The sequence below is a fragment of the Sanguibacter hominis ATCC BAA-789 genome, assembly GCF_012396185.1.
GTDB classification, from domain to species: domain Bacteria; phylum Actinomycetota; class Actinomycetes; order Actinomycetales; family Cellulomonadaceae; genus Flavimobilis; species Flavimobilis hominis.
Window position 1 is genome coordinate 1 of sequence record NZ_JAAXOW010000003.1, and the last position, 56,199, is coordinate 56,199.

At 70.5% G+C, this 56,199-nt stretch carries 56 protein-coding genes (1 of these 56 only partly in view); 47 read left to right on the forward strand and 9 right to left on the reverse strand.

Annotated features, from left to right (window positions below):
- Positions 1-104: 104 nt before the first annotated feature.
- The 15 genes from fliD (at position 105) to HF995_RS09790 (ending at position 12,575) form a co-directional block, all read left to right on the forward strand.
- Entirely contained in the window at positions 105-1,451 is a 1,347-nt protein-coding gene (fliD, locus tag HF995_RS09720) for a flagellar filament capping protein FliD (protein ID WP_168447631.1), read from the forward strand.
- Between the two features lie 13 nt (positions 1,452-1,464).
- Positions 1,465-1,899, forward strand: a complete 435-nt coding sequence (fliS, locus tag HF995_RS09725) for a flagellar export chaperone FliS (RefSeq protein ID WP_350308832.1) — start codon at positions 1,465-1,467, stop codon at positions 1,897-1,899.
- 13 nt (positions 1,900-1,912) lie between these two features.
- Positions 1,913-2,245 carry a hypothetical protein gene (locus tag HF995_RS09730; RefSeq protein WP_168447632.1) on the forward strand — a complete coding sequence of 111 codons (333 nt, stop codon included), beginning with the start codon at positions 1,913-1,915 and terminating at the stop codon, positions 2,243-2,245.
- Positions 2,246-2,432: 187 nt separating this feature from the next.
- A complete protein-coding gene (locus tag HF995_RS09735) occupies positions 2,433-2,774 on the forward strand; it encodes a flagellar basal body rod protein FlgB (protein ID WP_168447633.1) in 342 nt (113 codons plus the stop codon).
- Positions 2,774-3,169, forward strand: coding sequence for a flagellar basal body rod protein FlgC (locus HF995_RS09740; RefSeq protein WP_168447634.1), 396 nt, complete (start codon positions 2,774-2,776; stop codon positions 3,167-3,169). Before HF995_RS09735 ends, HF995_RS09740 begins: the two co-directional genes overlap by 1 nt.
- A complete protein-coding gene (gene fliE, locus HF995_RS09745) occupies positions 3,169-3,507 on the forward strand; it encodes a flagellar hook-basal body complex protein FliE (protein ID WP_168447635.1) in 339 nt (112 codons plus the stop codon). Before HF995_RS09740 ends, fliE begins: the two co-directional genes overlap by 1 nt.
- A complete protein-coding gene (fliF, locus tag HF995_RS09750; RefSeq protein WP_168447636.1) occupies positions 3,507-5,114 on the forward strand; it encodes a flagellar basal-body MS-ring/collar protein FliF in 1,608 nt (535 codons plus the stop codon). The genes fliE and fliF overlap by 1 nt, the downstream gene beginning before the upstream one ends.
- On the forward strand, positions 5,111-6,193 hold the full coding sequence (fliG, locus tag HF995_RS09755; protein WP_350308833.1) for a flagellar motor switch protein FliG: 1,083 nt from the start codon (positions 5,111-5,113) through the stop codon (positions 6,191-6,193). The genes fliF and fliG overlap by 4 nt, the downstream gene beginning before the upstream one ends.
- On the forward strand, positions 6,183-6,878 hold the full coding sequence (locus tag HF995_RS09760; protein WP_168447637.1) for a FliH/SctL family protein: 696 nt from the start codon (positions 6,183-6,185) through the stop codon (positions 6,876-6,878). The genes fliG and HF995_RS09760 overlap by 11 nt, the downstream gene beginning before the upstream one ends.
- Positions 6,875-8,197, forward strand: coding sequence for a FliI/YscN family ATPase (locus HF995_RS09765; RefSeq protein ID WP_168447638.1), 1,323 nt, complete (start codon positions 6,875-6,877; stop codon positions 8,195-8,197). The genes HF995_RS09760 and HF995_RS09765 overlap by 4 nt, the downstream gene beginning before the upstream one ends.
- A complete protein-coding gene (locus HF995_RS09770; RefSeq protein WP_168447639.1) occupies positions 8,197-8,652 on the forward strand; it encodes a flagellar FliJ family protein in 456 nt (151 codons plus the stop codon). The genes HF995_RS09765 and HF995_RS09770 overlap by 1 nt, the downstream gene beginning before the upstream one ends.
- Complete coding sequence (locus tag HF995_RS13630; RefSeq protein WP_210727385.1) at positions 8,649-9,401, forward strand: C40 family peptidase; 753 nt, start codon at positions 8,649-8,651, stop codon at positions 9,399-9,401. Before HF995_RS09770 ends, HF995_RS13630 begins: the two co-directional genes overlap by 4 nt.
- Positions 9,398-10,876: a flagellar hook-length control protein FliK gene (locus HF995_RS09780; RefSeq protein WP_168447640.1), complete on the forward strand. Its 1,479-nt coding sequence runs from the start codon at positions 9,398-9,400 to the stop codon at positions 10,874-10,876. The genes HF995_RS13630 and HF995_RS09780 overlap by 4 nt, the downstream gene beginning before the upstream one ends.
- Positions 10,877-10,900: 24 nt before the next feature.
- Positions 10,901-11,368: a flagellar hook capping FlgD N-terminal domain-containing protein gene (locus tag HF995_RS09785; RefSeq protein WP_168447641.1), complete on the forward strand. Its 468-nt coding sequence runs from the start codon at positions 10,901-10,903 to the stop codon at positions 11,366-11,368.
- A gap of 28 nt (positions 11,369-11,396) precedes the next feature.
- Complete coding sequence (locus HF995_RS09790; RefSeq protein WP_168447642.1) at positions 11,397-12,575, forward strand: flagellar hook protein FlgE; 1,179 nt, start codon at positions 11,397-11,399, stop codon at positions 12,573-12,575.
- Between the two features lie 77 nt (positions 12,576-12,652).
- On the opposite strand, the gene HF995_RS09795 is transcribed toward HF995_RS09790, so the two are convergent.
- The gene (locus HF995_RS09795; protein WP_350308834.1) at positions 12,653-14,299 is read right to left on the reverse strand and encodes a methyl-accepting chemotaxis protein; all 1,647 of its coding nucleotides are present in this window, start codon (positions 14,297-14,299) and stop codon (positions 12,653-12,655) included.
- Between the two features lie 246 nt (positions 14,300-14,545).
- Between HF995_RS09795 and HF995_RS09800 the strand changes: the two genes are divergently transcribed.
- From HF995_RS09800 to HF995_RS09945, 30 genes are all read left to right on the forward strand, one after another.
- Positions 14,546-14,833 (forward strand): flagellar FlbD family protein, encoded by a 288-nt coding sequence (locus HF995_RS09800; RefSeq protein WP_210727386.1) that lies wholly within the window; start codon positions 14,546-14,548, stop codon positions 14,831-14,833.
- A 3-nt stretch (positions 14,834-14,836) separates the two neighbouring features.
- Entirely contained in the window at positions 14,837-15,604 is a 768-nt protein-coding gene (locus HF995_RS09805) for a motility protein A (protein ID WP_168447643.1), read from the forward strand.
- Positions 15,601-16,533 carry an OmpA/MotB family protein gene (locus HF995_RS09810; RefSeq protein WP_168447644.1) on the forward strand — a complete coding sequence of 311 codons (933 nt, stop codon included), beginning with the start codon at positions 15,601-15,603 and terminating at the stop codon, positions 16,531-16,533. The genes HF995_RS09805 and HF995_RS09810 overlap by 4 nt, the downstream gene beginning before the upstream one ends.
- A gap of 2 nt (positions 16,534-16,535) precedes the next feature.
- On the forward strand, positions 16,536-17,063 hold the full coding sequence (locus HF995_RS09815) for a flagellar basal body-associated FliL family protein (protein ID WP_286189509.1): 528 nt from the start codon (positions 16,536-16,538) through the stop codon (positions 17,061-17,063).
- 213 nt (positions 17,064-17,276) lie between these two features.
- Complete coding sequence (locus HF995_RS14140) at positions 17,277-18,128, forward strand: flagellar motor switch protein FliM (RefSeq protein ID WP_168447645.1); 852 nt, start codon at positions 17,277-17,279, stop codon at positions 18,126-18,128.
- Positions 18,125-18,880, forward strand: a complete 756-nt coding sequence (gene fliN, locus HF995_RS09825) for a flagellar motor switch protein FliN (protein WP_168447646.1) — start codon at positions 18,125-18,127, stop codon at positions 18,878-18,880. The genes HF995_RS14140 and fliN overlap by 4 nt, the downstream gene beginning before the upstream one ends.
- A complete protein-coding gene (locus tag HF995_RS09830) occupies positions 18,880-19,527 on the forward strand; it encodes a flagellar biosynthetic protein FliO (RefSeq protein WP_168447647.1) in 648 nt (215 codons plus the stop codon). The genes fliN and HF995_RS09830 overlap by 1 nt, the downstream gene beginning before the upstream one ends.
- 89 nt (positions 19,528-19,616) lie before the next feature.
- Positions 19,617-20,459, forward strand: coding sequence for a flagellar type III secretion system pore protein FliP (gene fliP / locus HF995_RS09835; protein WP_210727400.1), 843 nt, complete (start codon positions 19,617-19,619; stop codon positions 20,457-20,459).
- On the forward strand, positions 20,459-20,734 hold the full coding sequence (fliQ, locus tag HF995_RS09840) for a flagellar biosynthesis protein FliQ (RefSeq protein WP_168447648.1): 276 nt from the start codon (positions 20,459-20,461) through the stop codon (positions 20,732-20,734). The genes fliP and fliQ overlap by 1 nt, the downstream gene beginning before the upstream one ends.
- A 1-nt stretch (position 20,735) precedes the next feature.
- A complete protein-coding gene (locus HF995_RS09845; protein WP_168447649.1) occupies positions 20,736-21,500 on the forward strand; it encodes a flagellar biosynthetic protein FliR in 765 nt (254 codons plus the stop codon).
- A gap of 1 nt (position 21,501) precedes the next feature.
- Positions 21,502-22,737: an EscU/YscU/HrcU family type III secretion system export apparatus switch protein gene (locus tag HF995_RS09850; protein WP_168447650.1), complete on the forward strand. Its 1,236-nt coding sequence runs from the start codon at positions 21,502-21,504 to the stop codon at positions 22,735-22,737.
- A complete protein-coding gene (locus HF995_RS09855; RefSeq protein ID WP_168447651.1) occupies positions 22,734-24,794 on the forward strand; it encodes a flagellar biosynthesis protein FlhA in 2,061 nt (686 codons plus the stop codon). Before HF995_RS09850 ends, HF995_RS09855 begins: the two co-directional genes overlap by 4 nt.
- Positions 24,772-26,076, forward strand: a complete 1,305-nt coding sequence (locus HF995_RS09860; protein WP_168447652.1) for a hypothetical protein — start codon at positions 24,772-24,774, stop codon at positions 26,074-26,076. The genes HF995_RS09855 and HF995_RS09860 overlap by 23 nt, the downstream gene beginning before the upstream one ends.
- 28 nt (positions 26,077-26,104) lie before the next feature.
- Positions 26,105-26,362, forward strand: a complete 258-nt coding sequence (gene csrA / locus HF995_RS09865; protein WP_098458489.1) for a carbon storage regulator CsrA — start codon at positions 26,105-26,107, stop codon at positions 26,360-26,362.
- 132 nt (positions 26,363-26,494) lie between these two features.
- The gene (locus HF995_RS09870) at positions 26,495-28,897 is read left to right on the forward strand and encodes a chemotaxis protein CheA (RefSeq protein WP_168447653.1); all 2,403 of its coding nucleotides are present in this window, start codon (positions 26,495-26,497) and stop codon (positions 28,895-28,897) included.
- A complete protein-coding gene (locus tag HF995_RS09875) occupies positions 28,897-29,331 on the forward strand; it encodes a chemotaxis protein CheW (protein ID WP_168447654.1) in 435 nt (144 codons plus the stop codon). Before HF995_RS09870 ends, HF995_RS09875 begins: the two co-directional genes overlap by 1 nt.
- Positions 29,332-29,345: 14 nt before the next feature.
- Entirely contained in the window at positions 29,346-30,590 is a 1,245-nt protein-coding gene (locus tag HF995_RS09880) for a methyl-accepting chemotaxis protein (protein WP_168447655.1), read from the forward strand.
- 289 nt (positions 30,591-30,879) lie between these two features.
- A complete protein-coding gene (locus HF995_RS09885; protein WP_286189512.1) occupies positions 30,880-31,935 on the forward strand; it encodes a substrate-binding domain-containing protein in 1,056 nt (351 codons plus the stop codon).
- Entirely contained in the window at positions 31,932-33,581 is a 1,650-nt protein-coding gene (locus HF995_RS09890) for a methyl-accepting chemotaxis protein (RefSeq protein WP_286189513.1), read from the forward strand. Before HF995_RS09885 ends, HF995_RS09890 begins: the two co-directional genes overlap by 4 nt.
- Before the next feature lie 127 nt (positions 33,582-33,708).
- Positions 33,709-34,818 (forward strand): protein-glutamate methylesterase/protein-glutamine glutaminase, encoded by a 1,110-nt coding sequence (locus HF995_RS09895; RefSeq protein WP_210727387.1) that lies wholly within the window; start codon positions 33,709-33,711, stop codon positions 34,816-34,818.
- The gene (locus HF995_RS09900; protein WP_168447657.1) at positions 34,815-35,636 is read left to right on the forward strand and encodes a CheR family methyltransferase; all 822 of its coding nucleotides are present in this window, start codon (positions 34,815-34,817) and stop codon (positions 35,634-35,636) included. The genes HF995_RS09895 and HF995_RS09900 overlap by 4 nt, the downstream gene beginning before the upstream one ends.
- Positions 35,633-36,016 (forward strand): response regulator, encoded by a 384-nt coding sequence (locus HF995_RS09905; RefSeq protein WP_168447658.1) that lies wholly within the window; start codon positions 35,633-35,635, stop codon positions 36,014-36,016. Before HF995_RS09900 ends, HF995_RS09905 begins: the two co-directional genes overlap by 4 nt.
- Positions 36,013-36,486, forward strand: a complete 474-nt coding sequence (locus tag HF995_RS09910) for a chemotaxis protein CheX (protein WP_168447659.1) — start codon at positions 36,013-36,015, stop codon at positions 36,484-36,486. Before HF995_RS09905 ends, HF995_RS09910 begins: the two co-directional genes overlap by 4 nt.
- A gap of 11 nt (positions 36,487-36,497) precedes the next feature.
- Positions 36,498-36,866, forward strand: coding sequence for a response regulator (locus HF995_RS09915; RefSeq protein WP_210727388.1), 369 nt, complete (start codon positions 36,498-36,500; stop codon positions 36,864-36,866).
- Positions 36,863-37,348: a hypothetical protein gene (locus HF995_RS09920; protein ID WP_168447660.1), complete on the forward strand. Its 486-nt coding sequence runs from the start codon at positions 36,863-36,865 to the stop codon at positions 37,346-37,348. Before HF995_RS09915 ends, HF995_RS09920 begins: the two co-directional genes overlap by 4 nt.
- 106 nt (positions 37,349-37,454) lie before the next feature.
- The gene (locus tag HF995_RS09925) at positions 37,455-38,918 is read left to right on the forward strand and encodes an NCS2 family permease (RefSeq protein ID WP_168447661.1); all 1,464 of its coding nucleotides are present in this window, start codon (positions 37,455-37,457) and stop codon (positions 38,916-38,918) included.
- Positions 38,919-39,001: 83 nt separating this feature from the next.
- Positions 39,002-40,192: a mannose-6-phosphate isomerase, class I gene (gene manA / locus HF995_RS09930; protein ID WP_168447662.1), complete on the forward strand. Its 1,191-nt coding sequence runs from the start codon at positions 39,002-39,004 to the stop codon at positions 40,190-40,192.
- A gap of 81 nt (positions 40,193-40,273) precedes the next feature.
- Positions 40,274-41,314, forward strand: a complete 1,041-nt coding sequence (locus HF995_RS09935; protein ID WP_286189516.1) for an LCP family protein — start codon at positions 40,274-40,276, stop codon at positions 41,312-41,314.
- A gap of 58 nt (positions 41,315-41,372) precedes the next feature.
- Positions 41,373-41,828, forward strand: coding sequence for a MarR family winged helix-turn-helix transcriptional regulator (locus HF995_RS09940; protein WP_168447663.1), 456 nt, complete (start codon positions 41,373-41,375; stop codon positions 41,826-41,828).
- Entirely contained in the window at positions 41,825-43,159 is a 1,335-nt protein-coding gene (locus HF995_RS09945) for an MFS transporter (protein WP_168447664.1), read from the forward strand. The genes HF995_RS09940 and HF995_RS09945 overlap by 4 nt, the downstream gene beginning before the upstream one ends.
- Before the next feature lie 156 nt (positions 43,160-43,315).
- Here the strand turns inward: HF995_RS09945 and HF995_RS09950 are convergent, their stop codons facing one another.
- The 4 genes from HF995_RS09950 to HF995_RS09965 form a co-directional block, all read right to left on the reverse strand.
- Positions 43,316-44,482: a nucleotide sugar dehydrogenase gene (locus HF995_RS09950; RefSeq protein ID WP_168447665.1), complete on the reverse strand. Its 1,167-nt coding sequence runs from the start codon at positions 44,480-44,482 to the stop codon at positions 43,316-43,318.
- An 81-nt stretch (positions 44,483-44,563) separates the two neighbouring features.
- Entirely contained in the window at positions 44,564-45,436 is an 873-nt protein-coding gene (gene rfbA / locus HF995_RS09955) for a glucose-1-phosphate thymidylyltransferase RfbA (RefSeq protein ID WP_168447666.1), read from the reverse strand.
- Between the two features lie 57 nt (positions 45,437-45,493).
- The gene (locus HF995_RS09960; protein ID WP_168447667.1) at positions 45,494-46,447 is read right to left on the reverse strand and encodes an NAD-dependent epimerase/dehydratase family protein; all 954 of its coding nucleotides are present in this window, start codon (positions 46,445-46,447) and stop codon (positions 45,494-45,496) included.
- The gene (locus HF995_RS09965) at positions 46,448-47,458 is read right to left on the reverse strand and encodes a glycosyltransferase (protein ID WP_168447668.1); all 1,011 of its coding nucleotides are present in this window, start codon (positions 47,456-47,458) and stop codon (positions 46,448-46,450) included.
- 272 nt (positions 47,459-47,730) lie between these two features.
- Here HF995_RS09965 and HF995_RS09970 point away from each other — a divergent pair, with 272 nt between their 5' ends.
- Entirely contained in the window at positions 47,731-48,243 is a 513-nt protein-coding gene (locus HF995_RS09970; protein WP_168447669.1) for a GtrA family protein, read from the forward strand.
- Entirely contained in the window at positions 48,240-49,100 is an 861-nt protein-coding gene (locus HF995_RS09975) for a glycosyltransferase family 2 protein (protein ID WP_168447670.1), read from the forward strand. The genes HF995_RS09970 and HF995_RS09975 overlap by 4 nt, the downstream gene beginning before the upstream one ends.
- 8 nt (positions 49,101-49,108) lie before the next feature.
- Here HF995_RS09975 and HF995_RS09980 read toward each other — a convergent pair whose 3' ends face one another.
- The 4 genes from HF995_RS09980 to HF995_RS09995 all read right to left on the reverse strand — a co-directional run.
- A complete protein-coding gene (locus HF995_RS09980) occupies positions 49,109-50,788 on the reverse strand; it encodes an ArnT family glycosyltransferase (RefSeq protein WP_168447671.1) in 1,680 nt (559 codons plus the stop codon).
- Positions 50,789-50,790: 2 nt separating this feature from the next.
- Positions 50,791-53,727 (reverse strand): glycosyltransferase, encoded by a 2,937-nt coding sequence (locus HF995_RS09985; protein WP_168447672.1) that lies wholly within the window; start codon positions 53,725-53,727, stop codon positions 50,791-50,793.
- A 338-nt stretch (positions 53,728-54,065) separates the two neighbouring features.
- A complete protein-coding gene (locus HF995_RS09990; RefSeq protein ID WP_168447673.1) occupies positions 54,066-55,190 on the reverse strand; it encodes an O-methyltransferase in 1,125 nt (374 codons plus the stop codon).
- A 29-nt stretch (positions 55,191-55,219) separates the two neighbouring features.
- Positions 55,220-56,199: the 3' portion of a glycosyltransferase family 2 protein gene (locus tag HF995_RS09995; protein ID WP_168447674.1), read on the reverse strand. 574 nt of this gene lie beyond the right edge of the window; 980 of the gene's 1,554 nt are visible here — the last part of the coding sequence; the start codon falls outside the window, past its right edge; its stop codon occupies positions 55,220-55,222.

A 56,199-nucleotide genomic window follows, 5' to 3' on the forward strand; every position in this document is an offset into this window, starting at 1 on the left:
CGGCGGGAGGACCACGGTCCTCCCGCCGCACGGCCACACCAGAGCTGCTCCCGCAGCTCGCACGCACGGCATGCAGCCACCCGTAACGAACGAAGGGCATCACGATGGCCGGTCTCGCGATCGACGGTCTCAGCTCCGGACTCGACACCACCGCGCTCATCAACAGCCTCATCGCGGTCGAGGGCAACCAGCAGGTTCTCCTCAAGCAGAAGCAGGCGACGGGCTCCTCGCTCGTGACCGCTCTGCAGGCGCTCAACACGCGAGTCGCGTCTCTTGCGGAAGCAGCGAAGACCGCCACGAAGGACACTTCGTGGGGTGCGGTCAAGGGCACCTCGAGCGCCGAGTCCGTCGTCGTCACCGCTGCGAGCGGTGCCGTCCCCTCGACCCTCTCCTTCACGGTCGACCGTGTCGCGACGTCTCAGTCGTCGCTCCTCGCGATCCCCGCCGACCTCGACCCTGCCGACCCGACGCTGACGATCTCGCTCGGGGGCAAGGACACCGCTGTCACCGCGCTGACGACCGACCCGCGCGACATCGCCGCCGCGATCAACTCGTCCGACGCGGGCGTCAAGGCCGCGGTCATCAACGTCGGCACCGCCGACACGCCGAGCTACCGGCTGCAGCTGACGGGGACCGCGACGGGCGCGGCCAGCTCGTTCACGGTCTCCTACGCCAGCGCGGGCGGGCCCGCCGCCGCGTCGCTGAGCCAGGTCCGCGCCGCGGGCGACGCGAAGATCACACTCTTCCCCGGCACGGACGCGGCCCAGTCGATGACGAGCGCCACCAACGCGTTCAACGGGCTCCTCGGCGACGTGACGATCACCGTCTCCAAGGTCGAGGCAGAGGCCGTCACCGTCGACGTCGTGCGGGACACCGAGGCGCTGACGAACCTCGCGAAGAACCTCGTGAGCAACATCGGAGTCGTCCTCTCCGAGATCAGCTCGCGGACCAAGGCGAGCACGGGCACCGCGTCCGACGGCTCCGCGACCCTCAAGCCCGGGCTGTTCGGCGGCGACGCGACGGTCCGCATGCTCCAGCAGGACATCCTCTCGCAGGCGAGTGCGCCGATCGACGGGGTGTCGCCGGCCGACGTCGGGATCGTCATCGCGCGTGACGGCACGTTCACGTTCGACCAGGAGAAGTTCTCGGCCGCCCTCGCTGAAGACCCCGCGAAGGTCCAGAAGATCGTCTCCGGCGTCGCCGCGAACGTCCAGGCCGTCGCCGACCGCGCCTCCGACAAGGTCGACGGATCGCTGACGAACCGCATCAAGTCGACCGAGGCGTCGGTCAGCGAGATGGGCGACCGCATCTCCGACTGGGACGACCGTCTCGCTCGCCGTCGCGAGACCCTCGTGCGGATCTACTCCGCGCTCGAGGTGTCGATGAGCAAGATGCAGTCGACGTCGAACTGGCTGTCGTCGCAGATCGCGCAGCTGAACGCGACGAAGTAGACGAGGAGAGACCGTGACCACCGACCTGAGATCCGAGTACCTCGCGCAGAGCGTGCTCAACGCGACACCGTCGACGCTCGTGACGATGCTGTACGACCGGCTGCTGCTCGACATCAGCCGTGCCCGCAAGGCGATCGAGGCAGGCGACAAGGCGGGCTGCAATGCGGCAGCCCTCCACGCCCAGGACATCGTCACCGAGCTCATGACGACGCTCGACGTCAACGCGTGGGCCGGCGCGCAGAACCTGCTGACGCTCTACTCGTACCTGAGCACCGAGCTCGTCAAGGCGAACGTCAACCAGGACGACTCCCGGTTCGATGCGTGCCGTGCTCTCATCGAGCCGCTGCGCGAGGCGTGGCACACGGCGGCCCGCGAGCTGTCGGCCGAGCAGGCCGCTCCCATCCCTCCGGCCGTCGTCGGCCCGAGGGGTGAGCTGGGCGTCGGGTGAGCACGTGCTGACCATGACCGACGACACCGCCACGTCGGCGTGGATCCGCGCGCTCGACATCCTCGAGCGCGACCTCGCTGAGACGAACGCGCTCCTCGATGCAGCGCCCGACAACGAGATCGCCGAGCTCGCGCTCCGGCGCGCGTCCCAGTGGCGTGTCCCGCACGGCATCGGCCCGCTCCCGCGCGCCCTCGGCGCGCGCGCGACCGCCGTGCTCGAGGCGCAGAAGGCGACCGCGAGCAGGCTCGCGCGTGCCATGGCGGCGACGCGCCGCCAGGTCGAGGTGATCGACGCCTCCGACCCGTTGGAGCGCGAGCGCCCCGTCTACCTCGACACCGAGGGCTGAGGCTCCCGCCTCGTCGCACGCCGGGTCCGAAGTGTCCGTCACGTGACGATCGTCGGGCGGACCTGCAACTCCGCAGGCGGGAACCTCTCAACAGCGGGACCTGCGTCCCGATAGGACCGACGAGCATGGATCGCTCGTCATACCGGCCACGGACAGGCCACTCGGACCACACCTCAGGGACATCTCCGTGTTCGATTCCGTGGGTTTCGGTGCGCTCAACAGCGCCCTGGACGGCCTCGCTCTGCGCCAGCGCGTCATCGCGCACAACATCGCGAACATCCAGACGCCAGGCTTCCACGCAGGCCGCGTCTCGTTCGAGGACGCCCTCACCTCGGCGGTCCGCGGTGGCAACGGCTACGTATCAGCAGTCCAGCAGACCTCGCTCGAGCCCACGCGTCTCGACGGCAACAACGTCAACCTCGACGCGGAGACCCTGCTCAACGTCGACACCAACCTGCGCTACCAGCTCGCCACCCAGGCCATGGACGGGCAGTTCAGCCAGATCCGTACTGCGATGAGGACCAACTGATGACGACGTTCGGAGCACTCGGGATCGCCTCGACGGGCATGACCGTCCACCGCAAGTGGCTCGACGCGATCAGCGACAACCTCGCCAACGCCAACAACGCCACGCGCACCGACGAGGCAGCCTTCCAGGCACGCTACGTCGTCGCGGACGAGATGCAGCAGGGGCAGGGCGTCCAGGTCGCGGGCGTCGTCCTCGGTTCCGCCGAGGGACGCATGGTCTACGAGCCCAACAACCCGCTCGCCGACGCCGAGGGCTACGTCCGCTACCCCGACATCGACATGTCCAGCCAGATGAGCTCGCTCATCATGGCCCAGCGCGGCTACCAGGCGAACGCCGCCGTCGTCGACCGCGCCCGCGCCACCTACGAGGCCGCACTCCAGATCGGTAGGAACTGATGAGCTTCCCCGTCATCCCCGTCGGCGCCGTGAGCGCCGGAGCCGTGACCGGTGCCACCGGCACCGGCTACCTCGACCTCACCGGTGCGAGCCCCGCACAGGGGCCCAGCACGACCGGCCCCGCGTTCGCGTCCTCCCTCACCGGCGCCATCGAGAACCTCCAGGGCGCCCAGGAGAAGTCGAGCGCCCTCGCGATCCGCGCCGTGACGGGCGACCTCGACGACGTTCACGACTACACGGTCGCCGCGAGCCAGGCAGCCGTCACGCTCGAGCTCACCGCCGCCGTCCGTAACAAGGCCGTCGAGGCCTTCACCGAGATCATGAGGATGCAGGCCTGATGCCCGAGAAGATCTCGCACGCCGCCGCCCGCCTGGGCGCGGCCATCAAGGAGTTCACGATCGCGCAGCGCACGCTGACGCTCATCGGGCTCGGTGTCCTGGCTGCCATCGTCGTCGGCCTCTACGCGTGGAGCTCGCGCCCCACCTACGCGCCGCTGTACACGGGCCTCGCCGCGGCCGACGCGAGCGCCGTCGTCGAGCAGCTCGACGCCTCCGGGGTCGCCTACCAGCTCGCCGACGGCGGTGCGACGGTCATGGTCCCGAAGGACTCCGTCTACCAGATGCGCCTCAAGACGGCCGCGGCCGGCCTGCCCGCCGCGAGCGACGGCGGCTACTCGCTCCTCGACGAGATGGGCATGGGCTCCTCGGAGTTCCAGCAGTCCACCACCTACAAGCGTGCGATGGAGGGCGAGCTCGCCAAGACCATCAGCGCGATGAAGGGCGTCGAGACCGCGTCCGTCCAGCTCGCCCTCCCCGAAGAGACCGTGTTCGTCGCCGAGAAGGCCGACCCGACCGCGTCCGTCTTCGTCGGGCTGCGCACCGGCGCGACCCTCGACGACGACCAGGTCCAGGCCGTCGTCCACCTCGTGTCCGCGTCGATCGAGGGCATGAAGACGACCGACGTCGCCGTCATCGACTCGACCGGCAAGGTCCTGTCCGCCGTCGGCGTCGGCACGGCCGGCACCGGCTCCGGCAAGCAGAACCGCGAGTACGAGGAGCGCATCTCCGCCTCCGTCCAGACGATGCTCGACCGCATCGTGGGCCCCGGCAACGCCGTGGTCTCCGTGGCTGCCGACCTCGACTTCGACCAGGTACAGCGCACCTCCGAGCGCTTCGAGAGCGCGGACGGCGTCCAGCCGCTCTCCGAGACCCGGACGTCCGAGACCTACACCGGCAGCGGCGCACCCGGAGGGACCGGCGTCCTCGGCCCCGACAACATCGCCGTCCCGACCGGCGGCAACGGCGAGGGCGAGTACGCCAACGAGTCCGAGACCCGGAACAACGCGGTCGACAAGGTCACCGAGGTGACCGAGACCGCGCCCGGCACCGTCCGCCGTCAGTCCGTGTCCGTCGCCGTCAACCAGAGCGCGGCCGCGGCCCTGTCGATGGCTGAGCTCGAGACCCTCGTCGCCTCGGCCGCCGGCATCGACCAGCAGCGCGGCGACGTCGTCACCGTGTCGCGGATGGCGTTCGACTCCTCGAACGCCGAGGCCGCCCAGGCCGCCCTCGCGGAAGAGCGCGCCGCGACCGAGAAGGCCGAGCGCGCCGCGCTGATCCGCACGGGCGTCATGGCAGGCCTCGGGGTCGTGCTCCTCGTCGCTCTCGCCGTCGTCGTCGCCCGGGCACGCAAGAGCAAGGGCGACGAGCGCACCGCGCTCGACATCGGCGACCTCGAGCCGCTGCCCGTCTCGCCGGTCGACCCGACCGCGCTCGCCCTCGACATGGTCGAGGAGACCGAGCAGACCCTCGCGATGATCGCGCCCGTCGACGAGCTCCAGCTCGACGCCGAGGCGAAGCGCGCCGAGGTCGGCTCCATGGCCGACACCGACCCGTCCGAGATCGCTGACCGACTCCGCTCGATGATGGACGTGGGGGCTCGCAAGTGACCGTCGTGACCACGAGCGACCCCGCCGTCGCCGCCGCCGTGGACGCTCCGCGCGTCGAGCGCCCGCGCCCCAACACCGCCGCCCTCTCGGGCACGCAGCGTGCCGCGCTCGTGCTCATGCAGCTCGGCCGCGAGCGGGCTGCGCGCGTCCTGTCCGAGCTCTCCGAGCCGGAGATCGAGGACATCACCGCCGCGATCGTCCGCATGGAGCGCGTCGACCGGGACATGGCCGACCAGGTCATGCGGGAGTTCTACGACACCCTCCAGGGCGGGCAGATGCTCGCGCACGGCGGTCTCGGCTTCGCGACCCAGCTCCTCGAGGCGGCCGTCGGCGACGAGCGCGCCGCGACGATGCTCGAGCGGCTCCAGGAGTCGCTCGCCGGTCAGCCGTTCGAGTTCCTCCAGGCGGCCGACGCCCGTCAGGTCATCGCCCTCATCAACGGCGAGCACCCGCAGGCGATCGCCCTCGTCCTCGCCCACCTGCGACCCGAGCACGCCTCGCTCATCCTCGGCGGCCTCCCGCCCGCGACGCAGGCCGCCGTCGCGCACCGCATCGCCCTCATGGACCGCGCGGCGCCCGACGTCGTCGCGACCGTCGCCGAGTGCCTGCAGCGCAAGTCTGCGAGCGTCCTCACGCCACGCGAGACGAGCCAGATCGGTGGCGTGCAGCCGCTCGTCGAGATCATCAACCGCGCCGACCCCGGCACGGAGAAGCTCATCCTCGAGGGCCTCGAGGAGCAGGACGCCGAGCTCGCCGACGAGGTGCGCAGCCGCATGTTCGTCTTCGCGGACATCGTCCTGCTCGAGGACCGGGCGCTCCAGCTCGTCCTGCGCGGCGTCGAGACGCCGACGCTCGCGCTCGCGCTCAAGGGCGCCGGCGAGGGCGAGCGCAACGCTGTCCTGCGCAACCTCTCGGAGCGTGCGCGCAGCAACCTCACCGAGGAGATCGAGCTGCTCGGCGCCGTGCGCGTCTCGCAGGTCGAGGAGGCGCGCAGCCAGATCGTCCAGACGATCCGCCGCCTCGAGGAGTCGGGCCAGATCATCATCCGCCGCGAGGGCGAGGACGAGTATGTCTCCTGAGCCCGGCTTCGCGACCACGCAGCTCGCCGTCGTGTCCGACGCGCGCACCCAGCAGGTGCGCGAGCAGGCACGCGTCGGCGGCTACGCGGCGGGCTGGGCCGAGGGCACGCGAGCGGCAGCCGTCGCGGCGCAGCGCGCCGCAGAGCGGGTCGCGGAGCGCGTCGAGGACGAGCGCGCAGTGGCGCGCGCCCAGGTCGACGCCGCTCTCGCGACGCTCGCCGCGGCCGCGCGCGCGGTCAACGACCGCACGATCCCCGTCGTCGAGGAGTCGCACGAGCTGATCGTGCGCCTCGCGCTCGACCTCGCCGAGGCGATCGTCGGCGTCGAGCTCTCCAGCTCGGAGCGCTCGGCACGGTCCGCTCTCGCCCGCGCTCTCGCGGTGCCGGCAGGCACCGAGATCGTGGCGATCCGCCTCAACCCGCAGGACCTCGCGCACCTCGATCTGCTCGCGGGCGCAGCGGCGAAGGCCGGCCACGTCGTCGGCGTCCCCGACGGTGTCGAGCTCGTCGCCGACGCGACGCTCGCGCCGGGCGACGCGATCAGCGACCTGCCCACCGGCTACCTCGACGCGCGCGTCGCGACCGGTGCCGCACGCCTGCGCGCCGCCGTCGAGCAGGCGCTCGACAGCGGCGAGCCGCTCGTCGAGCAGGCCGTCGCAGCCGGAGACCCGGAGGCGCGGACATGACCTGGACTTCGACGCTCGCCGTCGCGCGCCCCGAGGTCGTGGGACGCGTGCGTCAGGCTGTCGGTCTCTCCGTCGAGGTGGAGGGGCTCGACCTCGCCATCGGCGACCTCGTCCAGCTCGGCGACGGTCCCGTCGGCGCGGGCACCCACATGCCCGCCGAGGTCGTCGCGGCGACCGCCGGCGCCGCGCGCTGCATGCCGCTCGCGCCTCCGCACGGCCTGCGCGCCGGCCTCGAGGCCCGCGCGACGGGCGGGTCGTTGCGCGTCCCCGTCGGTCCCGGCCTCCTCGGTCGCGTGCTCGACGGTCTCGGTCAGCCGATCGACGGCAAGGGCCCGCTGCGGGACGTCACGTACGTCGACATCGCGGGACGCGCGCCGCACCCGCTCGCGCGCCAGCGCGTCACGGCCCCCCTCAACCTCGGCGTGCGCACGCTCGACACGCTCACGACGGTCGGCTGCGGCCAGCGCATCGGCCTGTTCGCCGGCTCGGGCGTCGGCAAGTCGACGCTCCTGTCGATGATCGCGCGCGGCACGGACGCGCAGATCTCGGTGATCTCCCTCGTCGGTGAGCGCGGCCGTGAGGTCCGCGAGTTCCTCGAGGACGACCTCGGCCCTGAGGGCCTCGCCCGCGCGGTCGTCGTCGTCGCGACGTCGGACCAGCCGGCGCTCGTGCGCAAGCGCTCCGCGTTCGTCGCGACCCGCATCGCGGAGCATCTGCGCGACGGCGGCGCGGACGTCGTGCTGATGATGGACTCGCTCACGCGCGTCGCGATGGCCCAGCGCGAGATCGGCCTGTCGGTCGGCGAGCCGCCCGCGACCCGCGGCTACCCGCCGAGCGTCTTCTCGCTGCTCGCCGAGCTGCTCGAGCGCGCTGGTACCGGCGCGACCGGATCGGTGACGGGCATCTACACCGTCCTCGTCGACGGCGACGACCACAACGAGCCGATCGCCGACCAGGCGCGCTCGATCCTCGACGGGCACGTCGTGCTCGACCGCAAGCTCGCGACGTCGGGCCACTTCCCGTCGATCGACGCGCTCGGCTCGATCTCCCGTGTCGCGTCGCGCGTCACGTCGCGCGAGCAGCGTGCGGACGCGACCGAGCTGCGCCGCGTCATGGCGGCGCGCCGGTCGGTCCAGGACCTGGTCGACGTCGGCGCGTACGTCGCGGGCTCGAACCCGCTCGTCGACGCGGCTCTCGCGAGCTCGCGCGAGATCGACGCGTTCTTGCAGCAGGGCGTCGACGAGGCTGCGCCCGCAGCCGACTCGTGGGCGCGGCTGCACGAGCTCGTCGGTCGGTTCGGGACGAGGGAGGCAGCCTGATGGCGGACAAGTTCCGGCTCGCGGGCCTGCTGCGGTTCCGCAAGCTCCAGGAGGACCAGGCGGCCGCCGAGCTCGGCCGTGCGAACGCCCAGACGGCACGTGCGCGTGCGCACGCCCGTGCGGCTGCCGAGGCGCTCGGCTCGCACTCGACGCCCGACGCGATGGACGTCAGGGCGTGGCGGGCGGCTCTCGCGGGCCGTGCCGCGCTGCGCACGGACGTCGACGTCGCTACCGCTCTCGTCGCCCGCGCAGCGCGCACCGCGCAGGAGCGCGAGGACGAGTGGAAGGCTGCACGCTCGCGGTCCCTCCCGCTCGAGAAGCTCGAGGAGCGGCACGCGGAGCGCGTCGCCCAGGAGGAGCTGGCCGCGGACCAGATCGTGATCGACGAGGCGGCGAGCCGGGCGCGTCCGCCCGAGGACGTCGCCGGTGCGACGACGGGGGAGGAGACGCGATGAGCATCGACTCCGTCCTCAGCCGCGTGGCCACGATCGAGTCGCTCGTGCGTTCGACGGGTGCTCGCAGCGGTGGTGTCCTCGGCTCGTCCGCGTTCGCGACCGGCGCGCCGGACACGACGTCGAGCACGTCGGCCGTCTCCGCGTCGTCGACGCAGTTCGCGCAGGCGCTCGCGGCGGCGGGTGAGACGACCGGCGCCCAGGACCCGACGGTCCCCGCAGCAGGCGCGACCGCCACGGGTCTCGTGGCGTCCGCCGAGAAGTACCTGGGCGTCCCGTACGTCTGGGGCGGTGAGACGACGGCCGGCATGGACTGCTCGGGCCTGGTACAGCGTGCGCTCGCCGACCTCGGCGTCGACGCCCCGCGCACGGCGCGCGAGCAGATGACGACGGGCACCCCGGTCGCGTCGCTCGACGAGGCGCTCCCGGGCGACCTCGTCGTGTTCGACGGCGGCTCGCACATCGGCATCTATGTCGGCGACAACCGCATGATCCACGCTCCGAAGCCGGGCAAGGTCGTCCAGGAGGCGGAGGTCTACGAGAAGCCGACCGCGATCCGGCGGGTCCTGCCGGGAGCCGCGAGCCAGAGCGCCACGACCACGGCGCTCATGTCCGCTCTCGCCTCGGTGGGAGCCACGAGCGGCGTGCCCGGCACGGGCGCCGCCGCGACCACGGACGCGCTGACCAGCGCAAGCACGTCCGTCGACGCGCAGCGACTCGCGCTGCAGATGCTGACAGGGAGTGCCGCATGACCGTCCAGATCTCCGTCGTGGACCTCAGGGCCGCGAGGCCCGCGGTCCCGGCGCCCGCTGCCGCGCGGACGGACGACGCCTTCGCGAGGACGCTCGACCGTGCGACGCAGGACCGCCAGCCTGCCGACGGTGCGGTGAGCGCTCGTCGTGAGGATCGTGCTCAGGCCGAGCGCGCTCTCGCGGACCGCGCGCAGCTCGCGCGCACCCAGGAGCGTGCGCAGGCTGACAGGTCGCGCGCCGAGCGTGCCCGTACGACGCGTGCTGACGCGGCCCGTGCTGACGCGGCGCGTGCTGACGCGGCGCGGGACGGCTCGCGGGCCGCGCGCGGGACGTCGTCGCGCGACGAGGTCCGCCCGCAGGCCGAGCATGACGACGCCGCCGTCACGGACGACACGACCACGCAGGCAGCGTCGGACCAGGCTCCGACGGCGCCGGTCGCCGACGTCGAGACCCCCGTCGTTCCGGTCGTGGTCGGCACCGGGCTGACCGAGCCCACGCAGCAGCCGCTCGCCGAGGCGGGCGCCGAGGTGTCCGCCGTCGAGGCGACGCCTGTTGCGCCCGCGGACGAGACGGCGCAGCCTGTCGCCGCTGCCGCGCCGGCCGCTGCGCAGGCCGCCACCCCGGTCGTCGCGGCCGCCACCGTCGCCGCCCCGGCGGTCGACGAGCCGCAGGCCCCGGTCGCCGACGGCACCCGTGCGGCGGCTGCGCTCCAGCGCAGCGCCGCCCTCGGCAGCTCCACGGCCGCCCAGCCCGCAGGCCAGGCCGCACCGCTCACCCAGGACGCGACGCCCCAGCGTGTCGAGCCCGCGGCTCAGCAGCAGGTCGCCACGGCGACGCCGCAGCCCGACGCCGCAGCCGCCGCACCCGCGGTCGCCGCGATGCGCCCGGCCGGGGTCGAGCAGACGACCGGCCGTGCGTTGCCCGAGGGGTTCACCCCGGTCGGCGCGACCGCCGCGGCGAGCCCGACGCCGCAGGCCGCCCCGACGGCCCCGGCCGCAGCGCCCGCAGCTCCTGCCCGAACCGAGGCACCGCCGCTCGCCGAGCAGCTCCGTGCACCGCTCGCACGCCTGCGGGCGCTGCCCGCGGGCGACCACATGCTCACGCTCCGCGTCGAGCCGAAGGCGCTCGGGCCCGTCGAGGTCCGTGCGCACATCGGCGCTGACGGTGTCCGCATCGAGCTCGTCGGTGGGACCGACGCGGCGCGCGAGTCGCTCCGCGGGATCCTGCCCGAGCTCCGCCGCGACCTCGCCGCGACCGGCATGCAGGCCCAGCTCGACCTCGGCTCCGGCCGGTCCGACAGCCAGGGCGCCCAGCAGGGCAGCGGGCTCGACACCGACGGCGGCCGCGGCTCCGGTCGCCCCGAGGCCGCGCGCGGTGACGCGCGTGGTACGTCGGTCGACACCGCGTCCGCGCCTGCACCGCGCCCCGACATCCTCCCGACCGACGGACGCTCCGGCGTCGACGTCCTCGCCTGAAGCTCCCCCGAAAGGACACGCACCATGTCAATCAGCACCGAGGGTGTCGGCGGCGGCTACACGTCGATCCACGCCGGGAACACGGTCTCGAAGGCCAAGCAGACCCTCGACGGCGAGACCTTCCTCAACCTCCTCGTCGCGCAGCTGCGCTACCAGGACCCGAGCGCACCGATGGACACGACCGAGATGATGGCGCAGACCACGCAGCTCGCGTCCATGGAGAAGCTCACGTCGATCGCCGACGCGACCCTCGAGACGTTCGCGCTGCAGATGCGCGCGACCGCCGCCGAGTTCGTCGGCAAGGACGTGTCCTACACCGACGCCGAGGGCAAGACCGTCAACGGTCACGTCTCGAGCGTCTCGTTCGCGGGCGCCGTCCCCGAGCTCCTCGTCGACGGCGTGAAGGTCAGCCTCGACTCCGTCTCCGGGATCCTCGGCGCGCCCGCCGAGAAGCCCGCACCCACGACCCCCACCGACTCCTCCGCGTCCTAGTCCGGCGTACCACCCGAAGGGAACCACCATGCTTCGCTCGCTGTTCTCCGGCATCTCCGGGCTCCGCTCGCACCAGACGATGCTCGACGTCACCGGCAACAACATCGCCAACGTCAACACCACCGGCTTCAAGGCCTCGCAGACCCAGTTCCAGGACACGCTCAGCCAGGTCCTGACGAACGCGGGTGCGCCGACCGCCGACACCGGTGGCACGAACCCGGCCCAGGTCGGCCTCGGCGTCAAGGTCTCCGCGATCTCGACGAACTTCCAGCAGGGCGCCGCCCAGACGACGAACCGCTCGACCGACGTGATGATCTCGGGCGACGGCTTCTTCGCGGTCAAGAGCGGTGCGCAGACGTTCTACACCCGCAACGGCTCGTTCGACTTCGACGCGCAGGGTCGCCTCGTGACGTCGGAGGGTGCGTTCGTCCAGGGCTGGGCGGCTGACGCGGCCGGCGGGATCGACACCGCGGGTGCCCTGAGCAACCTCACGCTCCCGATGACCACGCTCGTCGGCGCGCAGCCGACGACGAACATCAAGTTCGGTGGCAACCTGCCGTCCGACGCGGCCGTCGGCACGGCGCTCGTGCGCGACGTCGAGGTGTTCGACAGCCTCGGCAACGCAGGCACCGTCTCCCTCACGTTCACGCGCACCGCGACCGGCTGGGGCGTGAGCGGCTCCGACGGGACGAACACGGTGACCGGCGCCGAGATGCAGTTCGACGCCTCGGGCGCCCTCACGGCCGGTGGCACGATCACGGTCGGCAGCCGCACGGTCGAGCTGGGCACCGTGACGGGCTACGCGGCCCTCACGACGGTCGAGGCGATCAGCAAGAACGGCTCGCAGGCCGGTGCCCTGCAGTCCTTCCAGATCAACGCTGACGGCACGATCATCGGCGCCTTCTCGAACGGCACCAAGCAGCCGGTCGGTCGCATCGCGATCGCGACGTTCGCCAACCCGGTCGGTCTGCAGAAGGCGGGCGGCTCGATGTACGAGACGTCGGTCAACTCCGGCGACCCGGCGGTCGGGGTGGCGGGTGCGGGCGGCCGTGGTGGCCTCATCGGTGGCGCGCTCGAGATGTCGAACGTGGACCTCTCCCAGGAGTTCACGAACCTGATCATCGCCCAGCGCGGCTTCCAGGCGAACTCGCGCGTGATCACCACGAGCGACGAGCTGCTCCAGGAGCTGGTCAACCTCAAGCGCTGACCCTCGGCCCACCGAGGCACGAGAAGGGGGCGTGGTCGCCATCGGCGACCACGCCCCCTTCTCGTCGTCCTGCGCGGCTAGATGGTGAAGCCGGCGATCCGCTCGCGCAGGGTCGTCGACACGGCGGCGAGCTCGTCGATCGTGCCGCCCGAGCCGGACAGCGCGTCGCTCGACGAGGCCGTCGCCTGGGCGACGCCCCCGATGTTGACGGCGATGTCGGCCGAGCCGGTGGCGGCCTCGGAGACGGAGCGGGACATCTCGTTGGTGGTGGCGGTCTGCTCCTCGACGGCGGAGGCGATCGTGAGCTGGTAGTCGTTGATCTTGGCGATGACGGCGGAGATCTCGGTGATGGCGTGGACGGCGTTGTCGGTGTCGGCCTGGATGGCCTCGACCTTGCGGGCGATGTCCTCGGTGGCGCGTGCGGTCTCCTGGGCGAGGTCCTTGACCTCGGAGGCGACGACGGCGAAGCCCTTGCCGGCCTCGCCGGCGCGGGCGGCCTCGATCGTGGCGTTGAGGGCGAGGAGGTTGGTCTGCTCGGCGATCGAGGTGATGGACTTGACGACGTTGCCGATCTCCTGGCTGGAGGTGCCCAGGCGGGTGACGGTCACGGTCGCGTCGGCGGCCTGGGTGGTGGCGCGGTTGGCGACGTCGGCGGCCTCGGAGGCGTTCTGGGCGATCTCGCGGATGGAGGCGCCCATCTGCTCGGCGCCGGCGGCGACGGTCTGGACGTTGCGGGAGACCTGCTCGGCAGCGGCCGCGACGACGCCCGCGGCGGCGGAGGCCTCGTGCGCGCCGGAGGCGAGCTCGGAGTTGGTCGCGGCGAGGTCTTGGGCGCCTGCGGCGACCGCGCTGGCGTCGGCCGCGACGAGCTCGAGGGTCGCCCGGAGGTTCGCCTGAGCGGCCACGAGCGACGCGGCCATCTGACCGATCTCGTCCTTCGCGGTGAAGTCGACCTCGCTCGTCAGGTCGCCCTCGGCGAGACGCTCGAGGGCGTCACGCACCGCGGCGACGGGCCGGCGGATCTGGCGCGTCACGAACACACCGAGCGCGAGCAGGACGGCCATGACGACGGCGATCGTCGCGATCATGACGGTCATCATGAGGGTCGAGCGTGCCGCGGCGTCGTCCTGGATGCGGTCGGCGGTCTGCGTGACCTGGACGGTCGTCTCGGAGAGCTCGGTGACGACCTCGGCGCCGAAGTTCGCCGCCTTGCCCGTGCGCAGGTAGTGCACGGTGAGCATGTCGCCCGAGATCGCAGCGGGGACGAGGCCGCGGGTCAGGACGTCGGCGTACTGGGTCCAGGCGGTCGTCAGGTGCTCCTGGTTCGACGACTGCTCGCCGGTCACCTCGACGAAGAGGGAGAAGAGCACGTCGAGCGACGCCGTGGCGCTCTGCGTGGCCGCCTCGACCTCGGCGGCGGCGTCGGTGCGCTGGTCCGCGGTCGACGCTGCGAGGTCGAGCGCGGCGGCGCGGGTTCGCCACACCTCGTTGTTGACGTCGAGGACGGCGTCGTGGAGCCGCTCGGTCACGTCCGCCATCGAGCCCATGCTCGTGCGTGCCTGGACCACGCCGACGGCGCCCGTCGCGCCGATCACGAGGCAGGCGACGAGCGCGCCGACGACGAGCCCCATGATCTTGGTGCGGATCGACACGTCACGGAGCCGGCTGGCGAGCGGTGTGCGGGCGGGACGGTCGTCGACCGTCTCTTCCGAGGGGGTGGACACGATGGTCTCCTCATGCTGGTGCTTGTGCGGTGGGGACGTGCAACACGTCACATCCCTCATGAGGTGTTCATCGGCCGACGGTGGGCGTGTTCAACAGGACTTCGAAAGCGTTTTCCCAGGGTGGGGCTGTCATCTTCGACAAAGGGGACACACCGGCTCTGGTCAATGTCTCATATCGCGGCCGGGGGCACCGATCTGGCTCGTGACGGTTCATGGACGGACCGGTGACGACACCAAGGATCGGTGATGGTTGTGATTGTTGTGACGCGCCTGAACGGGCCGCGCTTCGCGGTGAACCCGGATCTGGTGCAGCGTATCGACAGTGCGCCCGACACGATCCTGACGCTGATGGACGGCACCAAGTACATCGTCCAGGAGGACATGGAGACGGTGATCGACCTCGTGGTCGACTACCGGGCCCGGCTCGTCGCGCGTGCGCAGGAGCTGCAGGCAGAGTCCATGTACGACCAGACGACCGAGCGGCCGTCCGGGTTGAGCGTCGTGCCCACCCTCACCGACGACGAGAGGTCCTGACGCATGGATCCGGCAACCATCATCGGGCTCGTGGTGAGCTTCGGCGGGATCATCGCGATGATCTACCTCGAGGGCTCCCAGATCCAGAGCATCTTGCTCCCTGCCCCCATGATCCTCGTGTTCGGCGCGACGATCGGCGCAGCCCTCGCGAGCTCGACGCTCGTCGACTTCAAGGGCGCGATGCGGGCGATCCCGCGGGCGTTCACGGCGAAGGTGCCCTCTCCGGACGCGTCGATCGAGCGCATCGTGCAGCTCGCCGACCGCGCCCGCCGCGAGGGCCTGCTCGCGCTCGAGGACGAGGCGCGCACGATCGACGACCCGTTCCTGCGCGACGGTCTGCGTGCCGCGATCGACGGCACGGACCCGGAGGACCTGCGGGTCATCCTCGAGGACCGCATCGACGCGAAGCGTCGCGCCGACAAGGTCATCTACAAGTTCTTCAACACGATGGGTGGATACGCCCCGACGATCGGCATCGTCGGCACCGTCGTCTCGCTCGTGCACGTGCTGTCCAACCTCGCGAGCCCGGACGAGCTCGGGCACATGATCGCCGCGGCCTTCGTCGCGACCCTCTGGGGCCTCGCGAGCGCCAACCTCATGTGGTTGCCGCTCGGCGGCCGTCTCGCCCGCATCTCCGATCTCGAGTGCGCTCAGATGGAGATCGTCCTCGAGGGCCTGCTCTCCGTGCAGTCGGGTGCCAACCCGCGCCTCGTCGGTGAGCGCCTGCGCAGCCTCCTGCCGCCCGGCCAGCAGGTCAAGGACGCAGCATGAGCAGGCGTCGCAAGCGGGTCGAGGAGGAGGAGCACGAGAACCACGAGCGGTGGGCCGTCTCCTACTCCGACATGATGACGGTGCTCATGGCGCTGTTCCTCGTCATGTACGCGATCAGCACCGTCGACCAGACGAAGTACGAGGAGCTCGCGCAGTCGCTCTCGTCCGGGTTCGGTGCGGGAGACTCGGTCGTCCTCGTCGACAAGGCCGGGCTGATGAACGAGCACGGCGAGGTCATGAACGTCAAGGACATCAACGACATCGCGCCGAGCATCTCGTCGGGCGTCGTCACGGGATCGTTCGACGGCTCCGAGGGTGAGTTCTCGGCCCAGGACTACGCCGAGGCCGAGGCCGAGTACGACCACCTCGAGGAGATCCGCGACCACATCGAGGAGAACCTCGCGCGCGTCAAGCTGTCGGACGCCGTCACGTTCCGCATCACCGAGCGTGGGCTCGTCGTCGGCATGATCACGACCGACGTCTTCTTCGACACCGCGTCGAACGAGCTGACGAAGACGTCGCGCAAGGTGATCGACGCCGTCGGCAAGCCGCTGCGGACGATCAACAACGAGATCGCGATCGAGGGGCACGCGGACATCGTCCCGACCGGCTCGACCGCGAAGACCAACTGGGAGCTGTCGTCTGCACGTGCGACGACCGTCCTGCGTCGCATGGTCGAGAAGTCGCGGCTGGAGCCCGCGCGGATGTCTGCCGTCGGCTTCGGCGACGCCCGCCCGCTCGTCGACAAGACCGACACGAAGTCGCTCGCGGCCAACCGCCGTGCCGACGTCGTCGTGCTCAGCGACAAGCCCGAACGCATCCGTGAGCTGCTCACGGTCGTCGACGAGAACCGCAAGAAGAAGAGCTCGGCCGTGCAGGACGGCGAGGCCACGGCCGCAGCCCCCGCGAGCCAGCAGGAGAAGGAGTAGCCATGGCCGTCGTCGAGCAGCGCGTGATGGGCGCCAAGCCCAAGATCGGCGCGAACAAGATCCAGCCGCGCGAGCGCACGGAGACCGCTGCCCCCGAGCCCGAGTCCACCGAGAAGGCCAAGGGGCGCGGCAAGCTGCCGTGGATCGTCGTCGGCGTCCTCGTCGTCGCGGTCCTCGCGGGAGCCGCCTACTTCTTCCTCGTCGCAGGCAAGGACGACGGCGCCGCGAAGGAGCCGCCCGCGCCCGTCGCGGGCGAGATGGTGACCCTCGAGTCGATGAACATCAACCTCGACGGCAACCACTACCTCCGCATCGGCCTGGGCCTCCAGCTCACCGAGGAGGCCCACGAGATCGACCTCGTCAAGGCCCAGGACGCCACCATCGCGCTCTTCTCCGGCCGGCCGGTCACCGAGATCAAGAGCGCGGAAGGGCGTGCCGCGCTCAAGAACGAGCTGACCGCCTCGCTCCAGGAGATCTATGGGGCGGACCAGGTCATGGGCGTCTACTACACGGACTTCGTCGCCCAGTAGCCGCACGCGGTGGCAGGCGCGCGGTTCCGCGCCTGCCACCGCGACCGGCCCGCGGCTGGCGGAGCGGTCGACGCCCGCACGTCGACGCGCTCTGCGCGTGGCGCCGCAGTACTTCTCATTTCGGACGCGCCTGTGCCGATCGAGGTTGTCGTGACGGAACAACGCAACCTTCGGCCAGCTCCGACGGTGGAGACCTACGACTTCCGCCGACCCATGACCCTGGCGCGCGAGCACTCCCGTGCGATCGAGGTCGCGGGCGAGACGTTCGCCCGGCAGTGGGGCACCCAGCTGACCTCCCGTCTGCGCGTCGTCTGCGGCGTCGGTCTCGAGAGCGTCCAGATGATCTCGTACGACGAGTACATCGCGACCCTCGCCGACCAGACGCTCATGGCGGTCGGCTCGGTCGAGAACGGCCGGTCGACGGCCGTCCTCCAGACGCCCGTCGAGCTCGCGCTCCTGTGGGTCGACTACCTCCTCGGCGGGCCCGGCCTGCGCGGGGTCGTCCCCGCCCGCGAGCTCACCGAGATCGAGACGGCGCTCCTGACGGACCTCGTGCAGTCCAACCTGCACGACCTGCGCTACGCGTTCGCCGCCGTCGCACCGCTCGACATCAAGCTCGGCGGGTTCCAGTACAACCCGCAGTTCGCGCAGCTCGTGCCCGCGTCGGAGCCGGTCATCGTCCTGACGTACACGATCGCGATCGGTGACGACCGCGACACCGCGACGCTCATGGTCCCGGCCGAGCACCTCCTCGACGCGCTGCGCGCAGGGGAGGCCGCGAGCAAGAGCCGCGCCGCCGACGCCGAGACCGAGGCGGCCCGCGCCAAGATGCACGCCGGCATGCGTGAGGTCCCCGTCGACCTCACGGTGCAGCTGCGCCCCCTGACCGTCCACCCGCGCGAGATCCTCGCGATGCAGGTGGGGGACCTGATCATGCTCCACCACTCCGCATCACGTCCGTTGGACGTGGTCGTCGACGACAAGGTCCTGGCCCATGCGGTGGCCGGGGCGAACGGCCGTCAGCTTGCCTGCCAGGTCGTGGATTTTGAGGAGAACGAACGATGAAGAAGACCCAGGCGGCCCTGGCCGTGGAGTCCGAGCTCGCGCTCAAGGCGGCGCTCGCGCTCGTCGAGCTGATCCCGTCGGACGTGCCCCTGGCCGTCCGTGGCGTCGAGGCTGACGACCTCGCGCCGACCGGCGCCGGGGTCGTCGCGAACGTGGTCGGTGCGGTGAGCGCCGAGCTCGTCGTCGTCGTCGGCGAGACGGTGGACCGTGCGCTCGGCGGTGCGGGCGGTGCGTCCGTGTCGCTCGCCGACGCGCTGCGCCCGTCCCTGCAGGCGGCGTCCGACTCGTTCGGCGAGGGGGTCCTCTCCGACGTGCGCATCGCGCCCGACGCGTCCGACCTGCTCGTCGTGCCGGGCACGCACCTGTTCGCCCTCACGGTCGCTGACGAGGTCCAGGGCTGGTTCGCCGTGCGGATCAAGCAGGCGCCCGCGCCTGCGGCCTCGGCTCCCGAGGCCAAGCCCGCCGAGGAGAAGAACATCCGCCCGATGGACCTGACGAACATGTCCACGATGCGCATGCTCTACGACGTCGAGATGACGCTGACCGCCGAGATCGGCCGCGCCAAGCTCCCGGTCCGCCAGGTCCTCGAGCTCGTCCCCGGCGCCGTCATCGAGCTCGACCGCGTCGCGGGCAGCCCCGCCGACCTCATGGTCAACGGGCGCCTCATCGCCCGCGGCGAGGTCGTCGTCGTCGACGAGGACTACGGCCTGCGCGTCACCGAGATCGTCGACCTGGGGCAAGCAGGCCTGTGATGGGTGACACCGTCGTCGTGCTGCTGCGCGCCCTGGTCTCCCTGGGCGTGGTTCTGGGCCTGATCTGGTGGGCAGGCCGACGCCTGAGCTCCGGCAAGGGTCCGGTCGGCGGCTCGGCGACGGGTCCGCGCGCCGGGCGCGCCACGGGGGCGCTCGGTCGCGGTCTCGGCCGTGTGCGCGACGCGCTGCGCGGTGGCGGCAGCGCCGCGCAGGCGCCCGCGATCGTCGTGCTCGGCAAGCAGGCGCTCACCCCGAAGGCGGGGCTCGCGCTCGTCGAGGTCGGTGGTCGACGCCTGCTGCTGGGCGTGGGGGAGCAGGGCGTGACCGTGCTCGACACGCAGGACGCGCCTGCCGCGCAGCCCGCGGCCGTCGCCGTCCGCCCGGACGGCGACCTCGCACGCGAGGCGACCCCGGTCGCCGTCGTGAGCGAGAGCGGGGCGGTCTTCGCAGCCGAGCTCGACCACGCGGTCACGGCGGTCCCGGTCGACGTGGACGAGCCGGCCGAGCCTGCGGCTCGCGTCGCCGCGGACGACGGCGACGCGCAGGTCCTGAGCCTCACGTCGCGCGGCAGCGCGCTCGACGGGTCGATCCTCTCGCCCACGACGTGGCGTCGCGCCGCGACGGCCCTCCAGCAGGGACGGCGATGACCTCCACCTTCACCACGGCGCGCGTGCGCTCGAGCCGCGGCCCTGCGCCGCGCGAGGTCGCCATGCTCCTCGGCCTCGTCCTGCTCACGATGCTCGCGATCGTGCTTGCCGGCGTCGTCACCGCGCCCGCCGCGCAGGCTGCGCCCACCGCGCAGGCCGCGCCCGCGACCGCGGTCGCCGCGCAGGTCGCGCACGTCCTGCCCGCCGCCCCTGGCGACCCCGTGCCGCCGACGCCGCCCACCGCGCCCACCGACCCGGCCGGCGACCAGGGCACCTTGTCCGTCTACGTCGACGGCGACCGCGCGAAGCCGTCGAGCTCCGTCGTCGTGCTCCTGGGCATGACGGTCCTGTCGGTCGCGCCCGCGCTGCTGCTCATGATGACCAGCTTTACGAAGATCTTCGTGGTGCTCGGCCTCACGAGGAACGCGCTCGGACTGACGAACGTCCCGCCGAACCAGGTGCTCGCCGGGCTCGCGCTGTTCCTGTCCCTGTTCATCATGCAGCCGGTCCTGAGCCAGGTGAACGACCTCGCGCTGCAGCCCTACCTCGACGGCTCGATCGACTTCACGAGCGCGGTCGAGGTCGCCACCGGGCCCCTGCGCGACTTCATGCTCGCGCACACCCGCGAGGACGACATCGCGCTGATGACCCGCATCTCCGACAGCCCGAACCCCGAGACTGCCGCGAGCACCCCGATCCTCACGGTCATCCCCGCGTTCATGCTCTCCGAGCTGCGCGCCGCGTTCATCATCGGGTTCGTCATCTTCGTGCCGTTCCTCGTTATCGACCTCGTCGTGTCCTCGGCTCTCATGAGCATGGGCATGATGATGCTCCCGCCCGTGATGATCTCCCTGCCGTTCAAGCTGCTGCTGTTCGTCCTCGTGGACGGGTGGGCGCTGATCATCACCCAGCTCGTAGGGACGTACACCTGATGGACACCTCAGCCGTCCTGGACATCGCAGCCGAGGCGCTCACGATCGCGGCCAAGCTCGCCGCGCCGATCCTCATCACCTCCCTCGTCGTGGGCTTCGCCATCTCGCTCGTGCAGTCGATCACCCAGATCCAGGAGGTCACGCTCAGCTTCGTGCCGAAGGCGATCGCGGTCGCGGTCGCGCTCCTGGTGACCGGGCACTGGATGATCGAGGAGATGGTGGCGTTCACCAACGAGCTCTTCAGCCGCATCCCTGGGCTCCTCGGCGGCGGCTGACATGACGGTCACGCTCGCGCTGACCACCATCGAGGCGATCGCGCTCGCCAGCGTGCGGATCGCCGCGTTCCTCGTGATCGCCCCGCCCTTCAACCATCGCGGGCTCTCGGGGCAGGTCAAGGCCATGCTCGCGTTCGGTCTCGCGCTCGCGGCCGCGCCGCGCGTCGGGACGACGGGCGGCATGTCGTCGGCCGAGTTCATCACCGCGCTGACCGTGAACGTCGTCATCGGGGCAGGCATGGGCTTCCTCGTGGCGCTCATCTTCTCCGGGATCACGGCGGCCGGGTCCTTCATCGACTTCTTCGGCGGTTTTCAGATCGCGCAGGCCTACGACCCGGGTTCTCAGGTCAACGGCGCGCAGTTCACGCGCCTGTTCCAGATGACCGCGATCGTGCTGCTGTTCGCGACGGGCGCCTACCAGGTCATGCTCCTCGGTGTCGCGACGAGCTTCGAGGTCGTGCCGGTCGGCGCGGGCCTCGACCTGTCCTTCCTCGGCGCCAAGCTCACCGAGACGATCACGACGATGTTCGTGTGCGCGCTGCAGATCGCGGGCCCGCTCATCGTCGTGCTGTTCCTCGCCGACGCCGGTCTCGGCCTGGTCACGCGCGTCGCCCCCGCGCTCAACGCGTTCGTCCTCGGGTTCCCCCTGAAGATCTTGCTCTCGCTCACCTTCGGGGTGTTCGTGCTGCTCGGCCTCCCCGAGATGGTGTCTTCGCTCACGGGCAAGGTCCTCATGTCGTTCGCCGACATGATGGGGGTGGGCTGACATGGCGGGTGAACCGGCCGGGGAGAAGACCGAGAAGGCCACACCGCAGCGGATGAAGAAGCTGCGCAAGGAAGGCGCCCTGCAGAGGTCGCAGGACGTCTCCGCGTGGCTCGGCGTCGGGGCCGCGGCGGTCATGATGCCCGCGGCGATCGGCAACGCGAAGCGTGTGGGGGAGGAGCAGTTCCGCAGTCTCGGCGACATCGTCGCCGACCCGACCGCGGACCGGGCTGTCCGGTTCTTGTCCGACGGGCTCGGCTCGGTCCTCGTGTCGCTCGCCCCCGTGCTCGCGGTCGTGGTCGTGGCCGCGATCGTCGCGAACGTCGCCCAGGGTGGCCTGCACATCGCGACGAAGAAGCTCAAGCCCACGTTCAAGCAGTTCAACCTCGTCCAGGGCATCAAGAAGACGTTCGGCGCCCAGGCGCTGTGGCAGGGCCTCAAGGCGCTGCTCAAGACGGTCGTCATCGGCGTCGTGCTCTACACCGCGATCCAGGGGCTCGTGCCGGTCCTCATGACGGCCGGCGGCCTGTCCCTCTCGACGATCATCGGCGTCGGCAGCGGCGGCGTGCAGAAGCTCGTCGTGTGGGCGGTCGCCGCGGGCCTCGTCCTGGCAGCCGCGGACCTCTTCGTCATCATGAAGCGCAACCGCAAGCAGACGCGCATGACGAAGAAGGAGATCAGCGACGAGAACAAGCAGTCCGAGGGCGACCCGCACATCAAGGGTCAGCGCCGTGCGCGCCAGATGGCGATGAGCCGCAACCGCATGATCGCGAACGTCGCGGACGCCGACGTCGTCGTCGTCAACCCGACGCACGTCGCGGTCGCGCTGCGGTACACGCCCGGTCAGGGTGCCCCGAAGGTCGTCGCGACGGGCAAGGGGGCTGTCGCCACCCGCATCCGTGAGATGGCGACCGAGCATCGTGTCCCGATGGTCCAGGACATCCCGTTGGCCCGGGCTATTCATGCAATGTGCCGAGTGGACGATGAGATCCCCGAGGAGCTGTTCACCGCGGTCGCGCAGGTGCTCGCGTTCGTCATGGCGCTCAAGCGTCGCGGCGCCTCGGCAGGCCAGCACACGATGGCCACGCCGACGCCCGTGCCGCCCACGCCGACGGCCGCCGAGCGCGCCAGACGGCGGCGCGCGGCCCGGGTCGCGAGCCGCGCGAGCGCGCGGCCGCCGGGCCACGAGGACAGCACGAGCGGGACACACGCAGGATCGACGGGACGGGAGACTCGATGAAGAAGGCTGGGCTCAGCAAGCTGGCGGTGCCGATCGGCGTCGTCGGTGTCGTCCTGCTGCTCGTCGTGCCGCTGCCCGCGGCCATGCTCGACGTGCTCATCGTCGTGAACATCACGTTCTCCCTCGTGATCCTGCTGACGGCGATGTACGTCAAGCGCCCGCTCGACTTCTCCGTGTTCCCGTCGATCATCCTGATCGCGACGCTGTTCCGGCTCGGGCTCAACGTCGCGTCGACGCGTCTCGTGCTGCGCGACGCGTTCGCCGGCGAGGTGATCCACGCGTTCGGCAGCTTCGTCGTCGGAGGCTCGCTCGTCATCGGGCTCGTGATCTTCATGATCCTCGTCGTCATCCAGTTCGTCGTGATCACGAACGGTGCCGGCCGCGTCGCCGAGGTGGGCGCACGCTTCACCCTCGACGCGATGCCTGGCAAGCAGATGGCGATCGACGCCGACCTCAACGCCGGCATCCTCACCGAGGACGAGGCCCGCAAGCGTCGCGCCGAGGTCACCGCCGAGGCCGACTTCTACGGCGCCATGGACGGTGGCTCCAAGTTCGTCAAGGGCGACGCGATCGCCGGCATCGTCATCACGATCATCAACCTCGTCGGTGGCTTCATCATCGGCATGATGCAGCGCGGCATGTCCGCGGGCGAGGCGCTCGAGACGTACTCGCTCCTCACGGTCGGCGACGGACTCGTCACGCAGATCCCCGCTCTGCTGCTGTCCGTCGCGACCGGTCTCATCTGTACCCGCGCGAGCGCCGAGGACGACCTCGGCACCGCAGCGTCGGGTCAGCTCCTGCAGTCGCGCACGGCGCTCAGCATCGCTGGCGGCGGCGCGATCGTCTTCGGTCTGATCCCGGGCATGCCCAAGCTGCCGTTCTTCGTCGTCGGCATCTTCCTGCTCATCGCGTCGCAGCGGCTCAAGGCGAACGAGGCGAAGGCAGCGCGCGAGGCCGAGCAGGCTGCCGCGACCCAGCTCCCGGGTGCTCCGGCGAAGGACACGAACGAGCAGCTCATCGAGGAGATGCGCGTCCACGCGCTCGAGATCCACCTGTCTCCGGACCTCGTGGACCTCGTGCGCCCCGGCGCGTCCGACGACCTGCTGGGCCGGATCCGCTCGCTGCGCCGCAAGATCGCGCTCGACCTCGGCATCGTCGTGCCGCCCGTGCGCACACGCGACTCGGTCGAGCTCGCGCACGCGACGTACGCGGTGCGCGTGGCCGGCGTCGAGGTCGCGCGCGGGTTCCTGCCGCCGGGCCGCGTGCTCGCGCTCGGCGACGACCTGTCCTCCCTGCCTGGCGACCAGGTCCGCGAGCCCGTGTTCGGGCTCGACGGCAAGTGGGTCCCGGCCGAGCTGCGGTTCGCGGCGGAGATGTCGGGCGCGACGGTCGTCGACCGCGTGTCCGTGCTCATCACGCACCTGTCGAACGTCGTCACGCAGAACGCCGACCGCCTCCTGTCCCGCGAGGACGTCCGCGTCCTGACCGAGGGCGTCAAGCAGGTCAACCCGTCCGTCGTCGAAGAGCTGATCCCCGGGATCATGTCGCTCGGCGAGGTGCAGCGCGTCCTGCAGGGCCTGCTCTCGGAGGGGGTCGCGATCCGCGACCTGTCGCGCATCTACGAGGCGCTCACGCTGCGCGCGAAGGTCTCTGCGGACCCCGAGGGGCTCGTCGAGGCGGCGCGCCGCGAGCTCGGCCCGTCGATCACCGCGAGCCACGCCCGCAACAACGTCCTGCGCGTCATCACGCTCGACCCTGTGCTCGAGCACTCCCTCCTCGAGGGGCTGCGTCCGGGGGAGGGCGGCACGCAGCTGTCGATCGACGTGGCGCGCGCCGAGGCGATGCTCGTCTCGTACCAGCAGGTCCGCGCGCAGTCCGAGGGCCGCGGCGAGCACCCCGTGCTCGTGTGCGCGCCGGCGATCCGTCCCGCGCTGCACCGCCTGGTCGCTGGCCAGGTCGGCCCCGCGACCGTGCTGTCGTACACCGAGGTGACGGGCTCCGGCATCCAGATCGAGACGGTGGGGGTGGTCCGCGATGTCGCGGCAGTTGCTGCTTGACGGGCCTGACCTCGAGAGCCTCATGGCGCGCGTGCGCCGTGAGCACGGCCCGACGGCGCGCATCGTCAAGGCCGAGCGCGTCCGCTCGGGCGGCATCGGCGGCTTCTTCGCGCGCGAGTACTTCGAGGTCACGGTCGACGTGCCGGACCCGAACGGCGTGAACGCTCGCACGACGGCGCGTGCGCCCGAGGTCCCGCGGCCGCGCGTGCGCGGCCTCGCCGACCTGCTCGACGCGGCCGACGCCGCGGAGCAGGGTGCCCTCGAGCGGTCGACGACCGCCCAGGCGCACGCCCCGGTCGAGGGTCCTGCGCTCTCCACGACGGGCGACACGTTCGCGTCCGTCCTCGACTCCGTGCGCAACCTCGCGGTCGGCACGGGGGTCGTGAACGAGCCCGAGGGGTTCGTCGCGGCGCGGCCCCGCAGCGTCAGCCGGGACGACGTCGTGCTGGGCCGCCTGCCGGACGACCAGCCTGTGCGCGCCGCCGGCGACGGGCGTGACGTGCGCACCGACGTGCGCCACGAGGCGTCCCGTCTCGACCCGAGCGCGCCGGAGGTCGTCCCGTCCGCGGTCGTGGGCACCGCACGTGCGTCCGTCGTCACGCGCAGCAGCGGCTCGACCGTGAGCGAGCTGCTCGACGTCGGCGTACCGATCGAGCTGCTGCGCGACGTCGCAGGCCACGTCGACGCGGCCCCGGGCCTGCGGCTGCCGCTCTCCGAGATCTTCATGCACGTGCCGCGCGCCCCACGGCCCCTGCGCGCGCCCGGCGCGGTCGTCGTCGTCGCGGGTGCGGGCCAGCTCGCGGTCGACGCCGCACGCGTCATCGCGCGCCGGCTCGGCATCTCTGACGCCGACGTCGCCCTCGCGGGGGACTTCACCGTCGAGAGCGGCGCGGGCCGCTGGGTCATCAGCGCGGCGGCCGCTCGCAAGCTCGCGACGGAGGCAGGCCGCGCTGGGCTGCCGCTCGTCGTCGCGCTCTGCGTGAGCTCCGAGCGCTACGCGCGCGCCGAGGCCGCCGACTTCCTCGAGGACCTCGACGCCGACCAGCTGTGGGCCGCCGTCGAGGCGGACCGTTCTGCGAAGGACACGACACGCTGGCTGGGCGCCGTGGGCCGGGACCTGGACTTCGACGCGCTCGCCGTCTCGAAGGTCGCCGAGTCGACGGCGCCCGCGCAGGTGCTCTCCTACGGCGTCCCGGTCGGCTTCCTCGACGGCCTGCCCGCGTCCGCGCCCGTCTGGGCCGCGACCCTCGCGGAGCACCTCGAGGACGCGGTCTGGGACTGAGACGCCGAGCGGACGGTAGGATCCAAGAATGCTGGTGCTGAGCAGGAAGGTCGGGGAGCGGTTGCTCATCGGCGACGACATCGTCGTCACGATCCTCGACTCCCGGGGCGACGGGGTGCGTATCGGCATCGATGCGCCCCGCTCCCTCAAGGTGCACCGCGCCGAGGTCATCGAGGCCGTCACGGCGGCCAACAAGGAGGCGCTCGCCGCCCCGGCGGTCAGCGAGGACCAGGTCCTCGACCTGCTGCCGCCCGCGCCTCGCCCGGCGACGCCGCCGCAGGACTGACCGCTCGCGCGTCGTCGCCCGCGTCGCCCAGATCACCGCGGTTCCCGCAGGTTCGCGACTCATCTTTCTCACGTGCCGTCCGATAGGTCGGCTGTCGGGCACCAAGCCCGCCATGACGTGAGAAGGAGTGCCATGGACGGCGTCGACGAGATCGTGCGCGAGTTCCTCATCGAGAGCTACGAGAACCTGGACCAGCTCGACCAGGACCTCATCGCCCTCGAGTCGAACCCCGGCTCACGCGAGCTGCTCAGCTCCATCTTCCGCACGATCCACACGATCAAGGGCACGAGCGGGTTCCTCGCGTTCCACAAGCTCGAGTCGGTGACGCACGTCGGTGAGGGCCTCCTCGTCGAGCTGCGTGACGGCAAGCGCGAGATGGACCAGCCGACGACCGACGTGCTCCTCCTCATGGTGGACACGGTCCGCGCGATCCTCGCGCAGATCGACGCCGACGGTTCCGAGACGGGCGTCGAGACCGACGCCGTCGTCGCGCGGATCCAGGGCATGCTCGACGCCGGTCCCGGCGCGAAGCCCGCCGCCGCAGCCCCCGTGGAGGAGCCGGCCGCCGAGGAGCCCGCGCCCGCCGAGGCGTCGGCGCAGGACACGGACGACGACGAGGACGACGAGCCCGAGGCCGTCGCGGAGCCCTTCGAGGTCCCTGCGCCCGTCGAGGATCCCGCGCCGAAGCCGGCTGTCGGCGCCCGCAAGGTCGTCCCCCGCGGCGCACGCGCCGCGACCGCGACCGCCACGGAAGCCCCCGTCACGGGAGCGCCCGTGACCCCTGCCGGCAACAAGCAGGTCGGGCGCACGAGCGAGAGCGCACCTCAGCGCGGCTCGACCGCCGAGACCTCCATCCGCGTCGACGTCGACCTGCTCGACGAGCTGATGCGTCAGGTCGGCGAGCTCGTCCTCGTGCGCAACCAGATCGCCCAGATCACCGGTCTCGACGCGAACCCCGAGCTGACGCGCTCCTCGCAGCGCCTCTCGCTCATCGCGACGGAGCTGCAGGAGGGCGTCATGAAGACGCGCATGCAGCCCATCGACCACGTGTGGAACAAGATGCCGCGCGTCGTCCGTGACCTCGCGGCGGCGCTCAAGAAGAGCGTCGACCTCGAGATGATCGGCGGAGAGACCGAGCTCGACCGCTCGCTCCTCGAGTCCGTCAAGGACCCGCTGACGCACCTCGTGCGCAACGCCGTCGACCACGGCATCGAGGACCCTGCCGGCCGCGCGGCCGCGGGCAAGCCCGAGAACGGTGTCCTGACGCTGCGTGCGTACCACGCGGGCGGCCAGGTCATCGTCGAGGTGCGTGACGACGGCAAGGGCATCAACCCCGAGACCGTCGCCGCCAAGGCGCTCGAGCGTGGCCTCAAGACCGTCGAGCAGCTCGACGCGATGAGCATCAACGAGATCCAGTCGCTCGTCTTCCTCCCCGGGTTCTCGACGGCGTCGGCCGTCACGAACGTGTCGGGGCGTGGCGTCGGCATGGATGTCGTCCGCTCGAACATCGAGGCGATCGGTGGTCAGGTCGAGGTCGAGTCCGAGGTCGGGGCGGGCACCGTCTGGCGCCTGCGCATCCCGCTCACGCTCGCCATCATGCCCGCGCTCACCGTCGCGTCGGGCACCGAGATCTATGCGATCCCGCAGGTCAACCTGCTCGAGCTCGTCGCGCTCGACACCGAGCGCACCGCCGAGGCGATCGAGCACGTCGGCAACTCGGAGGTCTACCGCCTGCGCGGGGACCTGCTCCCGCTCGTGCGCCTGACCGACGTGCTGCGCTCCCCGTCGAAGGCGGACGGCTCGATGGTCATCGCCGTCCTGCGCGCCGACAACCAGCGCTTCGGTCTCGTCGTCGACCGCGTCATGAACAACGAGGAGATCGTCGTCAAGCCGCTCGCCTCGCAGCTCAAGACCGTCGGCACGTACGCCGGGGCGACCCTGATGGGTGACGGCCGCGTGGCCCTCATCCTCGACGTCCAGGCGATCGCGCGCCGCAGCCTCGCAGGTGACTCCGCCGAGATCGCGGTCGCGCGCGACCGTGTCGAGGCGGTGTCCGCCGGCGCCGACGGCCAGGACCTCCTCATCGTGGCGATCGACGACGCCCGCCGGGCAGCGGTCCCGCTCTCCGCGGTCACGCGGCTCGAGCAGATCGACGCGCAGCGCATCGAGCAGCTCGGCAACCGCGAGGTGCTGCAGTACCGCGGCGAGATCCTCCCGGTCGTCCGGCTCGACTCGATCCTGGGCGGCTCGGGCATCTCGCGCGAGGGGCTCCTCGACGTGGTGGTGTTCAGCCGCGGCCAGCGCTCTGTCGCCCTCGTGGTCGGAGAGATCCTCGAGATCGTCAACGACCGTGGTGCGGAGCGCCGTCCTGCGGACTCGTACGGGCTCGAGCAGCTCGTCGTGCTCGCGGGCAAGGTCACCGAGCTGGTCGACCTGCCGCTCGTCCTGCAGACGGGCGACCCCGAGTACTTCAACGACGTCGTCGTCGAGCCTGACGGCGCGTCCCTCCTCGAGGCACGGACGGTGAACGCCTGATGGCTACCCAGCACGTCACTTTCATGATCGACGGCGCCACGTACGGCGTTCCCGTCATGCACGTCCAGGAGACCCTGGGCCACCAGGCGCACACGCACGTGCCGCTCGCCCCGAAGGGCGTCGCAGGTCTCGTGAACCTGCGCGGGCAGGTGGTACTCACGGTCGACCTGCGCCCGCTCCTCCGGCTCGACCCCCTGCCTGAGGGCAGCGAGCCGATGATGGTCGTCGTCGAGGTGGACGGGGAGGCCGTGGCGCTCCTCGTCGACACCGTCGGGGAGGTGCTCGAGGTGGACGACGCCCAGTTCGAGCCGGTGCCCGACACGCTCGACCCCGCCGTCCGCGACCTCGTGGTCGGCGTCTACAAGCTCGAGCGCACCCTGCTGCTCGCCCTGGACATCAGGGCTGCGGCGACGCTCAAGGAACAGAAGTCCTGAGGAGAAGAGTCACCATGAGCACTGGCTCGCACATCACCGCCACCAGGCCGACGGTCGCCCGTACGTCGTCCCCCGCCGCCCACGGCAACGCGGAGCGCAGCGACGTCGCCGCTGCTCCCGTCAAGCTGAGCAGCATCCGCAAGCAGTTCGTCGCCATGCTGGTGGGGTCGATGACCCTCGCCGTCGTCGTGACGGGCGTGAGCGTCTACTACCTGCTCCAGGCCGACAGCCAGACGGGCATCATCGTCGTGGTCGCGGTCGCCGTCGTCTGCGGGCTCGCCCAGTGGGTCCAGGCGACGCGCACGGCGGGCGGGCTGCGCCGGTCGGTCGCAGGCCTGCGCGGGGCGCTCGGCGCCGTCGCGCAGGGCGACTTCACGGTCCCCGCTCCCGTCTACCGGCTCGACGAGCTGGGTCAGGCCGCCCAGGACCTCAACGCCGCCCGTGAGTCGCTCGCGCGGCTCATCGCGAACGTCGAGGCGCAGACGGAGACGCTCGGCGGCTCCGTGTCGTCCCTGACGGGGAGCGCCACCGCGGTCACGTCGGGCGTCCAGGAGACGTCGGCACAGGCAGGCGTCGTCGCCGCTGCGGCCGAGCAGGTCTCGCGCAACGTCGAGGCTGCTGCGGCCGGTGCTGAGGAGATGGGTGCGTCGATCCGTGAGATCGCGCAGAACGCCTCCGAGGCCGCCCGGGTTGCGCAGCAGGCGACGACCGTCGCGGCCACGACGACCGAGACCGTGTCCCGCCTAGGCGAGTCGAGCCAGGAGATCGGTGCGGTCGTCCGCGCGATCACGGGTGTCGCCGAGCAGACGAACCTCCTCGCGCTCAACGCGACGATCGAGGCCGCCCGCGCCGGCGAGGCAGGCAAGGGCTTCGCCGTCGTCGCCTCCGAGGTCAAGGACCTCGCCCAGGAGACGGCGCGTGCGACCGAGGACATCGCCCGCAAGGTCGAGGCGATCCAGAACGACACGGCCCAGGCTGTCGCGGCCATCGAGGAGATCTCCGGGATCATCGCGTCGATCAACGACTACCAGCTCACGATCGCGTCCGCGGTCGAGGAGCAGACGGCGACGACGAACGAGATGTCGCGCTCCGTCGCCGAGGCGGCGACCGGCTCGACCGAGATCGCGACGAACATCATCGGCGTCGCGACGACGGCGAGCGCTGCGGACGCGGCCGCTCAGGAGACCGGGGCGATCGTCGCGTCGCTCGGGGACCTCACGAACGCGCTGCGTCGCGAGGTCGAGCACTTCAAGCGCTGACACGAGCTGCGCCAGAGGCGCGGGCCGTCCCGGAGGGGTCGGCCCGCGCCTCTGTCGTCTGCCCCCGCGCCCGCGCCAGGACGCCCGCCCGGCGGACGCGCACGAGCGTGCCAGGCACCTCCCTCTCGCGGTGCGGGTCACGCGGGAACGGCTCATTTTCGGGGATCCCACGCCGATGAGAATGGTGGGACGTCTGTCCCACGCTTTCGAGGAAGACCCGTGGCCTCGACCGGGTCTCGACGAGGAGAACAGCGCGATGCGATCTGCACGGACAGCTGCAGCGGCCTTCATGATCGCTGCGGTAGCGATGACTGCGGCCGGTTGTGCGGCCGGCCAGGGGGACGACTCGTCCCTCGTCGGCGTGGCGATGCCGACGACCACCCTCTTGCGGTGGGTCGACGACGGTGAGGACGTCCAGGAGCAGCTCGAGAACCTCGGCTACGAGGTCGACCTGCGGTATGCCGAGAACGAGGTCGCCACCCAGGTCCAGCAGGTCGGCGACATGATCGACGCCGGCGTCGACCTCCTGATCATCGGCGCGATCGACGGTACGGCGCTCAAGGACCAGCTCGCGCGGGCCGCGAGCGCGGACATCCCCGTCGTCTCCTACGACCGTCTGATCCGTGACACCCCCGACATCGCGTACTACGCGACGTTCGACAACCTCTCGGTCGGAGTCATGCAGGGGCACAGCCTCGCCCGCGGTCTCGGGCTCGAGGATGCGGACGGCAACAAGATCGAGGGCGCGGGCCCCTTCTCGGTCGAGCTGTTCGCAGGCTCGCCCGACGACAACAACGCCACCGTGTTCTACGAGGGGGCGATGAGCGTGCTCGACCCCTACATCGCTGCGGGTGACCTCGTCGTCACCTCCGGTGAGAAGGACTTCGCGACGATCGCGACCGAGGGGTGGGACTCCGCGAAGAGCAACGAGCGGATGACGAAGCTGCTCTCGACGCACTACTCGGGCGGCGAGCGGCCCGACGGCGTACTCGCACCGAACGACGGCGTCGCGATCTCGGTGCTCGAGGCGATCAAGTCCCACGGCGCGCCAGCAGGCGTCGTCGTGACCGGCCAGGACGCGGAGCTCGCCTCGGTCAAGTCCATCGTCGCCGGTGAGCAGACCAGCACCATCTACAAGAACACCCAGCTCCTCGCCGAGGTCGCCGTGTCGATGGGGCACGCGCTCCTCACGGGCCGTGAGCCGGAGACGAACGACATGACGAGCTACGACAACGGGGTGAAGGTCGTCCCGACGATGCTGCTCACCCCCCAGCTGGTCACCCAGGACAACCTTGAGCGCGTGCTCGTCGAGTCGGGCGCGTTCACCGCGGAGGAGATCCGATGAGCACCGTCAGCGAACCCACCATGGCGCCCGACGGCGTCGAGCCTGGAGGCCGTCGCGTGCGGCTGGCCTGGTTCTGGGACCGTCCGGTCGGCGTGAAGTTCGGCGTCGTCATGGGTGTCCTCGCGGTCGTGTTCGGCATCGTCGGCGGGCTGGGTGCCTTTGCGCTCCAGCGCGCGGGCAGCGACATGGAGGAGATCAACCTGCTGTCGGGCGAGCTGCAGAAGGGCTTCGGCGACCTGCGCACCGCGCAGGACCGCAGCCACCTGCACATCCGTCGCGCCGCGCTCGCGCAGTCGTCGGAGGAGCGTCAGCAGATCTTGACGTCGACGGACTGGAACGACCGTGAGGTCGCCCGCCTCATCGGCGTGCTGGACGGGTACGAGCAGTCGCAGACGCAGCAGTGGGAGGACTTCAAGACCCGCTGGGCGGATTGGACGTCCTATCGCGACGCGACGGTGCGCCCGCTCGTGGAGAAGGGCGACGCGCAGGCCGCTGCGACGGCGCTGACCGCGGACGCGGCCGGCGACCCGGACCGTGCGGGCCGTGCGCTCGAGCTCGCTCAGGGCTCGGTGGAGTTCCGCGTCGGCGAGGTCATGCAGGCGGCGAGCAACCGGATCAGCCTGACGATCGTCGCGCTGCTGACGGGCTTCGTCGTCGGTGCGATCGTGTCAGGTGCGCTCGCGGTCGTGGTGACGCGCCGGATCACGCGGGACATCCGCGAGATCGACGCCTCGGTCGAGGCGCTCGCGCAGGGCGACCTGACGCGCACGGTGTCGGTCAGCTCGAACGACGAGCTGGGTCGCATGGCCCGGTCGTATGACGTCGCGCAGCGGCACCTTCGTGAGGTCGTGACGTCGGTGATCGTCGAGTCCGACGGCGTGACGGACGCGGTCTCGCACCTCACAGCAGCGTCGACGCAGGTCGCCGCGGGCGCGGAGGAGACGTCTGCGCAGGCGGGCGTCGTCGCTGCGGCCGCGGAGCAGGTGTCGCGCAACGTCCAGGCGACGGCGGCCGGCTCCGAGGAGATGGGCTCGTCGATCCGGGAGATCTCGCAGAACACGAGCCAGGCCGCCCAGTTCGCGACGACCGCGGTCGCCATGTCGAACGAGGCGTCGCGCACGGTCGGCGAGCTGGGTGAGTCGAGCCAGGAGATCGGTTCGGTCGTCAAGCTCATCACGTCGATCGCGGAGCAGACGAACCTGCTCGCGCTCAACGCGACGATCGAGGCGGCTCGCGCCGGCGACGCAGGCAAGGGCTTCGCCGTCGTCGCGAGCGAGGTCAAGGACCTCGCGGGCGAGTCGGCACGTGCTGCCGAGGACGTCGCACGTCGCATCGCCCAGGTGCAGACGCAGACGCAGTCGGCGGTCGCCGCGATCAGCGAGATCGTCACGATCATCGACTCGATCAGCGACTACCAGATGACGATCGCGTCGGCGGTCGAGGAGCAGACGGCGACGACGAACGAGATGGCGCGCGCGGTCACCGAGGCCGCTGCGGGCTCGGGCGAGATCGCCGCGAACATCACGGGCGTCGCGACGGCGGCCGAGCAGTCGGCTGCCGCGGTCTCGGACATGTCGACGACCGTGTCGGACCTCGCGACGATCTCGCAGCGTCTGCGCAGCCACGCGCACACCTTCTCGGTGTGACCCTCAGCGTGGCCGTCGTGCGGCCGATAGGGGTCATGACGATGCGTCGTCTCTCGCGCACGCAGGGCGGGCCAGCACGGCCCGCCCCAGGACTCCCGGGCGACCGGAACGACAGGAGGAACGTCTGATGGCGATCAGGGTTCTCGTGGTCGACGACTCGGTCGTCATCCGTCGGCTCGTCGTCCAGGCGCTCGAGAGCGACCCGGGCATCGAGGTCGCGGGAACGGCGGCGAACGGCCAGCTCGCGCAGAGTAAGTTCGAGCAGCTGCGGCCGGACGTCATCACGATGGACGTCGAGATGCCGATCATGAACGGCGTCGAGGCGGTCCGTGCGCTGCGCGCGAAGGGCGTCCGCGTCCCGATCATCATGTTCTCGACGCTGACGGCGCGCGGTGCGACGGCGACGCTCGACGCGCTCGCCGCCGGGGCGACGGACTACGTCACCAAGCCCGCGAACGTCGGTTCGGTCCAGGAGAGCCTCAAGCAGGTCGCGGAGCAGCTCGGCCCGAAGATCCGGGCGCTCGCTCCGCGGTCGCTGCGCAGCTCGCTGCCCGCCGCACGGCGGGGCGCCCCGGCAGGGACGCCCGAGCCGGTCGTCCGCAAGGCCGTGACGCTGCCGAAGGCGCCGACGCACCCGGTGCGTGCGGTCGTCGTCGGCTCGTCGACCGGAGGGCCCGAAGCCCTGTCACGGCTCGTGTCCGGCCTGCAGAAGCCGCTGCCGGTGCCGATGTTCGTCGTGCAGCACATGCCGCCGGTGTTCACCGCGCAGCTCGCCGCGCGGCTGGACCGCATGGGACCCTCGACGGTCGTCGAGGCGACCGACGGGATGGTGCCGCGCGCGGGGACGATCTACATCGCCCCGGGCGACTGGCACATGGTCCTCGCCGGGCGGTCGGCGAACACGCACGTCAAGCTCCACCAGGAGCCGCCCGTGAACTTCTGCCGCCCGAGCGTCGACGTGATGTTCCAGTCGGTGCTCGCGTGCTACGGCAAGGACATCCTCGGCGTCGTGCTCACGGGCATGGGGTCGGACGGCAAGGTCGCCTCGGGCGAGATCGTCCAGGCCGGCGGCACCGTCATCTCGCAGGACGAGCAGACATCGGTCGTGTGGGGCATGCCGGGAGCCGTCGCCGCCGCAGGCGCGACGCACCGGATCCTGCCGATCGACGAGATCGCCCAGGCGATCACCGCGCGCGTGACCCGCGCAGACCAGTTCATCGAAGGGAGGACGGCATGACGCTCACATCCGAGAGCTTTTCGTTCGTCGCCGACCTCGTGCGGCGCAGGAGCGCCATCAGCCTTGCCCCGGGCAAGGAGTACCTGGTGGAGTCGCGGCTGCTGCCGCTGGCCCGTCGGACGGGCAAGTCGGTCGACCAGTACATCGCCGAGCTGCGCAGGCGGACGGACATCGACGAGCAGGAGCTCGTCGTCGAGGCCATGACGACCAACGAGACGTCGTGGTTCCGTGACATGCAACCGTTCACGGCGCTCACGAACCACATCGTCCCGAGCCTCCTCGAGGGTCGGGTGCTGCCCACCCTGAGGATCTGGTCGGCGGCGTGCTCGACGGGCCAGGAACCGTACTCGATCGCGCTCACGCTCGACGAGTGCCTGCCGCCCTCCGTGCGCGCCGAGATCACCGCGACCGACCTCTCGACCGAGGTGCTCGAGAAGGCGCGGTCCGGCTCCTACACCCAGCTCGAGGTGAACCGGGGCCTCCCGGCGAAGCACCTCGTGCAGCACTTCACCCGTGCGGGCGCGCAGTGGGAGATCAGCAAGGAGCTCCGCTCCCGCGTGCGGTTCATCAAGCACAACCTGCTCGACGCCCCGCCGACCGGCGGACCGTTCGACATCGTCTTCCTCCGCAACGTCCTCATCTACTTCGAGCTGCCCGTCAAGCAGGACATCCTGCGACGGCTGCGCAGCGTCGTCCGTCCCGGCGGCTACCTGGTCCTCGGCGCAGCCGAGACCACGGTCGGCGTGGACGACACGTGGCAACGCATTCAGGTCGACCGAAGCTCCATCTACCGCCTGGGAACAGGGAGAGACTCATGAAGGCCCTTGTCATCGACGACTCGCGCACCATGCGCCGGATCGTCTCCTCCGTGCTCCGAGGGATCGGGTACGAGGCGATCGAAGCAGGTGACGGCCAGGAAGCTCTCGACGCTCTCCAGGCGAACGACGGCGTCGTCCTGTGCTGCATCGACTGGAACATGCCCGTCATGGACGGCCTGACGTTCGTCACGAAGGTGCGCGAGCGCGCCGAGTGGCGCGACATCACGCTCATGATGGTGACGACCGAGGGGGAGCACGGGCAGATCGTCCGTGCGCTCGCGGCCGGCGCGCACGAGTACCTGATCAAACCGTTCACCCCGGACGCGCTCCGGGACAAGCTGGAGCTGCTCGGGCTGCTCCCCGTCCAGGAGGTCCGATGAGCGCCCTCGACACCACCCTGATCGCTGACCCTGCACAGATCCTGGGCGTGGCCCAGGACGTCTTCGCCGCGCTGATCGACGACGGCGAGGTCCTCGTCCACGAGGGTGTCGTCCCCGAGTCGTTCGACGTCCCGGTGACGGCGTGGGTCGACATGCTGCGTGCGGACTCGCACCACGGCGTGCGTACGATGGTCCGGGCGGAGGAGGCGGACGCCCACCTCGTCGTTCGTGCCCTGCTGCGCATGGAGCCTGACGAGGTGGTGGGCGAGGAGGACCTCGTCGACGCGTTCGGTGAGATCGCGAACGTCGTCGGCGGCAACCTGAAGTCGCTGCTGCCCGAGCACGCCGAGCTGACGCTGCCGACCGTGGCCGCGGAGCCCCCGGTGCTCGGACGCGAGATGATGGTGGCGCAGACTCCGCTCGAGTGGCGTGGTTCGTGCTTCGTCATCTCGCTGTGGATGCTGGTCTGAGAGGAAGAACCATGGAGCTGAACGTTCTCGTCGCTGACGACAGCCGCGTCATGCGGCAGATCGTCATCCGTACGCTGCGCCAGGCCGGGTACGACGACTGGCAGATCAGCCAGGCGGCGGACGGCCAGGAGGCGCTCGAGATGGCGCTCGCCGAGCAGCCGGACCTGATCCTGTCCGACTGGAACATGCCGCGCATGAGCGGCATCCAGCTGCTGCAGGCGCTGCGCGCCCAGGGCAGCGACATCCCGCTGGGGTTCGTGACGTCGGAGGGGTCTGTCGAGATGCGCGAGCAGGCGGACGCGGAAGGGGCGCTGTTCCTGGTGTCCAAGCCGTTCACGCCTGAGGCGTTCCGCGACGCGATCGACCCGCTGCTCGCATGAACGGCACCCCGCTCCCCGCAGCGCTCGAGGTGCGTGAGCTCCTCGAGGGTCTCGTCGGTCGTGACTTCGACACCAAGACGGGCGGCCCGATGGTCGACCCGGCCAAGGGTGCGTGCGTGGCCGAGTACGTCGACGACCAGATGCAGCTCGCCGCGGTCATCGCCGCGGACCTCGGTCTCGCGTCGGCGGCTGGCTCGGCGATCGGCCTGATCCCGGCGAAGGAGGTCGAGGCGTCCGTCCGGTACAAGGAGATGTCTGCGGCCCAGATCGAGAACTTCTCCGAGATCCTCAACGTGATGGCGTCGCTCTTCAACGCGGACGGCGCCCCGCACCTGCGCCTGACGAACGTCACGCCTCCTGGCCAGGCCCTCGCGGCCGACGCGCAGAAGCTCCTCATGGCGTACGTCCCGCGGCTCGACGTCACGATGGAGATCCCGGGCTACGGCGGGGGCGCGCTGTCCGTCGTCGTCGCGCCGGACTGATCCGCCCCGATCTCCCCCGGGCCGCCGCGGCGGCCCGGGGGAGATCGTGCGTTCATCAGGTGGGAGAGCGGCGCATGACCTTGCGCGCGCGTGGGAATATGCGCCCATGACTTCCTCCCCCTCCACGTCGACGGCGCCGAGGGGTGCTGTCGACCGCTTCTTCAAGATCTCCGAGCGTGGCTCGACGATCGCGGCCGAGGTCCGTGGCGGCCTCGTCACCTTCTTCGCGATGGCGTACATCGTGGCCCTCAACCCCCTGATCATCGGCACGACCCAGGACGGCACGGGCCAGTTCCTCGGCGGCGGTGCAGCCCCGGACCTCGCGAAGGTCGCGGCGGTCACGGCGCTCGCTGCAGGCGTCCTGACGATCCTCATGGGTCTGCTCGCCAACTTCCCGATGGCTCTCGCTGCGGGCCTCGGGCTCAACGCCGTCGTCGCGTTCCAGATCGCGGCCATGCCCGAGATGACCTGGGCCGACGCGATGGGTGTGGTCGTGCTCGAGGGTCTCGTGATCCTGGTCCTCGTCCTCACCGGCTTCCGCACAGCGGTGTTCAGGGCGGTGCCGCGCACCCTGAAGGTCGCGATCTCGGTCGGCATCGGCCTGTTCATCACGCTCATCGGCCTCGTCAACGCGGGCTTCGTGCGCAAGGCCCCGAGCGGCGTCGCCCTCGAGCTCGGCATCGGCGGGTCCCTGCAGACGTGGCCGGTCTTCGTGTTCGTCGTCGGTCTCGTGATCGCGATCGTGCTCACGATCCGTGGTGTGCGCGGTGCGCTGCTCATCGCGATCGCTGCGGGCACGGCCCTCGCGTTCGTCATCGAGGCGGTCGCGAACCTGGGCCCGGCCGTCGAGAACCCGAAGGGCTGGAACCTTAACGTGCCGGGCCTCGACGGCTCGCCCGTCGCGGTGCCGGACTTCTCGCTGCTCGGGCAGTTCTCACTGCTGGGCTCGTTCGGCAAGCTCGGCATCGTCGCGGTGCTGCTCCTGGTGTTCTCCCTCCTGCTCGCGGACTTCTTCGACACGATGGGCACGATGGTCGCCGTCGGCTCAGAGGCGAAGCTGCTCGATGCCGAGGGCAACCCGCCGAGGTCGACGCAGATCCTCGTCGTGGACTCGATCGCCGCGGCAGTCGGCGGCATGGCGTCGACGTCGTCGAACACGAGCTACGTCGAGTCGACGTCGGGTGTCGCAGCGGGAGCGCGCACGGGCCTCGCGTCGGTCGTCACGGGCGTGTGCTTCCTGCTCGCGACGTTCCTCGCGCCGCTCGTCCAGCTCATCCCGAACGAGGCGGCCGCGCCCGCGCTCGTGATCGTCGGCTACCTGATGATGACGCAGGTCCTCGACATCGACTGGAAGGCTCCCGACGTCGCGATCCCCGCGTTCCTCACGCTCGCCGTGATGCCGTTCTCCTACTCGATCACTGCGGGGATCGGCGTGGGCTTCATCGCGCACGTGGTCGTGAAGCTCGCGAAGGGCGAGGTGCGGCGCATCCACCCGCTCATGTGGGTCGCTTCCCTGATGTTCATCGCGTATTTCACGATCGAGCCCCTCAAGGCCCTCCTGGCTGGGTAGTGTCGTCAGCGACGTCCTGCGGCCCCGTACGCTTGAAGCGTGCGGGGCCGTAGTCGTGGACGCCCAGCACGGGGAGGGACTCGATGTACCGCCTGACGAACGCGGTGAAGTACTACGACTGGGGCTCGACGACGGCGATCCCCGGCTTCCTGGGGACGGAGCCCGACGGGCGCCCGGTCGCCGAGGTCTGGATGGGGGCTCACCCGTCGGGGCCGTCGTGGGCAGCCGGTCGCAGCCTCCTGGAGATGATCGAGTCGGAGCCAGCCGAGATGCTCGGCGAGCGGGTGGTGGGGGAGCACGGTCCCCGGCTGCCCTTCCTCTTCAAGATCCTCGCCGCGTCCCGGCCGCTGTCGCTGCAGGTGCACCCGAACCGCGCGCAGGCGATCGAGGGGTTCGCGCGCGAGAATGCGGCCGAGGTCCCGCTCGCGATGCGCGAGCGCAGCTTCCACGACGACCAGCACAAGCCGGAGATGCTCCTCGCGCTGACCCGGTTCGAAGGGTTGTGCGGGTTCCGCAGCCCGCGCCGGGTCCTGGAGCTGCTGGAGCCGCTCGGTGGCCCGCTCGCGGAGACGATCCGTACGGCGCTGCTCGCCGACCCGTCGGCCCGCGGCACGCAGGCGGCCTTCGAGGGTGTCCTCGAGGCGCGCGGGAGCGTGGCGCCCTCGGACATCGAGGAGACGGTCAAGGGGTGCGAGGCGCAGCTCGTCACCGGGTTCGGCGACCACCGTGCCTACGGCACCGTGGTCGCGCTCGCGCACTGGTACCCGGGTGACCCGGGTGCCGTCGCGTCTCTCATGCTCAACCGTTTCACGCTCGAGCCGGGGGAGAGCGCGTTCGTGGGGGCTGGAGTCGTGCACGCGTACCTCGCAGGTCTGGGGCTCGAGACGATGGCGAGCTCGGACAACGTGCTGCGTGCTGGCCTGACGCACAAGAAGATCGACGTCGCGGCCCTGCTCGAGTGCACGGTGTACGACGACAGCCCGGTCGTGCGTCCGGTTCCTGTGCCGGGGCGGGGCGGGCAGCCTGCGACGATACGCGCGGAGGCGCGGGAGTTCGCGCTCGCGCTGGCGGCGCCGGCGCGAGCGGGCGGTCCTCAGTACGTGACGCAGGACGGTCCGCGCGTTGCCGTGTGCACGCGAGGCTCGCTCGGGCTGCGCGCGGCCGACGGCTCGGAGCTCGCGCTCACGAAGGGCGAGTCCGTGTTCGTCCCTCACTCGGCGGGGCGTCTCGAGGTGCGCGGCGACGGCGAGGCGGTCGTGGTCTTCGTCCCGTGAGCGGGTGGTCTTCGTCGTCGGCGGTGTGAGGCCGGGGCGATCACGTGCCACGGGTCTGGGGTGTCCACCTACGTTGGACGCATGGTGCGAGGCAGGTGGAGCCGACGGCGGCTGCTGACGGTGATGGCGTTGTCGCTCGCGGGGCTGCTGGTCCTGGGGGCCGGGGTCGTCGCGGGCGGTGTCCTGTGGGCGGACAGCCGCATCGAACGGATCAGCGACCCGTTCGCGGGGCTCGACGACGCTGAGCGTCCGACGGTCGCCCCCGAGGTGGCGCAGGGCGACGGCACTCCGCTCAACTTCCTCGTGCTCGGCTCGGACTCCCGCATCTCCGCGGGCGTCCCTGAGGACTGGGAGGTCGGCGCGCAGCGCACGGACGCGATCATGGTCGTGCACGTCGCAGCGGACCGTCGTGACGTGACCGTCGTCGGCATCCCGCGCGACTCGTGGGTGCCGATCCCGGGCCATGGCGAGGCCAAGATCAACGCTGCGTACTCGTGGGGCGGGCCTGCGCTGATGATCCGCACGGTCGAGCAGCTGCTCGACGTGCGGATCGACCACTTCGCGGTCGCGGACTTCGAGTCGTTCAAGGACCTGACCGATGCGCTCGGTGGGGTCCAGGTGTCCGTCCCCGAGGACACGTACTCGAAGGGCGAGCTCGTCGTGAAGGCGGGGGAGCAGCGGCTCGACGGCGAGCAGGCGCTCGCCTACACCAGGCAGCGGTACGGGCTGCCCGGCGGCGACCTCGACCGGATGCGGCGCCAGCAGGCGTGGATGCGGTCGATCGTCCAGGAGACCGCGACGACCGGGACCCTCTCGAACCCGGTGCGGCTCGCCAACCTCGTCGAGATCATCACCGGTGCCGTCGCGGTCGACGACAGCCTGGACCGGGACGCGCTCCTGTCGCTCGCGACGAGCCTGCGGCACCTGCGGGGTGACGACGTCGAGCTCTTGACGGTCCCGCTCGCGGGGTTCGGCTGGAGCCCCGACGGGAAGCAGTCGATCGTCGAGCTGGACCACGGCGGGCTCGAGCTGCTCGCCGAGACGATCGCCGACGACACGGTCGACGACTACGTCCGCGACAACGCGGAGGAGCTCAACGTGCTGGACGACGTCGTCCGGTAGTGACCCAGACCCCCCTATCTTTACCTCAGGTAATGAACTAAGGTAACGATCTGTGGGGATGGACGACGAGTGCAGCAAGCCGAAGCGACGCGGGACCTCGCAGGCCTCGCTCGGACGTGACCTCGCGGCCGCCCTCACGAAGGTCAACCGCCGCATGCGCGCCGCACGGGGCGAGCAGTCGCTCTCCGAGGGGCAGCTCGGCGTCCTGACCGCGCTCGACCGGCACGGGTCGATGTCGCCGGGCGCGCTCGCCGAGCACGAGCACGTGCGCCCGCCGGCGATGACCCGCACCGTCGCGCACCTCACCGAGATGGGGTTCGTGGCGAAGGTCGACCACCCGACCGACCGTCGCCAGGTGCTCGTCGAGCTCAACGACGCGGGCCGCGCGGTGATCGCCGAGGTGCGTCGTCGTCGCGACCAGTGGTTGACCCAGCAGCTCGGTGCACTGACCTCGGAAGAGCGAGCCCTCCTCGCAGACGCTACGAAACTGATGACACGGATCGCCAACGCATGAGCCAGACCTTCGCCTCCCTCAAGTTCTTCAACTACCGCGTGTGGTTCGTCGCCGCACTCATCGCCAACATCGGCACCTGGATGCAGCGTGTCGCCCAGGACTGGCTGGTCCTGACCGACCTCTCGAACAGCTCCGGCGTCGCCGTCGGCGTCGTCACCGCGCTGCAGTTCGCCCCCGCGCTCTTCCTCTCCCCGTGGGCGGGCGTGCTCGCCGACCGGCTCGACAACCGTCGCCTCCTCATGGTCACCCAGGGTGCGCAGGGAGTCCTCGCCCTCGCCCTCGGTGGCCTGGTCCTGAGCGGCCGCGCCGAGCTCTGGCACGTGTACGTCCTCGCGACGCTCCTCGGCGTCGCGACCGCGTTCGACGGACCTGCCCGTCAGACGTTCGTCGCGTCGATGGTGCCGGACTCAGGCTTGCCGAACGCCGTCGCGCTCAACTCGGCGTCGTTCAACGCGGCGCGCATGATCGGCCCCGGCCTCGCCGGCCTGCTCATCGCCGCCGTGGGGGGCACCGGCTGGGTCTTCCTCATCAACGGCGTGTCCTTCGCCGCGACCATCGGCGCCATGATGCTCATGCGTCGCACCGAGCTGCGCCCCCGGCCGCGCATCGAGCGAGCCAAGGGCCAGCTGCGCGCGGGCGTCGCCTACGTGCGGCACCGCTCGGACATCATGGTCATCATGATCGTCGCGGGCGTCGTGTCTGCGCTCGGACTCAACTTCCAGCTCACGTCCGCCCTCATGGCGACGACCGTGTTCGGCAAGGGAGCGGGGGAGTACGGCATCCTCGGCTCGATCCTGGCGATCGGCTCGCTCGGCGGAGCGCTGATGGCGGCGCGGCGCAAGCGTCCGCGCGTGCGCCTCGTGATCGGCGCCGCATTCGCGTTCGGTCTCGCAGCGGGCGCGATGTCCCTCATGCCGACGTACACGACCTTCGCCGTCGCGTCGATCGTCGTCGGCTTCTGCACGCTGACGATGCTCACCTCGGCGAACGCCGCGATCCAGGTCAGCACCGACCCCGCGTTCCGCGGCCGCGTCATGTCTCTCTACATGATGGTGCTCATGGGCTCGACCCCGCTCGGCTCGCCCCTCGTCGGCTGGATCGGGCAGACGTTCGGCGCACGCTGGTCGATCGGCGTCGGCGCGATCGCGTCGCTCGTCGTCGCGGTGGGCGCGCTCCTGTGGACGCGCAAGCACTGGAACTTCGAGCTGCGCTACCGCGTCAGCGGGCGGCCGCACGTGCAGGTGCACTACCTCCCGCCCGTCGACTCACGGGCTGCCGTCCTGCGTTCCGAGGCCACCGAGCAGTCGCGGGATACGGCGACCGCGGCGTAGCTCTGCGCCTGGGCCCGCACCCCGTGGTGGGCTGGGTCGGGGACCTGCGTCGGACCCGCTGGGCTGACGGCGACCGGGTTCTGGAGCAGGGCGAGGGCGTTGTTCGCCGCCCATGCCCTCACCCGGATCACCCGCGTGGACCTCAGAGGCCCGACGCTAGTCCCGCCCGTAGATGTCCCGGGTGTACACCTTGCTCGCGATGTCCGCGAGCTCCTCGGCCTGTCGGTTCGCGACGACGACGTCGGCGCACGCCTTGAACTCTTCCAGGTCTCGGATCACGGGAGAGCCGAAGAACTCGGTGTCCGCAAGGCTCGGCTCGTAGACGACCACCTGGATGCCCTTGGCCTTGATGCGCTTCATGACACCCTGGATCGACGAAGCCCGGAAGTTGTCCGAGCCGGCCTTCATCACCAGGCGGTACATCCCGACGACCTTCGGCTTCCGACGCAGGATGTCGTCGGCGACGAAGTTCTTGCGGGTCGTGTTCGACTCGACGATCGCTGAGATCAGGTTCTGGGGGACGTCGCGGTAGTTCGCGAGCAGCTGCTTGGCATCCTTCGGGAGGCAGTAGCCGCCGTATCCGAACGACGGGTTGTTGTAGTGAGTGCCGATGCGGGGGTCGAGACCGACGCCCTCGATGATCTGTGCCGTGTCGAGTCCGTGCGTCGCGGCGTACGTGTCCAGCTCGTTGAAGTAGGCGACGCGCAGCGCGAGGTACGTGTTGGCGAACAGCTTGATCGCTTCTGCCTCCGTCGAGTCCGTGATGAGCACGGGGACGTGGGGCTCGAGCGCCCCAGCGCGCAGGACCTCGGCGAAGACCTGTCCGCGCGGGGAGCTGTCGCCGACGACGATCCGCGACGGGTGCAGGTTGTCGTGAAGGGCCTGTCCCTCACGCAGGAACTCCGGGGAGAACGCGATCCCGGCATCCGGGTACCGAGCCCGCAGGCCTGCCGTGAAGCCGACCGGCACAGTGGACTTGATCACCACGTACGCGCCCGGGTTCACGCTGAGGACCTGGCTGACGACACTCTCGACCGATGATGTGTCGAAGTAGTTCGTCTCCACGTCGTAGTCGGTAGGTGTCGCGACGATGACGATCTCCGCCGCCGCGTAGGCAGCGTCTGCCTCCGTGGTCGCCGTGATGTTGAGCGGGACGTTGGCGAGGTGATGCTCGATGTCGCGATCCTCGAGAGGCGAGCGCCCCTCGTTGATGGCCGCGACCCTCTCGCCGTCGATGTCGACCGCAGTGACCTCGTGGTGGCGTCCCAGCAACACCGCGAGCGAGAGTCCGACGTAGCCTGTGCCAGCAACTGCGATCTTCATGAGTTCCAGCCTAGAGGATCACGCCGCGACAACCGGGCCACGCCCCGGAACCCAGGGAGTGGTGCGGTGTGGCCCGACCTATCAGTGGCGCTCCTGGTCCAGCAGTCCCAAGAGGTAGCTGCCGTAACCGGACTTGGCGAGGGCGGTACCCCGCTCAGCAAGCTCTTCGTCGGAGAGGAACCCACGGCGCCACGCGATCTCCTCAGGGGCGCCGATCTTGAGCCCTTGGCGGTTCTCGATGGTTCGCACGAAGTCGCCTGCCTCAAGGAGGGAGTCGAATGTGCCGGTGTCGAGCCACGCGGTGCCGCGGGGCAGCACGCCGACCTGGAGACGGCCCTGGCGGAGATACTCCTTGTTGACGTCCGTGATCTCGTACTCGCCTCGCGGTGAGGGTGCGAGCGCCTTGGCGATCTCCACGACGTCGTTGTCGTAGAAGTAGAGGCCGGGCACCGCATACGAGCTTCTCGGGTGCGTGGGCTTCTCTTCGAGGGAGAGCGCGTGCCCTGCATCGTCGAACTCGACGACGCCGTAGGACGAGGCGTCCGCGACGCGGTAGGCGAAGACAGCGCCGCCGTCGACGTCGGCGAAGCGCTGGAGCTGCGACCCGAGACCCGGGCCGTAGAAGATGTTGTCGCCGAGCACGAGCGCGGCCTTCTCTGAGCCGATGAACTGCTCGCCCAGGACGAATGCCTGTGCGAGCCCGTTGGGCTCCGCCTGGACGGTGTACTCGATGGAGATCCCGAACTGTGAGCCGTCACCCAGAAGCCGCTCGAACTGCTCTGCGTCGTGCGGCGTGGTGATCACGAGAACGTCACGGATGCCCGCGAGCAGCAGCGTCGACAGGGGGTAGTAGATCATCGGCTTGTCGTACACCGGCACGAGCTGCTTGCTGACGCCAAGAGTGATGGGGTGCAGTCGAGTGCCGGAGCCGCCGGCCAGGATGATTCCACGCATGGTGACCATGATGCCGCATCGAGGTTGCCCGTGGTCGGATCTGCCCGAGCCTGCGGGTCAGGGCACCTCGGCCAGGTCGCCACGGAGATAGCACGCGAGCACGTCGGCGTACGTGGCACGGATGCCAGCCTCGTGCGTGGTCCGTCGGGCCCCCACGACCTCGTGGGCGTAGCGCGAGACCACGCGGAGGTCCCGGACGTGCGCGGCGGTGTCGACCGGAGGGACATGGAGCTCGCCTGCCCGGCGGTGGCTGATCTGCCGGACGAGCGCCGTCAGTGCGCCGATCGACAGCGCCGACCCGTGGGAGAGGTGCCGCACCCGCGACGAGAGGTCCCCGTCATCTTCCGCGCGTGCGAGGAATGCGGCTGCCAGCTTGGCGGCGTCGTCGACGTAGAGATAGTCGCGGAGCGTGTCGAGGGGAGCGAACACCTGCACCGTCTGGCGTCGGACAGCCTGCAGGCAGAGCTTCGAGACGAGTCCCTGGTTCTTCGTCAGGTCCTGGCCAGGGCCGAACAACGTGCTGATCCTGCCGAGGACGTGGGGAAGGCGACCGGAGAGCGCCGCGGACGTGACCTGCTCGTTGGCCAGCTTGGCCCGCGCGTACGCACTCGTGGGTGCAGGCACAGTCGACTCGTCGTAAGGCCCGAGCCTGTGGCCGGCGTATACCGAGGCCGACGACGCGAGGAAGAACGCGCCGCGGCCGGAGCAAGCCCGCGCCGCGAGCGCACGGACGAGTCCGTCGAGGACGGCCGTCTCGCGCTCGAACAGGCTGGGGTCGGATCCGATGACGCCAGCTCCCGCCGCCCAGAAGATCGACCACCGTCCTCCGTCGGCGGCCGCGAGGAAGCGGTCCAGGTCCTCGCACAGCGTCTGGACGGCAGCAGGCGCGTCGTCCCAAGGCACGCGGGCGCCAGCGAAGAGGCACGTGCCGGCGCTCCCGGCGAGGTGACGATCGAGCGCGCGCCCGAGGAGCCCTGATCGCCCGACCACCCAGACGAGGTGGGTGTCCATTCAGTCCTCCGCAGCCGCCCGCTGGCCGAACCGCTTGGCGGGATCCTCGAGGGTGACGTAGTTCGGACGCCCCATCGACATGCTCGCAGCGAGACCGAGGTACTCGGCGATGATGCCCAGAGAGCCGAGCGTCACGCCACCGATGACGAGGACGCACACGATCACGGACGTCCAGCCGGCGACGTCAGGTGCACCCGTGATGCGGGCTACCACCAACCAGGCCGCGAACAGCAGGCCCCCGACCGCGCACAGGCTCCCGAAGGCCGACACCAGCCGCAGGGGGCGGTTGCCGGAGGACAGGACGAGCCGCCAGAAGTGGGAGACCAGGGAACGGAGCCGGTAGTTGGCCGCTTCCCGGCCCTCGGACCGCATGTTCACGCTGATCGTGGCGACGTCGGTCGTCACCCAGCCGAGCGCGATGTCGAGGTAGACGTTCGGACCCGCGTACGCCGAGACGGCCCGCCCGACATCCCCGGCGATCAGTCGGTACGAGTGGAAGGCAGGCGTGTCTCGGGAGGTCAGGAGCGGCAGGACGAGGCGCTTGGCGATCCAGGACGCGGCGTTGCGCAGCGCGCCGTGCGGCGGCGAGTTGCCGGGTGCCGCATAGACGAGGTTGGCGCGCTCGGCGTACGCGGCGTCGATCAGGAGGGCGATCGCGGCGGGGTCGTGCTGGCCGTCCTCGTCCATCGTGACGATCCAGTCGCCGCCCGAGGCGCCCATCCCCGCGATGGTCGCGGCGTGCTGACCGAAGTTCCGGGAGAGCCATACCGGCCGGACCCACGGCTTCTCGGCGGCGAGCGCGCGGATCACCCGGTCGGAGTCGTCGGGCCCGTGGTCCCACACCAGCAGCACCTCGTGGATGACGAACTCGCGCCCGGCGGGCGTCACCTGCGCGCTGCGCAGGCCCTCGAGCTCGGCGATCAGGGGTGGGAGCGTGGCCGCCCCCCGGTAGACGGGGATCACGACGCTGACAGACACGGGCGACGGAGCGGGACGCTGCGTGCTGGCCAAGGCACCCTCCACTGGTTGGTCGCCCCTGGGCGATCGATCGGCTGACGTCGACCTCCGGACCCAGCTCTTGGACCGTCGCGAAGTCACGCGACAGCACCGGTGCGCCCGAGCGACGGTCCCATGCTAGCCGTGCCGGGGCAGCGTCGATGGACGAGAGGCGTCAGCGGCGACCTCGTCGCGGCTACAGTTGATCTGCTCAGGGCGGCCCTGGGTGATGCCTGCCCCGGCGTCTGTCGACGGTCACCGACCGGTCAAGAACGTGAGGCGTGAACGTGATCCGACCAGTCCGCGGCACAGGCCGCACCCGGGCGGTCCGTGCGATCCTCGCCGACCGGCGCGTCGCCTACGTGATCGTCGGAGGGCTCAACACCCTGCTCGGCACGGCCTGGTTCGTCGCGTTCCAGCTGCTGTTCCAGGCGCTGGACGTCGGTCGCTTCGACTACATGGCCGCCCTGGTCTGCGCCCAGGCGGCTTCCATCATGACGTCGTTCCTGGCGCAGCGGTACTTCGTCTTCAAGGTCCGCGGGCACTTCTGGGCAGACCTCGCGCGCTTCGCCACCGTCAGCATGACTGCCTTCGGGGTGAACCTCGCCCTGCTACCGATCTGCGTGGAGCTCCTCGGGTGGCCGAAGATCCCCGCGCAGCTCGCGGTCACGGCGATCATCGCCGTCGCGACGTACATCGCCCACCGGGACTTCTCGTTCCGGCGGCCTGGCACGGCCCCGAGCCCGGGCGATGACGTCCGCACCGATACGGGGCGCACCGACACGGAGGCACTCTCATGAACCCGCGCGTCTCGATCGTGGTACCGGCATACAACAACGGGGCCGTGATCGCCGAGACCTTGTCATCGATCCTCGCGCAGACCTGGCAGGACCTCGACATCGTCGTCGCCGACCATGCCTCCACGGACGACACCCTCAGCGTCATCCAGCGGTTCGCAGCCACGGACGAGCGCATCCGGGTGTTCTCCACCCCAGCGGGGGGCGGTGCCCTGCGGAACTGGAACCGCGTGACAGAGCTTGCGCAGGGCGAGCTGATCAAGCTCGTCTGCGGCGACGACGTGCTGTATCCCACCATCGTGGAGGAGCAGGTCGCCGAGTTCGACAAGGCGTCCGCCGAGGGGCGCCCGGTAGTTCTCGTCGCCTCGCAGCGGGACCTGATCGACACGACAGGCAGCACCTTCGTCCGTGCGCGCGGCCTGGGTGCCCTCGACGGCCGCACCGACGGCAAGGTCGCGCTGAGGGCCACGGTGCGCGCGGGTGGGAATCTCTTCGGGGAGCCCGCCTGCGTGCTTCTGCGCCGCGAGACCCTCGTCGCTGCCGGAGGCTGGCACGACCTCCGCTACTACCTCGATCTCGGGGGATACGCGGGAGTGCTGGCGGCTGGCGACATGATCGCGCTCCGGCGTCCCCTCGCCGCGTTCCGCGTGGGCGGTGGACAGTGGTCCGTCAGGCTCGCCGGACAGCAGGCAGCCGACGCTGCCCGGTTCCACCGCATCGCCCAAGGGCTCGCGCCAGACGTCATCACCGACACAGACGTGCGGATGGGTGACTGGCGCGCGAAGATCCTCGCTCTCCAGCGCCGCGCCGCCTACGGCTTCCTGAGTGCACGGGCGGGACTGCGGTCGAGCGCACGCTGACCGAGCGGTCAGCGTCGCGCAGGATCCGGTATCTCGTACAGCACGATCGTCGGGCCTGCCGTCACGTCGCCGGCCACGCCGCGAGCGACATGCCGGAGCTGCCGCACCACGTTCAACGGCTCGAGAGGGGTGACGGCGGCGTCGATGTTCGAGGAGCTCCAGCGGCGGACCTCGACGAACTGCTCGTCAAGCTGCTCGTAGAACTCCTGCTCGCGCGCGTAGCGCGCCTCCCGCAGATAGCGCCCGTACATCCCGCTGCTCGTCACGACGTACCGTGCCCGTGGCGCGCGCTCGTCGTCGGCGCTGACCCGCAACCTCCCATCGACCGTCTCGAAGCTGTCGAAGATCGGCCACGGTGCTCCCGGGAGCAAGGGCGTGTAGCCCTCGTAGACCGTGTTGTCCTGGGTGATCCCGTTCGCCTCGAAGTACTTGAGAGCCTCGGCACGGTTGTCGGGCGCTGTGAATCCCACGAGGGCAGCGGCCGACGTCGCGATCTGGTTCGCGAGCACGATGCCGACCACCGTCGCGGCAACCGGAGCCGCGACGCGCCGGAGCCTCGCTGCGCGGAGCGCATCGGCGAGGTGGGCCATGCCGACCGGGGCGAGCAGGAGCACCGTCGTGTACATCGGGAGTCCCCAGCGGTTCCAGTGCAGCGTCAGCACGCTGATCCCGAGCCACATGACGACACCAATGAGGTAGGGGAGCGCGATCAGCACACGTTGCGTGACCAAGCACCATGCGCCGAGCAGCGCGAGCAGGGTCATGAGCACTCCGAAGTACTGGAAGCCGTCGTCGGCGTAGAAGCCGAGGTTGCCGAAGAACCCGAGTCCGTCCGCACCGAGGTGTCCCGTGGAGTTCTGGCCCACGAGCTGTTCGCGAACGGCGGTGAAGTTCGTGAACAGGACGGGCGACAGCACGAAGACGCAGACGAGGAACGCCACCGGTGCCACGAGCAGATGAGCGACGGTGCGGCGTCCTGCGTGGTCGCGCAGGCCGGCGACGATGACGCACGCCGCGACGATGACGCCCGCGAGCGCGCCCGGGTACTTCGCGATGAACCCGACCGCCACTGCCGCGCACGCTGAGAGAAGCCACACCCAGCGCGGGCTCTCCATGTATCGCATGCACGCGTACACCACGATGAGCCCTGCTAGCACGAGCGGGACGTCTGGGGTGGCGTAGTGGCTGTTGCTGATCAACGGGGGGAAGAACGCGATCGTGGCGGCTGTCAGGACGCCGATGCGCGGCGACAGACGCCGACCGATCATCATCCCGAGCGGGATGCACAGGATGCCCAGCACCGCGATGACCGCTCGGGCGATCAGGTAGAAGGGCGCCTGATCGTCCGCGTAGACCAGCTCGGGCGGGGCTCCGTGGACGAGATACCCGTACAACATGTATGCGAAGTACGTCAGCTGGATCTCGAGGTGGTCGGGGCGCGAGAACGCCGCAGGCTCGAAGGAGTTGCGTTCAGCCATGTCGATCGCGCCGCGGACGACGACCCACTCGTCCGGGTGGAGCTGCAGGGGCAGGCCCCAGCCGAGGCCGACGAGCCGCAGGACGGATCCGCCAGCGAGGACGATCACGAACCAGAACCAAGGGTTGAGCGTGAACCGAGGCAGCCGGGAGCGGATACGGGCACTCGCGGGAGCGTCCGTGGCGTCCCGTCGTCCCGTGGTGATCGGCACGGTCACGTCGTCGGCTCCGAAGCCCGGTCACGGCGCAGGGCGTGCACTGCCTCGACCAGCGTGAGCGCACGAGCCTCGAAGCTGTGCTCAGCTCCCACCCGGTGGGCGAGAGCGATCCTGGTCGAGTCGTCAGGGAACGCAGCTGCGAGGCCTGTCGGTGAGGCGAGGGCGACCAGGTCTTCGGGGCTCGAGTACTCGAGGACAGCGCCGTCGAACAGCTCGCTGATCCCGGTGACGGGGTCGCTGACGACCCGTGCGCCGCTGGCCACAGCGTCGAAGATGCGGTTGGCGATGAACCCGTCACGTGCCATGTCGGTCCAGTGGTCGTTGAGGACGACCCCGGCCCCGCGGTACAGGTCGCCCAGCTGCTCGTTCGGGAAGTACGTGCCCTGGTGGAGCGGCGCGGGGATGTAGGGCTCCCACCGCGTTCCCCAGACCTTCGGCTCGAGTCCTGCGCGGATGGCGTCCATGACGATCGCACGCGGGTGGTCGTGGCGTGCCTGTCCGACGAAGACGACGTCGTCCGTGCGCCCGGCACCACCCTCGGGGTGGAAGACGCGTGGATCGGTCGCCTGATGCAGGACCCGCACCTGCGTGCCCGTTGCTGCAGTCATCCGCGCGGCCCACGTGTGCGAGGCGGCGAACACGAGGTCGAAGCCGGCGATCTCCTCGGCGGAGACCTCGTCGGGGTGGCTGATCACCCACAGGATGTTGAGGCGGCCGGGCTGAGGGCTCGCCACGTCAAGGCCTCGCACGACGAGGGCGACGTCGTCGAAGGCGCTCGCGGGACCGTGATGCGCCCCGTGACGCATGACGACGGCTTCTTGACCCGCCTTCCGCAGCCCGGCTGCCAAGGCCTCGCAGAAGTGCGTGTCCCCCCAGGCATCGCCGCGAGGGCCGGCGTTCGCCGAGTTCTTGATGCTCCAGCGCAGGCGAGGAACGAGGTTGCCGCCGCCCAGGTCCACCGAGTCACGGAACGGCGTGCGGATGACGACGGGCCGTGGCGCCGCGTACGGCGGCGCGTCGAGGCCCATCGCCACGATCTGGAGCCCCACCGCATGGTAGAGATGCCCCTCGGCCTTCGGGAGACGGCCGCGCCACCGGGCCATGAAGATCCGCCGGTTCTCGCGGATGTTCGCGCCTCGTCCGGGCGTCTTGCTCTCGTGGTGCTCGATCACGGAGGTCGTCGCGACGGCGAAGCGTCGGCCGGTGAGCTCCGTGGCGCGGAGGCAGAGGTCGACGTCCTCCATCCCGTTGACGTAGATCGGGTCGAAGCCCTTGAGGGCAATGACGGTTCTGGCGTCGTAGAGGGTCGCCGCTGCCGTGACCGCGGAGAACTCGAGCGGCGCGACCTTGGCCGCATCTTCGCGCGGGCTGTGGGCCAGGAGGTGGACCGGAAGGGCGTCGTCGGCGGGGAACACCGTGCCCGCCGCCTGGATCGTGTCGTCAGGGTAGAGGAGGAGCGGCTGCACGCCGACGACGTCACCCTGCCTGAGACGTTCGACGAGGGGAGCGAGCCAGCCGTCGCGGGTGACGGTGTCGTTGTTCAGGAACAGGATCAGCTCGCCGGTCGACTCCCGGACCCCGATGTTCGACCCGATGGCGAAGTTGAGGTTTCGGGGGGTGCGGACGAGACGGACGCGGTCGATGCCTGCGAACATGGCGCTGAGCGCGAGCGACACCTGGGCCGAGGAACCGTTGTCCACGACGATGACCTCGACGTCGGCCCCTGCGCATGTCGACAGAACTGCATCGACGGCGTGGCCGGTCATGCGTGAGTCCTGGTAGGTCGGGATGACGACCGATACGCGCCCGGAGGTGCGCTGGTCCGCCGTCTCACGCAGCTCGTCCCAGTTCACGAGAGCCTTGCCGAGCACGGCGAACTGCCAGTGGTCGGACTCCGAAGTCGTGATCCGGACGTCGTCGGAGGAGGCGTCGTCGTCGTCGTAGTCACAGCCGATGAAGGGCAAGCACTGGGGTGTCGTGAGTCGTGCGACCCGGATCGCGTAGTCGTGGTCGACCCATCGGCGCAGCGCCGTGTCGAAAGGGCCCACCTCGCGCGCGATCTCTCGCTCGACCACGAGGACGTTGAGGTCGATGTGGTTGAGGACGAGCAGGTGGTCTATGTCGCCGCGGTAGGCGCGATAGGTGACGGTGTCGTCGCCACGGAGCAGGCGTGTCCCGGAGTATCCCGCGCGGATTCCGTCCCGGTGCATCGCGCGCAGCATGGAGTCGAGGAAGTGCGGGCGCCACTGGTTGTCGGAGTCGAGGAAGGCGACGTAGTCGCCCCGCGCGATCTCGAGGGCACTGTTCCGGCTCGCGCAGACGCCGCTGTGCTCGTTCGCGACGACGCGGATCCTCGGGTCCGAGCTCGCGAGCTGTCTGAGGACGGCGAGCGTGTCGTCGGTCGACCCGTCGTCGACCACGACGAGCTCCCAGTCCTGGAACGTCTGGGCCTGGATCGAGCGCACGGCGTCGGTGACGCGTGCGCCTCGGTTCCACACCGGCATGATCACAGAGACTGTGGGCGCACCGACCGGTGGCAGCGGCGACGCGCTCACGTCGGCGAGCCACGCTGCCTCGGCGTCCGCGTCCCACTCCGCGGTCGTGCGCGAGCGGGTGAGACCTGCTTGGGTCGCGACACGCGAGGCGCTGGCGACCATGGTCGACCGGGCCTCGCCCCAGGTGACCTGGCGGTGCTCCGGCGCATAGGCGAGGGGGAGGCGTGTCTCGGGGGTCAGGAGCGCGACGAAGGCCTCGACGATGCCCCATCGTTCGCCGGGCTCCAGAGCCTGACCGTCCAAGGGGCCCAGGAGAGTCGACGGGTCGAACAAGGGGGACCAGGGCTTGTCGAGCCCGTCCTTGCGCAGGTAGTCGAGCACGGCGGACAACGATCCGCTGCGCCACGCGGTCGTGACGTGGCCGGGTAGCGTCCCCATGCTGATCAGCGGATGCGGCGAGTACCCCCGCCTGTGGCCGACCTTGACGAGGTGTCGAGCAGCAGCCTCGGGGCTCTTGAACTGCCGCCCCGTCTGGGCAGCATAGAACTCCGCGTCGAAGAGGCCGGACTCTACGAGGAGCCGCCATGCTGGTGGCTTCGTCGCGGCATCGGTCTTCGAGGGCCCTGCCACCAGTCGGCGCGAGCCCCGGAGGAGCCTCCTCAACAATGGCATGGGCGTGTGCCTGACTGGCATCGTGCGGGTGGTCCTCTCAGGTTCGGCAGGCTGCGCCTGCGAACGTCGTCCTGCGGCACTTCGGGCATCGGTCCAGAGCGACCCTACGGCAGATGCACCTGCATCGTGGTAGATCGTGGCTGGCGGGAGATGACCTCGAGGGAGCGCCCGTCGACCGACCCGGTGGTCCAGCTCTTGACGACGGCCTGCTCGTCGGGGCGGTCGGTGTCATCGAGCACGATGAGCGAGCCATCGCGCAGGTGTCGCGCCAACAGTGGGAATGCGGGCTGACGGCTCATCGGCTGTGCATCTCCGGGAGGGCCGTCCACCAGGACGATGTCAAGCTCTGGAATGTCGGTCAGGGTCTGTGTCGAGTACCACATGTCCTCACCGTCAGAGAATGGGGCGAGCGGGGCGATCCGAAGGTCGACGAGGTCGTCGAGACCGAGCCGCCGCAGCTCCTGCCTCGTCTGGTTCCCGAAACGCGGGTCGTGCTCGAGCGAGATCAGGTGCCCGCCTCCGCGGGCGCGCAGGGCGGAAGCGATCCAGACCGAAGAAGCGCCTGACCCGCACTCGAGGACGGTGGGGTGGGCGTCAGCCTCGAGGATCGCGGCGACCAGGACGTGGAGCGTCGTCGCTGTCGCAGCCCACCCGCCCAGCGTGGGCCACCGGACGGGGCCCGGGCCAGCGACACGGTCGGCCATCTGGGACAGGTCGAGGACCGCGGACGGCACCTGCTCGACCGCTGTCGTGAGGTTGACCGTCCTCCGGTACGTCATGGCGAGGGTACGGTCGATCCGATCGAGCAGCTCGGAGTGCCGCTCGACCGCTCTGCTGACCGGGACCCCGCGGCTCGGGGCCTGACCCACCGAGCCGAGAGAGTGCTCGAGGAATTCGGCAGAGGCCTCGACGCGCGTCTCCAGCCGGGCCAGGGTGAGGTCCTGGACAGCGAGGCGCTGGGAGTCCTTGCGTGCGAGCTTCTCCGACGCACCTGCCCAGCGATCCAGGTCGTGCTGGAGAGCGCGGAGGTGCCGATTCGTCTCACGCGATGTCGAGCGCACCAGCTGGGCGAGAGCGCGCGCGCTGAGGAAGAGAGCGACGCACAGGTTCACCAGCGCGAGCGCGACGAGCGTCACCGCGGTCTCGAGCTTGCCGAGCCCGCCGGCAAGTGCGGCTCCTGACGCCACCAGGATTGTCGTGGCGTAGCCGAGCCTCCGCGCGAAGTGCATGACAGTTCCCTTCGGGACGTGACGCGGCGTCAACTGCGCCGGAGTCGGCGACTGAGCTCGGCAAGCATCCCACGAACCCCCGCGCGGATCATGGCGGCACTGGCGCGGAATCCCCTCGGTGCGGCGCCCTGTGGGGCAGGTCGCGGAGCGGTGCGGCGGGACTCCTTCTCGAGCCTGGCGATCTTCTTCGTCAGCTGCCGCTCACGCTCGGCGGGGCCAGGTACAGGTTCGTCCGTCGGCGAGGACACGTCGAGAGCGGTGAGGGCGCCCTCGAGGGCAGGAGTCCACCAGATTCCCCAGACGGCGTCGATCTGCGTCTGCAGGTCGCCTGCCGGGAGGTTCCTGCTGGCGCGCTCGAGCGCGGCCGTGCGCAACAGGCTCACCGGCGCGTCCGGGCCCGGCATCCGCACGAGGCCCGCATCGTGCTCGCCGGCGAGCTTGACCAGCTCGCCCAGGACGCCAGGGCCGAGCGCTGCGCTCACGGGGACGTCCAGTCGGAACGCCGCGGGAAACACGTCCTGGGGAGCCTGCTCGACGAGCGAGACGCGCGGCTCGCCCTCGAGCCACTCGCGCAGCAGCCGGAGCTCGAGGTCCGGATCGTCGAGAGGCGGGCGTCGGCCGTCGTGCAGGCGAGACCACGGGGCGACGAGCGAGACGTGCAGGTCCGTGAAGCTCGACGCCAGGAGATGGTCGACGCACACGCGAGCGCGCGCCGCGTCCACCTCCTGCGCGACGACGACGGCGTGAACCATCGGGACGCGCCAGACGCGCCCACCCGTCGTGCGTCGACGACGGATGAGTGGTGCACGCTGTGCCAGGTAGGGCTTGTCGTGGTGCAGGACGTCGTCGAGTCGACGCTGAGCGTTCGTCGGCCCCAGGTGCCAGGCGACAGCGTCACGGGCTGGCACGAACACCGCGCCGCGTGCTGCGAGCCGGTAGGCGAGGTCGGAGTCCTCGCCGAGAGCCAGCGACGTGTCCATACCGCCCGACGCCATGTAGAGGTCGCGTG

Excerpts from the sequence above, each read along its gene's own strand:
- HF995_RS09900 (WP_168447657.1), top strand. The coding sequence starts at position 34,815 with ATGACGCTCACATCCGAGAGCTTTTCGTTCGTCGCCGACCTCGTGCGG.
- HF995_RS09765 (WP_168447638.1), top strand. The coding sequence starts at position 6,875 with ATGACCTGGACTTCGACGCTCGCCGTCGCGCGCCCCGAGGTCGTGGGA.
- HF995_RS09790 (WP_168447642.1), top strand. The coding sequence starts at position 11,397 with ATGCTTCGCTCGCTGTTCTCCGGCATCTCCGGGCTCCGCTCGCACCAG.
- rfbA (WP_168447666.1), bottom strand. The coding sequence starts at position 45,436 with ATGCGTGGAATCATCCTGGCCGGCGGCTCCGGCACTCGACTGCACCCC.
- HF995_RS09845 (WP_168447649.1), top strand. The coding sequence starts at position 20,736 with ATGACGGTCACGCTCGCGCTGACCACCATCGAGGCGATCGCGCTCGCC.
- HF995_RS09740 (WP_168447634.1), top strand. The coding sequence starts at position 2,774 with ATGACGACGTTCGGAGCACTCGGGATCGCCTCGACGGGCATGACCGTC.
- fliP (WP_210727400.1), top strand. The coding sequence starts at position 19,617 with ATGCTCGCGATCGTGCTTGCCGGCGTCGTCACCGCGCCCGCCGCGCAG.
- fliN (WP_168447646.1), top strand. The coding sequence starts at position 18,125 with ATGAAGAAGACCCAGGCGGCCCTGGCCGTGGAGTCCGAGCTCGCGCTC.
- HF995_RS09890 (WP_286189513.1), top strand. The coding sequence starts at position 31,932 with ATGAGCACCGTCAGCGAACCCACCATGGCGCCCGACGGCGTCGAGCCT.
- fliF (WP_168447636.1), top strand. The coding sequence starts at position 3,507 with ATGCCCGAGAAGATCTCGCACGCCGCCGCCCGCCTGGGCGCGGCCATC.
- HF995_RS09830 (WP_168447647.1), top strand. The coding sequence starts at position 18,880 with ATGGGTGACACCGTCGTCGTGCTGCTGCGCGCCCTGGTCTCCCTGGGC.
- HF995_RS09815 (WP_286189509.1), top strand. The coding sequence starts at position 16,536 with ATGGCCGTCGTCGAGCAGCGCGTGATGGGCGCCAAGCCCAAGATCGGC.
- HF995_RS09895 (WP_210727387.1), top strand. The coding sequence starts at position 33,709 with ATGGCGATCAGGGTTCTCGTGGTCGACGACTCGGTCGTCATCCGTCGG.
- HF995_RS09850 (WP_168447650.1), top strand. The coding sequence starts at position 21,502 with ATGGCGGGTGAACCGGCCGGGGAGAAGACCGAGAAGGCCACACCGCAG.
- csrA (WP_098458489.1), top strand. The coding sequence starts at position 26,105 with ATGCTGGTGCTGAGCAGGAAGGTCGGGGAGCGGTTGCTCATCGGCGAC.
- HF995_RS09760 (WP_168447637.1), top strand. The coding sequence starts at position 6,183 with ATGTCTCCTGAGCCCGGCTTCGCGACCACGCAGCTCGCCGTCGTGTCC.
- fliD (WP_168447631.1), top strand. The coding sequence starts at position 105 with ATGGCCGGTCTCGCGATCGACGGTCTCAGCTCCGGACTCGACACCACC.
- HF995_RS09925 (WP_168447661.1), top strand. The coding sequence starts at position 37,455 with ATGACTTCCTCCCCCTCCACGTCGACGGCGCCGAGGGGTGCTGTCGAC.
- HF995_RS09950 (WP_168447665.1), bottom strand. The coding sequence starts at position 44,482 with ATGAAGATCGCAGTTGCTGGCACAGGCTACGTCGGACTCTCGCTCGCG.
- HF995_RS13630 (WP_210727385.1), top strand. The coding sequence starts at position 8,649 with ATGAGCATCGACTCCGTCCTCAGCCGCGTGGCCACGATCGAGTCGCTC.
- HF995_RS09855 (WP_168447651.1), top strand. The coding sequence starts at position 22,734 with ATGAAGAAGGCTGGGCTCAGCAAGCTGGCGGTGCCGATCGGCGTCGTC.
- HF995_RS09770 (WP_168447639.1), top strand. The coding sequence starts at position 8,197 with ATGGCGGACAAGTTCCGGCTCGCGGGCCTGCTGCGGTTCCGCAAGCTC.
- HF995_RS09805 (WP_168447643.1), top strand. The coding sequence starts at position 14,837 with ATGGATCCGGCAACCATCATCGGGCTCGTGGTGAGCTTCGGCGGGATC.
- HF995_RS09730 (WP_168447632.1), top strand. The coding sequence starts at position 1,913 with ATGACCGACGACACCGCCACGTCGGCGTGGATCCGCGCGCTCGACATC.
- HF995_RS09985 (WP_168447672.1), bottom strand. The coding sequence starts at position 53,727 with ATGGGGACGCTACCCGGCCACGTCACGACCGCGTGGCGCAGCGGATCG.
- HF995_RS09885 (WP_286189512.1), top strand. The coding sequence starts at position 30,880 with ATGATCGCTGCGGTAGCGATGACTGCGGCCGGTTGTGCGGCCGGCCAG.
- HF995_RS09800 (WP_210727386.1), top strand. The coding sequence starts at position 14,546 with ATGGTTGTGATTGTTGTGACGCGCCTGAACGGGCCGCGCTTCGCGGTG.
- HF995_RS09870 (WP_168447653.1), top strand. The coding sequence starts at position 26,495 with ATGGACGGCGTCGACGAGATCGTGCGCGAGTTCCTCATCGAGAGCTAC.
- HF995_RS09780 (WP_168447640.1), top strand. The coding sequence starts at position 9,398 with ATGACCGTCCAGATCTCCGTCGTGGACCTCAGGGCCGCGAGGCCCGCG.
- HF995_RS09960 (WP_168447667.1), bottom strand. The coding sequence starts at position 46,447 with ATGGACACCCACCTCGTCTGGGTGGTCGGGCGATCAGGGCTCCTCGGG.
- HF995_RS09785 (WP_168447641.1), top strand. The coding sequence starts at position 10,901 with ATGTCAATCAGCACCGAGGGTGTCGGCGGCGGCTACACGTCGATCCAC.
- fliE (WP_168447635.1), top strand. The coding sequence starts at position 3,169 with ATGAGCTTCCCCGTCATCCCCGTCGGCGCCGTGAGCGCCGGAGCCGTG.
- HF995_RS09975 (WP_168447670.1), top strand. The coding sequence starts at position 48,240 with ATGAACCCGCGCGTCTCGATCGTGGTACCGGCATACAACAACGGGGCC.
- manA (WP_168447662.1), top strand. The coding sequence starts at position 39,002 with ATGTACCGCCTGACGAACGCGGTGAAGTACTACGACTGGGGCTCGACG.
- HF995_RS09910 (WP_168447659.1), top strand. The coding sequence starts at position 36,013 with ATGAGCGCCCTCGACACCACCCTGATCGCTGACCCTGCACAGATCCTG.
- HF995_RS09875 (WP_168447654.1), top strand. The coding sequence starts at position 28,897 with ATGGCTACCCAGCACGTCACTTTCATGATCGACGGCGCCACGTACGGC.
- HF995_RS09940 (WP_168447663.1), top strand. The coding sequence starts at position 41,373 with ATGGACGACGAGTGCAGCAAGCCGAAGCGACGCGGGACCTCGCAGGCC.
- HF995_RS09810 (WP_168447644.1), top strand. The coding sequence starts at position 15,601 with ATGAGCAGGCGTCGCAAGCGGGTCGAGGAGGAGGAGCACGAGAACCAC.
- HF995_RS09915 (WP_210727388.1), top strand. The coding sequence starts at position 36,498 with ATGGAGCTGAACGTTCTCGTCGCTGACGACAGCCGCGTCATGCGGCAG.
- HF995_RS14140 (WP_168447645.1), top strand. The coding sequence starts at position 17,277 with ATGACCCTGGCGCGCGAGCACTCCCGTGCGATCGAGGTCGCGGGCGAG.
- HF995_RS09935 (WP_286189516.1), top strand. The coding sequence starts at position 40,274 with ATGGTGCGAGGCAGGTGGAGCCGACGGCGGCTGCTGACGGTGATGGCG.
- HF995_RS09990 (WP_168447673.1), bottom strand. The coding sequence starts at position 55,190 with ATGCACTTCGCGCGGAGGCTCGGCTACGCCACGACAATCCTGGTGGCG.
- HF995_RS09920 (WP_168447660.1), top strand. The coding sequence starts at position 36,863 with ATGAACGGCACCCCGCTCCCCGCAGCGCTCGAGGTGCGTGAGCTCCTC.
- fliQ (WP_168447648.1), top strand. The coding sequence starts at position 20,459 with ATGGACACCTCAGCCGTCCTGGACATCGCAGCCGAGGCGCTCACGATC.
- HF995_RS09905 (WP_168447658.1), top strand. The coding sequence starts at position 35,633 with ATGAAGGCCCTTGTCATCGACGACTCGCGCACCATGCGCCGGATCGTC.
- HF995_RS09945 (WP_168447664.1), top strand. The coding sequence starts at position 41,825 with ATGAGCCAGACCTTCGCCTCCCTCAAGTTCTTCAACTACCGCGTGTGG.
- HF995_RS09880 (WP_168447655.1), top strand. The coding sequence starts at position 29,346 with ATGAGCACTGGCTCGCACATCACCGCCACCAGGCCGACGGTCGCCCGT.
- HF995_RS09860 (WP_168447652.1), top strand. The coding sequence starts at position 24,772 with ATGTCGCGGCAGTTGCTGCTTGACGGGCCTGACCTCGAGAGCCTCATG.